The organism is Micromonospora sp. RTBAU3-60 (assembly GCF_054963695.1).
This window is the reverse complement of the sequence record NZ_JBUEGB010000060.1, coordinates 1-42,237: the sequence shown is the minus strand read 5'-3', so window position 1 is coordinate 42,237 and position 42,237 is coordinate 1. Positions and strand designations below refer to the sequence as shown.

39 protein-coding genes, 1 tRNA gene and 1 pseudogene are annotated in these 42,237 nt (G+C 67.6%); 16 read left to right on the top strand and 25 right to left on the bottom strand.

Features of this window, described 5'->3' with window-relative positions; translation table 11 throughout:
* The coding region (locus tag ACY34I_RS32485) for a hypothetical protein (protein WP_462759001.1) at positions 1-212 on the bottom strand (212 nt) is incomplete at its 3' end.
* A gap of 213 nt (positions 213-425) precedes the next feature.
* On the opposite strand from ACY34I_RS32485, the gene ACY34I_RS32480 reads away from it, so the two are divergent.
* Both ACY34I_RS32480 and ACY34I_RS32475 read left to right on the top strand, forming a co-directional pair.
* Positions 426-965, top strand: a complete 540-nt coding sequence (locus ACY34I_RS32480; RefSeq protein WP_462759000.1) for a DUF3558 family protein — start codon at positions 426-428, stop codon at positions 963-965.
* 52 nt (positions 966-1,017) lie between these two features.
* The gene (locus ACY34I_RS32475; protein WP_462758999.1) at positions 1,018-2,457 is read left to right on the top strand and encodes a hypothetical protein; all 1,440 of its coding nucleotides are present in this window, start codon (positions 1,018-1,020) and stop codon (positions 2,455-2,457) included.
* Positions 2,458-2,589: 132 nt separating this feature from the next.
* Here the strand turns inward: ACY34I_RS32475 and ACY34I_RS32470 are convergent, their stop codons facing one another.
* From ACY34I_RS32470 to ACY34I_RS32455, 4 genes are all read right to left on the bottom strand, one after another.
* Complete coding sequence (locus ACY34I_RS32470; RefSeq protein WP_462758998.1) at positions 2,590-2,838, bottom strand: DivIVA domain-containing protein; 249 nt, start codon at positions 2,836-2,838, stop codon at positions 2,590-2,592.
* Between the two features lie 576 nt (positions 2,839-3,414).
* Positions 3,415-8,424, bottom strand: coding sequence for a phosphodiester glycosidase family protein (locus ACY34I_RS32465; RefSeq protein ID WP_462758997.1), 5,010 nt, complete (start codon positions 8,422-8,424; stop codon positions 3,415-3,417).
* 256 nt (positions 8,425-8,680) lie between these two features.
* The gene (locus ACY34I_RS32460; protein ID WP_462758996.1) at positions 8,681-8,968 is read right to left on the bottom strand and encodes a DivIVA domain-containing protein; all 288 of its coding nucleotides are present in this window, start codon (positions 8,966-8,968) and stop codon (positions 8,681-8,683) included.
* On the bottom strand, positions 8,965-9,330 hold the full coding sequence (locus ACY34I_RS32455; protein WP_462759002.1) for a ferredoxin reductase domain-containing protein: 366 nt from the start codon (positions 9,328-9,330) through the stop codon (positions 8,965-8,967). Before ACY34I_RS32455 ends, ACY34I_RS32460 begins: the two co-directional genes overlap by 4 nt.
* 463 nt (positions 9,331-9,793) lie before the next feature.
* Between ACY34I_RS32455 and ACY34I_RS32450 the strand changes: the two genes are divergently transcribed.
* The 4 genes from ACY34I_RS32450 (at position 9,794) to ACY34I_RS32435 (ending at position 13,121) form a co-directional block, all read left to right on the top strand.
* Complete coding sequence (locus ACY34I_RS32450) at positions 9,794-10,036, top strand: helix-turn-helix domain-containing protein (protein WP_462758995.1); 243 nt, start codon at positions 9,794-9,796, stop codon at positions 10,034-10,036.
* A gap of 1,270 nt (positions 10,037-11,306) precedes the next feature.
* Positions 11,307-12,143, top strand: coding sequence for a hypothetical protein (locus tag ACY34I_RS32445; protein ID WP_462758994.1), 837 nt, complete (start codon positions 11,307-11,309; stop codon positions 12,141-12,143).
* 127 nt (positions 12,144-12,270) lie between these two features.
* Positions 12,271-12,672, top strand: coding sequence for a hypothetical protein (locus ACY34I_RS32440; RefSeq protein ID WP_462758993.1), 402 nt, complete (start codon positions 12,271-12,273; stop codon positions 12,670-12,672).
* Positions 12,669-13,121: a hypothetical protein gene (locus ACY34I_RS32435; RefSeq protein ID WP_462758992.1), complete on the top strand. Its 453-nt coding sequence runs from the start codon at positions 12,669-12,671 to the stop codon at positions 13,119-13,121. Before ACY34I_RS32440 ends, ACY34I_RS32435 begins: the two co-directional genes overlap by 4 nt.
* Before the next feature lie 292 nt (positions 13,122-13,413).
* Here the strand turns inward: ACY34I_RS32435 and ACY34I_RS32430 are convergent, their stop codons facing one another.
* Together ACY34I_RS32430 and ACY34I_RS32425 are read right to left on the bottom strand one after the other, a co-directional pair.
* A complete protein-coding gene (locus tag ACY34I_RS32430; RefSeq protein ID WP_462758991.1) occupies positions 13,414-13,743 on the bottom strand; it encodes a hypothetical protein in 330 nt (109 codons plus the stop codon).
* Between the two features lie 110 nt (positions 13,744-13,853).
* Complete coding sequence (locus ACY34I_RS32425; protein ID WP_462758990.1) at positions 13,854-14,051, bottom strand: hypothetical protein; 198 nt, start codon at positions 14,049-14,051, stop codon at positions 13,854-13,856.
* A gap of 328 nt (positions 14,052-14,379) precedes the next feature.
* On the opposite strand from ACY34I_RS32425, the gene ACY34I_RS32420 reads away from it, so the two are divergent.
* Positions 14,380-14,733: an endonuclease domain-containing protein gene (locus ACY34I_RS32420; RefSeq protein WP_462758989.1), complete on the top strand. Its 354-nt coding sequence runs from the start codon at positions 14,380-14,382 to the stop codon at positions 14,731-14,733.
* 1 nt (position 14,734) lies between these two features.
* Here the strand turns inward: ACY34I_RS32420 and ACY34I_RS32415 are convergent, their stop codons facing one another.
* The 9 genes from ACY34I_RS32415 to ACY34I_RS32375 all read right to left on the bottom strand — a co-directional run bounded on the left by ACY34I_RS32415 (position 14,735) and on the right by ACY34I_RS32375 (position 22,370).
* Positions 14,735-15,082: a class I SAM-dependent methyltransferase gene (locus ACY34I_RS32415; RefSeq protein WP_462758988.1), complete on the bottom strand. Its 348-nt coding sequence runs from the start codon at positions 15,080-15,082 to the stop codon at positions 14,735-14,737.
* An 83-nt stretch (positions 15,083-15,165) separates the two neighbouring features.
* On the bottom strand, positions 15,166-15,372 hold the full coding sequence (locus ACY34I_RS32410; RefSeq protein WP_462758987.1) for a nucleotidyltransferase family protein: 207 nt from the start codon (positions 15,370-15,372) through the stop codon (positions 15,166-15,168).
* Positions 15,373-15,406: 34 nt separating this feature from the next.
* Positions 15,407-15,841, bottom strand: a complete 435-nt coding sequence (locus ACY34I_RS32405) for an NUDIX hydrolase (RefSeq protein WP_462758986.1) — start codon at positions 15,839-15,841, stop codon at positions 15,407-15,409.
* Between the two features lie 30 nt (positions 15,842-15,871).
* A complete protein-coding gene (locus ACY34I_RS32400; protein WP_462758985.1) occupies positions 15,872-16,654 on the bottom strand; it encodes a thiopeptide-type bacteriocin biosynthesis protein in 783 nt (260 codons plus the stop codon).
* Between the two features lie 13 nt (positions 16,655-16,667).
* Complete coding sequence (locus tag ACY34I_RS32395; RefSeq protein ID WP_462758984.1) at positions 16,668-17,738, bottom strand: lanthionine synthetase C family protein; 1,071 nt, start codon at positions 17,736-17,738, stop codon at positions 16,668-16,670.
* The gene (locus ACY34I_RS32390; RefSeq protein WP_462758983.1) at positions 17,735-20,470 is read right to left on the bottom strand and encodes a lantibiotic dehydratase; all 2,736 of its coding nucleotides are present in this window, start codon (positions 20,468-20,470) and stop codon (positions 17,735-17,737) included. Before ACY34I_RS32390 ends, ACY34I_RS32395 begins: the two co-directional genes overlap by 4 nt.
* Positions 20,471-20,538: 68 nt before the next feature.
* Complete coding sequence (fxlA, locus tag ACY34I_RS32385; protein WP_462758982.1) at positions 20,539-20,694, bottom strand: FxLD family lanthipeptide; 156 nt, start codon at positions 20,692-20,694, stop codon at positions 20,539-20,541.
* 12 nt (positions 20,695-20,706) lie between these two features.
* Entirely contained in the window at positions 20,707-21,948 is a 1,242-nt protein-coding gene (gene fxlM, locus ACY34I_RS32380) for a methyltransferase, FxLD system (protein ID WP_462758981.1), read from the bottom strand.
* A gap of 293 nt (positions 21,949-22,241) precedes the next feature.
* Complete coding sequence (locus ACY34I_RS32375) at positions 22,242-22,370, bottom strand: hypothetical protein (protein ID WP_462758980.1); 129 nt, start codon at positions 22,368-22,370, stop codon at positions 22,242-22,244.
* Positions 22,371-22,485: 115 nt separating this feature from the next.
* Between ACY34I_RS32375 and ACY34I_RS32370 the strand changes: the two genes are divergently transcribed.
* Positions 22,486-23,871 (top strand): helix-turn-helix domain-containing protein, encoded by a 1,386-nt coding sequence (locus tag ACY34I_RS32370; RefSeq protein WP_462758979.1) that lies wholly within the window; start codon positions 22,486-22,488, stop codon positions 23,869-23,871.
* Here the strand turns inward: ACY34I_RS32370 and ACY34I_RS32365 are convergent.
* Entirely contained in the window at positions 23,835-25,676 is a 1,842-nt protein-coding gene (locus ACY34I_RS32365; RefSeq protein WP_462758978.1) for a S9 family peptidase, read from the bottom strand. The two genes, ACY34I_RS32370 and ACY34I_RS32365, sit on opposite strands and share 37 nt — an antisense overlap.
* A 356-nt stretch (positions 25,677-26,032) precedes the next feature.
* Here ACY34I_RS32365 and ACY34I_RS32360 point away from each other — a divergent pair, with 356 nt between their 5' ends.
* The 5 genes from ACY34I_RS32360 to ACY34I_RS32340 are packed head-to-tail and all read left to right on the top strand — an operon-like array spanning position 26,033 to position 30,956.
* A complete protein-coding gene (locus tag ACY34I_RS32360) occupies positions 26,033-27,439 on the top strand; it encodes an APC family permease (RefSeq protein WP_462758977.1) in 1,407 nt (468 codons plus the stop codon).
* The gene (locus tag ACY34I_RS32355; RefSeq protein WP_462758976.1) at positions 27,439-28,449 is read left to right on the top strand and encodes an acetamidase/formamidase family protein; all 1,011 of its coding nucleotides are present in this window, start codon (positions 27,439-27,441) and stop codon (positions 28,447-28,449) included. Before ACY34I_RS32360 ends, ACY34I_RS32355 begins: the two co-directional genes overlap by 1 nt.
* Positions 28,450-28,458: 9 nt before the next feature.
* Complete coding sequence (locus tag ACY34I_RS32350; protein WP_462758975.1) at positions 28,459-29,133, top strand: GOLPH3/VPS74 family protein; 675 nt, start codon at positions 28,459-28,461, stop codon at positions 29,131-29,133.
* A 38-nt stretch (positions 29,134-29,171) separates the two neighbouring features.
* The gene (locus tag ACY34I_RS32345) at positions 29,172-29,807 is read left to right on the top strand and encodes an N-acetyltransferase (RefSeq protein WP_462758974.1); all 636 of its coding nucleotides are present in this window, start codon (positions 29,172-29,174) and stop codon (positions 29,805-29,807) included.
* Positions 29,808-29,846: 39 nt separating this feature from the next.
* The gene (locus tag ACY34I_RS32340; protein WP_462758973.1) at positions 29,847-30,956 is read left to right on the top strand and encodes a hypothetical protein; all 1,110 of its coding nucleotides are present in this window, start codon (positions 29,847-29,849) and stop codon (positions 30,954-30,956) included.
* Between the two features lie 485 nt (positions 30,957-31,441).
* Here ACY34I_RS32340 and ACY34I_RS32335 read toward each other — a convergent pair whose 3' ends face one another.
* Both ACY34I_RS32335 and ACY34I_RS32330 read right to left on the bottom strand, forming a co-directional pair.
* Positions 31,442-32,674, bottom strand: coding sequence for a TIGR02391 family protein (locus ACY34I_RS32335; protein WP_462758972.1), 1,233 nt, complete (start codon positions 32,672-32,674; stop codon positions 31,442-31,444).
* A 366-nt stretch (positions 32,675-33,040) separates the two neighbouring features.
* Positions 33,041-34,012 (bottom strand): hypothetical protein, encoded by a 972-nt coding sequence (locus tag ACY34I_RS32330; RefSeq protein WP_462758971.1) that lies wholly within the window; start codon positions 34,010-34,012, stop codon positions 33,041-33,043.
* Positions 34,013-34,290: 278 nt separating this feature from the next.
* On the opposite strand from ACY34I_RS32330, the gene ACY34I_RS32325 reads away from it, so the two are divergent.
* Entirely contained in the window at positions 34,291-35,178 is an 888-nt protein-coding gene (locus tag ACY34I_RS32325; RefSeq protein WP_462758970.1) for a DUF5677 domain-containing protein, read from the top strand.
* A 125-nt stretch (positions 35,179-35,303) separates the two neighbouring features.
* Here ACY34I_RS32325 and ACY34I_RS32320 read toward each other — a convergent pair whose 3' ends face one another.
* Together ACY34I_RS32320 and ACY34I_RS32315 are read right to left on the bottom strand one after the other, a co-directional pair.
* Positions 35,304-36,938 (bottom strand): IS1634 family transposase, encoded by a 1,635-nt coding sequence (locus ACY34I_RS32320; RefSeq protein ID WP_462758969.1) that lies wholly within the window; start codon positions 36,936-36,938, stop codon positions 35,304-35,306.
* 204 nt (positions 36,939-37,142) lie between these two features.
* A complete protein-coding gene (locus ACY34I_RS32315) occupies positions 37,143-38,207 on the bottom strand; it encodes an ATP-dependent DNA ligase (protein ID WP_462758968.1) in 1,065 nt (354 codons plus the stop codon).
* 619 nt (positions 38,208-38,826) lie between these two features.
* Between ACY34I_RS32315 and ACY34I_RS32310 the strand changes: the two genes are divergently transcribed.
* Complete coding sequence (locus ACY34I_RS32310) at positions 38,827-39,024, top strand: hypothetical protein (RefSeq protein WP_462758967.1); 198 nt, start codon at positions 38,827-38,829, stop codon at positions 39,022-39,024.
* 173 nt (positions 39,025-39,197) lie between these two features.
* On the opposite strand, the gene ACY34I_RS32305 is transcribed toward ACY34I_RS32310, so the two are convergent.
* Both ACY34I_RS32305 and ACY34I_RS32300 read right to left on the bottom strand, forming a co-directional pair.
* Positions 39,198-40,178, bottom strand: a complete 981-nt coding sequence (locus ACY34I_RS32305; protein WP_462758966.1) for a hypothetical protein — start codon at positions 40,176-40,178, stop codon at positions 39,198-39,200.
* Between the two features lie 14 nt (positions 40,179-40,192).
* Positions 40,193-40,591: a hypothetical protein gene (locus ACY34I_RS32300; RefSeq protein ID WP_462758965.1), complete on the bottom strand. Its 399-nt coding sequence runs from the start codon at positions 40,589-40,591 to the stop codon at positions 40,193-40,195.
* 692 nt (positions 40,592-41,283) lie between these two features.
* On the opposite strand from ACY34I_RS32300, the gene ACY34I_RS32295 reads away from it, so the two are divergent.
* Positions 41,284-41,357: transfer RNA gene (locus ACY34I_RS32295), tRNA-Arg, on the top strand.
* A gap of 159 nt (positions 41,358-41,516) precedes the next feature.
* Here the strand turns inward: ACY34I_RS32295 and ACY34I_RS32290 are convergent.
* Together ACY34I_RS32290 and rimM are read right to left on the bottom strand one after the other, a co-directional pair.
* Positions 41,517-41,705 (bottom strand): annotated as a pseudogene (locus ACY34I_RS32290) (tRNA (guanosine(37)-N1)-methyltransferase TrmD); the annotation flags it as partial.
* 15 nt (positions 41,706-41,720) lie between these two features.
* A partial coding sequence (gene rimM, locus ACY34I_RS32285; protein WP_462758964.1) for a ribosome maturation factor RimM occupies positions 41,721-42,237 on the bottom strand: 517 nt, incomplete at its 5' end.

The window sequence follows — 42,237 nt, the reverse complement described above, 5'->3', positions numbered from 1 at the left end:
TAGCGATCCCCACGCCAGCCCGGATAGGGAATGCGGTCCTCGGCGTCGAGCACCTGCCGGATCTCGTCCCGCAGGGCAACGAACCGCTCGCCCCTGGCCAGCGCGGCCACGGTTTCCGCGTTGCGGTCCCGCACCCACCCGGCGGCGTCCGCACCATCAAGATCTTCCAGCCAGAGATACGGGTCATCGCCCTCATCGCGCACGGTCGCCACCTTCGCCACTATCCCCGACGAGTGCCCCGCATCCCTGCGTACCTGTCGGCATGGCGACTCACGCTGCCCGGCTCCAGGCAATGCCGGTGCCTCGTGCGCGGCTCGCTCATGGACGCATAGGGAAATCCCCGATTCCGCGACGGCCGGGAGCCCATACGGTTCGGCTGTGGTCCGGTCTCAAGACCGCAGCGATCCCCCTGGAAGGAACCTCCAGTGCGCCGACTGATCCTGCCCGCGGCCTGCACGGCCGTGCTCCTGCTCGCCGGCTGCGGCGGCTCAGACGACGGCACCCCACCGGCGAGCCGCGACCGCGCGGCCCCGGCGACCGACACGCCCACGGCGGATGGTTCCGCGACGGGCACCCCGCCGAGCGACGCACCGGCCGCCCCGACCGTTGACGCCTGCTCGCTGGTGACCAAGAAGGAAGCCGAGCAGTTGGCCGGGACGAAGCTGCAGGATGCGGTTCCGGTCCGCGAGACGTGCACCTACACCGGGCCGGTCACCGGGCCCACCGCCCAGGTGGAGGTGTTCGTCGGCGACGGCGCCAAGAAGTTCCTCGACATCGAACGCGAACTCGGCCACGACCTGAAGCCGCTGCCCGGCGTGGGTGACGAGGCGTACGCCGAGGACGGAGCAGTGTTCGTCCAGGCGTCGGCGGTCTGGTTCTCGATCCGGCTGGTCCGGCTCGACGACCCGGCGAAATTCCGGCAGCCCCTGGCCGACCTGGCCAGGACGGCGGCCGGGCGCATCTGACCCCGACCGGCGCCGCCCGGTCCCCGCACGCAGCCGAACGGGGAGGAATCCGATGCCTCAGCCCGCCCGCCGTACCGTCGCGGCGCTCGCCCGCCGCGCCGCCGCCGCTCTCGTTGTCGTCCTGGTGGCCGGCTGCGCGGCGGGCGGCAGCCGGCGTGCGAGGGACTGGTCGCGGCCCACGGACGCGGCCTCGGCGGTGGCCGCGCGCAGCTACGGGTACGGCCCGGTCCGGAACGGTTCCGTCACCTACCAGCCCGACGTGGTCCTGATCGACGGCGGGCCCGGGGTGATCCGGTCCGCCAGCGCGGACGGCGTCGTCTGGACCCTCGCGGGCGACGCGCCGGGCGTGGCCGACCTCGCCGTCGGAAAGGTCATGTACGCGACGAGCCGGGCGGTGGGCCGGGTCGCGGATCTCCGGCAGACGGGCGGGGACGTGGCCGTCACCCTCGCCCCGGTCGGGCTCACCGACGTGTTCCGTGACGCCCATTTCGTCGACGACCGGGAGATCGGGGACGCGGAGGCGTTCCTGCAGGAGGTGCCGGAACTCCCGGCGGCGTCGGGCGTGCCCGCCGACCCGAAGCGAACCCTGAAAGGGGCTACGGTGCCGATCGGCTACCGCCTCGGCTCCGATGGCCAACTTCCCCCGGCGAAGACCGCCCGGACCGCCACGGTCACGGTGGGTGACTGGGAGGTGCAGCCGTACCGGGGCGGGGGCGTGCTCGGCCTGAAGGTCGGCCGCAAGCAGAACGACAATCTCAAGTTCTTCGCGGACTTCTCGCTCAAATACCGGAGCCTGCGGGTGCGCTCGGACGTCCGGGTCGCCGGCGGGAAGGTCGACAGCAACTCGACCTTCGCCCTGGAGGGGATCGAGAGCGTCGCCATGGACATCGCCGCCGGGGCGGCGAACGGGTCGGCCGACAACAGGAAGATCCGGGTGGAGGTGCCGATCGAGATCCCGCTGCCCATCCCGGGCGAACCGCTCGTCTACGTCACGAGCTGGAAGTTCATCGCCAGCACGGCGATCAGCGGGAAGAACAGCACCGTGGAGGCCGGCGGTGAATGGCGGTTGGACGGCCCGATCGGTGTCATCGACGGAGTGCTCAAGGGACCGAGCCTGAGCGTCAAGCGGAGCATCATCGACTCGATCACCGGGCTCTCCGTCGGGGCCAGCGGGGCGGTGTTCGCCGCCGAGACGAAGGTCCAGTTCGGCATCGGCATCCCCGCCGCCTTCGCCGGCCCGTACGCCAAGGTGGTCTTCTCGGTCGGCATCACCAACGGCTCGGCCCTCGGCGCCCCGCTGGCCCGCTGCATCGGAGCGACCCTCGACGGCAAGGTGGGCGGTGGGTTCGGCGTGTCGGCGTCCTCGGAGGCCCTGGACGCGCTCCAGAAACTGTTGCCGAAAAAGATCAAGTTCAAGCTCGAAGGCGAGAAGCTGAAGCCCTTCTACCATCGGGACCAGACGCTGCCGCCCGTCTCCTTGTGCGGCGCCTGACCCGCCTGCACGCTCCCGACGCCCCGGCGGCCTCGATCCAGCCGTCGACCGGCCAGAGCGACCGGCTGGCCGGTGCGGCCAACGGGAGCTGCGACCCGTCCAGCATCGCCGCCTCGGGACGGCCGGCCACGGTCAGGAGCCGAGCCTCCGTGCCGCCTCGGCCGACTGCCACCTCCGCAGGGCGTCCTTGATCCGTTGGTTCTCGGCACGCGCCTCGTCCCGCTCGCCCGTGCGCCGGTGCAGCTCGTAGGCGAGCCGGTGCAGCAGCGCGTCGACCTCGTCGACGCGGTAGCCCCGCCTGGCTGTCGGAAGCCGCAGCGTCGCGATCCGGTCCGGAGTGAACGGGCCGCGCAGGGCGTTGCGGCTGCGGTAGACGGTCATCGCCACGGGATCCGCTCCGGCAGGTGGATCCGCTCGAACGACCGCGCCGACAAATAGCCGGGATCTCGCCGCAAGGCCGTCGGACTCTTGGTGCTGTGATCTGCCGCCTCGGGCGGCGGCCTGACCCACGTCCCGAGGGCAGAGGTCACGCAGCACGCAAGCGTCGCACTGGGGAACTCCAGCGCCGCACCACCGTCGCCCGACCAGCCAGGCCGGGTAGTCGAGTTCTCCCTTGATCCGTCCCGGCTCGCCGCCGCCGGGCGTCCCGCACGGCCAGTTCGCCGACCGGGTCGTCAAGCCAGGCGCCGCGGCGTTCCGCCAGGTCAATCCAACGCGTAGAGGGCGTCACCGCGACGGTTTGCCGTCCCCCACTGGTCACGGGACGGCCTCGTCGAAGGTCCCCCGGCAGGTAGTCATCCGCCAAGGGTTGGTGGAGACCTTCGAGGTGTTGCCATGCCTACGGGCAGTATGGCGCCGAGCTCGGACGCGCGGTGACGCGCGGTCCGAGCCCGGCGGCATAGGAACCCTTGAGTGGCGGTTAGCTGCCGACGATCGGGGCAGGGTGGCCAGCTGTCCCTACTGCAGCCGCACCGTCACCGTGTGCACGGCCCCATCGCCCAGGTCGATCCGGACCCGGTAGTCTCCCGCGGCGAGCCCCTTCGTGCTCCAGTTGTACGCGTACAGGCCATTGGTCTCAGCCAGACGCATGAGGTTGGCATCGTTGCCGGACGCCGAGGTTGCCGGAGTCTCAGAACCCACCTTCCCATCGGTGACAGGTGCGAGGAAGACGCGCGGGGCGGCGTCCAACACGGGCTTGCCGGCGGCATCGGTCAGGACGAACTTCACCGGGATCACCCGGCCGGCGTTGAACGGGGCGCTCGTGTCGCTCAGCGGATCCTCGAGGTCGCCGAGCACGTACTCGACCCGGTAGCTGATCGTCACTGTTGCCGTGTTGCCGGCGCGGTCGGTGGCGCTGAAGCGAACGGTGTGCCGTCCCGGCGTCGTGGTATCGAGCTGTTCGCCACTGGCCACGTCCCCTCGGGACTCGGCGACCCCAGAGGTCGCGTCACTGGCGCGCCACGTCACCGGCACGGCCTGGTTCAGCTTCACTACCTGGCCGTCGGTGATGCCGTTCACCGTGATGACCGGCGCCGTCCGATCCACGACGAACGCCACCGACGACTCCGATCGGTTCCCTGCCTTGTCAACCGCGACGACCTTGAAGTCGTAGTTCCCGTCCGCCTCGATGGGGCGGCCGTCGTAGGGGCGTCCGTTCAGCGTCACGGTGGTGGTGCCGGCGTGGGCATCGGTCACCTTCACCACCGGGGTCACCGGCTGGCTGTAGACCCCTTGGTCGGCGACACCGGACACGGTGACCACGGGCGCGTCGATGTCCTTGACGAGGCTGTACTCGTCGATGATCGACTCATCGGCCCGCTTCGCGGTCAGCGACAGTTTGCCTCCGGCGACCTCGACGGTGAGGTACATGGCGAACTGGCCGTCGTCCATCACTGCGAAGGTGCCGTCATTCTCGGCCGAGTAGTGCTTGGTCCCGGTTGTTCCGGTCACCACGTACACGGTGCCGCCGTCGGTTTTCACGCCCGCCTTCAGCGGGTCGGTCCGGCCGTAGGCGTGGTCGTGCCCGGAGAAGACCAGGTCGATACCCAGCTCGTCGGCGGCCTTCGGCAGGTCCTTGCGGAACAGGTCGGAGTCGTCCGGGTTGGTCGCGTACGGCGGCTGGTGGGTGACCACGACCTTCCACAGCTTGTCGGAGGCGGTCATGTCCTGCTTCAGCCAGTCCAGCTCGGCCTTCAGCGTCGCCGCGTCGTCGGTCCATCCGATCACCGCGACGTGCATGTTCTGGTAGTCCATCGAGTAGGTGCCGTCCGGGTTTGCCTTCGACCCGTTGTTGGGCTGCCCGAAGATGCGTACGGCCTTGGACCCGTCGTCGCCCATGTACTCGTGGTTGCCCAGTACCCGGATCATGTCGGTGGACCCGATCTTCTCGTGGTCGCTGAGCATGCCTGCGATGGCGTCCATCTGGGCGAACTTGCCGGCGTCATCGGTGAAGTCACCCACGTGCATCGTGAAGTCCGGCAGCTTCGCCTGCCCCTCGATCGAGGTCAGGATCTTGTCGAACTCGGCCAGGCCGGCGCGGTCTGGCGACTGGGTGTCGCCGAACACGTTGAAGGTGAAGTCGGTTGCGTCGCTGGACGTGGTGAACTCGCGCACGTCCGACCAGCTGGCGCCGTCGCCGACCCGGTACACGTAGTGGGTTCCGGCGGCCAGCTTCGTGGCCGTAGCCGAGTTGGAGCGCACGACGCCGTTCTGGGCGATGTCCTCGTAGCCTGCGTAGGTCAGCTCCTTGGCGGTGCCGTCGAAGCTGGTGAACGCGGCCTCGCCGCCGGCCTGGTAGGCGTCCTTCGTGGCGACCTGCAGCACCGCGGCGTCCCTGGAGGTCAGCGGGTTCGACATCCAGGTGATGGTCTTGGTGGTCGCCGGGTCGGCGCTCGCTCCGGCCATGATGTTGCTTGGCGTCTGCTGCTTCAGTGGTGTGAACGACTGCGTGGTGATCGCAAACGACATGCCCTGCTCGGTCTGGGCGAACAGGTCGTACTTTTTCACCGTGTCGGTCAGCTGCGCCGAGGTCAGAACGCCGTCGGCGCCCGTGGTGCCCAGCTTGGTCGCCTTGCCAGCCGACAGCATCGTCACCGTGGCACCGGCGACCGGCTTGCCGGCGGCATCGGTCACGGTCACCGCCCCCGGCCGTCCGACCACGGTGCTGTTGACTGCCAGCTTCAGCGCTGCCACGACATCGACGGACGTCGGCCGCTCGGAAAAGGTGGGGGCGAACTTCGACGGCCTGTCGCTGGCGTAGCCGATTGTCGAGCCCGTGACTTCCCAGCCCAGCTTGGTCCCGGGTGCCACGCCGCCGGTCACCGACACGTTGATGGTCGCCAGCGTCGCGGGCCCAGTCGCGGCGTTCGCGTTCACCACATGCAGGGTGAGGACGCCGGTGGCAGCGTCGTAGGCCCAGGTGCTGCCCGACGCGGATGCGGCGAAGTCGACCCCCGTCACCGGGAAGTCCTTGCCGATCCGGATCTTCGTGTCGACGCCGGTGACATCGGCGGCGTCGGTGGTGGTGAGGTTGAGCCGGTAGGTCCCGCCGAGGTTCGCGACGGCGTCCGGGGAGGACAGCGCGACCGAGGTGCCCGAACCCGTCTTCACCGTGAAGTACCCGGTCTTGAGGGTTTCGTTGCCGAAGTTGTCCTGGACGCTGGCGTCGACCCGGTGGATACCGTCGGCGAAGCTCAGGTGCGACAGGGCGACGGTGTTCAGGCCCTTGTTGAGCGCGTAGACGCCCTCGGCGTTGGTGTACTCGGTGCCATCGACCCACATCCGCACCCGGTCGTAGTTGATTCCGGTGGCGTACTTGTCGGTGGTGTCCTCGGCGAAGGACGTCGAGATCTCCACCTGCGAGTTCGTGAAGGTCTTGCCGTCGACGTTGAGGCCGTGCACGATCGGCGGGAACATGTCGTCAACGGACGCGCCGTAGGTGACCCGCACGTTGTCGATCGCCACGAACCCCTTTCGCAGCGGGTTGCCGCCCGGCATCCCCGACTTCAGCGACATGATGCGGAACATCTGGTTGGGGAAGGTGGTGAACGGGCCGACCAGGCCGTCGGGGATCTCCGCCTCGACGTACTTCCAGCCCAGCCAGTCGATGCCCTCGGTCTGCGTGGTGAAGTTGATCGCCTGGAACTGGCCCTTGGCGTCGTAGATGTAGCAGCGCAGCCAGTAACCCTGGGCCTCGGGCGTCCCGTACACCCAGGCCCCGATCGCCTTCGGGCGGCCCGGAATAGGCTTGCTGGACGCGGGCCCGGCGTAGGCGCCGAGGGTGGCATTCAGCTGGCCCTTGGTGAAGTCGAAGTTCACCTGCAGCGCATGGTCGCCGAACCGGGTCAGGTCATCCGGGTAGGTGTTCCACTGCAGTTGGCTGATCTCACCGCGTCCTGCCGTGCCGGCCTTCCAGTCGCCGATGCCGTCCTCGAAGTCGTACAGCACGACGGGCATCTGGCCCAACAGCACGTGGACCGACGCCTGCACATCACTCCCGGTGAGGGTAGCGGTGACCTGGGTGTCGAAGCTGCCCGACGACGCAGCGTGGAAGACGTTCGCGTCGTCCATCGTGCCCATCCCGTCCGGGATACCGCCCCAAGTGATGTCGCCGGACTTGAGCCGCACGTCACGGCCCTGATAGCGAGCGGTCAGCCCGAACGGCTTTACCGCCCCATAGTCGAGGCTGATCTCTGCCTGCCCGAAGGCGAGCGTGTCCGGCAGTGCCACCTCGACCCAGGCCGAGCCGACCTGCTTCCCGTTGTGGGACAGGATCGCCTGCGTCTGACCCTGCTTGCCGGTCGAGATGAACAGCCCGTTCGCGTCGATTGTGCCGAACGTGGGATCCGCCAGGCTCCAGCTCAGCCCGGATGCCGGAACGGGCGCAGAGGCACCGGTGGCGTCCTGTCCCTTGGCCGAGAACTGCACGGTCGAGTTCGGCGTGACGGTCATCCCGTTCGGGGCGACAGCGGCAGATGCGAACTCGCGGGTCACCGGCGAGGAGGAGACCAGCAGAAACCCGTTGGCGACCGGGCGCTCCTCGCCGTCAGAGGGGCGATTGACCACCTGAACGGTGTCCGTGCCCGGCGTCCTGGTGGCGAAGGTCGCGCTGCCGCCGCTGTCGAGGTGGATGGCGTTGAAGGCGCCCAGGGACAGCATGTAGTCGGCGAAGTCCGACATGGTCAGGCCGCGGCTGAAACCGGTCTGGCGGCCGTCGATCTCGGCGAAGAAGATGGTGCCGTCGCGCCTGACGCCGATGCCGATACGCGGGTCGAGGTTGTTGGGGGCGCCCTTGGTGGCGATCTGGTTCTCGTCGCGGACACCGTTCTTGATGACCTGCGCGTCACCGGACAGTGCCTGTTGCAGGTCGTTCTTGACCTGATTGAACAGGGCGCGGTCACCCATCAGGTAGCTGCCGTCCTTCTTCATGCCGAAAAAGAACCAGTTGGCGGCCATGTCGCCCTTGAGGACGGTTCCGTCCTTCACGACCACACCCAGTGGGTAGCCGTCAGACATGTTGTAGTAGTCGGCGTTGATCGCGGCGATGACCTGGTGGCCGGGACGCGTGGCAGCCGCAGCTTGCTTGCTCATCGGCTGCATGCCGTACCAAGGAGTGCCCTTCCCGTCGTTGGGCAGGCCCGCCTCGATGGTCAGCTCGGGGCGTTTCGGCATGTCGATGTCCAGGACGTGGGACTCCATCCGCTGACCGTCCCGGTCGTTGAAGATGTAGTCGCTCTGCACCACGCCGGGCGCGATCTGCTGGGTGTTCTGGTTGATCGGGGTCGCAGTGATCGGCGAGGTGGGGCTGAAGCCTCCCATCGCGGATGCCGACTGCGCGTTGCCCACCAGCATGGCGGACGCCGCCACAACGGCCAGGATCGCCTGGCTTCTCTTCCGCGACAGCTTCATTGCCTTCTTTAACCCTTCGACCGGTTCCTCCACGACATGCCACGCCGGGAATGCGAGCATCGGGTGAACAGTTCCGGAGATCAAGTTCAATCATGCGCGAAATAGGACCGACGGCGACTGCCGTGGATGCGGCCTTTGCCCGTTTTTGGGTAAGGATTCTCTTGCTGAAAGCATTCTCAGAAGGAATGACAGCCAGCGGACTCCAGGTTCCGGCAGTTGCCGCGCTCATCGAGTTTTGGTGAGCTGCGGTGACGTCGAAAACACGCACCTGCAATCCAGCACAAGACCATCCCTCACCGCTCGGCGCGGTTCTGATCTACTCCCAGCCGTCGGCTGTGGACGGGGAGGACGCACCGAGCCTCCGCGTCGCCTCGGCCGACTGCCACCGCCGCAGGGCGTCCTTAATGCGGCGATTCTCGGCGCGCGCCTCGTCCCGCTCGCCGGATCGTACTTTCAGCTCGTAAGCGAGTCGGTGCAAAAGCGCGTCGACGTCGTCGACCCGGTAGCCTCGCCGGCCCCGCCGAGTCAGCGGGAGCGGCAGCGCGGCGATCCGATCAGGAGTGAGCGGGCCGCGCAGGGCATGCTGGCTGCGGTAGACGGTCATCGCCACGGGATCCGCTCCGGCAGGTGGATCCGCTCGCCGGGCACCCCGGCGGCGAGCAGCCGCAGCCGCGACCCGGCCAGCATCGCCGGCGGCCCGCACACGTGCACCGCCTGGCCGGGGCGCAGGTGGTCGAGCGCGACGGTGAGTGCGTCGCCTCGCTCCCCTGGGTCGGCCAATGGGTCGTGGGAGAACACCGGCACGATCGTCAGCCAGCCGTGGCGCAGCTTGTCGAGGGTGACCGCGTCGTACAGGCTCTCCACCGAGCGGGCCCCGACGACCAGGGTCACCCACCGGCCGTCCGGGGCGGCGGCGACCTGCTCGACCAGGGCGCGCAGCGGCGCCAGCCCGGTGCCGCCGGCTATCAGCAGCAGGTCACCGACGACCAGGTTCAGCCCGGTGTCGACGGGCGGGCCGAGGTGGAGCAGCTCGCCGGGGCGTACCTGATGGACCAGGCTGGTGGAGACGGCGCCGGCGGGGACCGCGCGGACGTGCAGCTCGACGGTGCCGTCCGGGCGTGGCCGACCTCGCCGTCGGAAAGATCATGTACGCCACGAGCCGGGCGGTGGGCCGGGTCGCGGACCCTAACACACCGCTGACCGCTGCTCCGCGGCCGGACCACCGGGGCCGCCCAGTGGAGCAGACCCTCGCGGACCAGACGGCGCGGCGGTGCACTCGGAGGACGGGAGCACCCAGCGCTGCCGCGCCCTCCCGCCGCCGATGACTAGACCTCTGAGCAAAGGTGAGCGTCGATCGTGTCTGCCCTGCCTCCGCCTGCCATCGGCGGATGGTGCGACCACCGACGAACATCGGAGATCCCGCCCCGCCATGAGCATTGAAGCTGTCTCCTGGGCGCTCAGCCACGCCCCCGACGTCCCACCACAATGCCTCGCCGTCCTCATCGGCCTGGCCAACCACGCCGACGCCGCCGGGCGCGCCGCCTTCCCCTCCCAGGAACGCCTCGCCCACTACGCCCGCAAGACCGTACGGTCCGTGCGCCGCGACCTAGACGAGCTGGAACGGCCTCATCCGCCGCGGCGACCAACGCCACACGGCACCCCTGCCCGCTGACCGCCGGCCCGTCGTCTGGGACCTCGCGACGCACCGCCACCGCCCGCTTCCCGCAAGCCTCGACCCATATGCCGAACCGCAACCCCACCCCACCGACGTCCACAGCCCTGTGGATAACCGGGAGGCCGTCCACGTCCCCCGGTTGTCCATCGGCCGGACGCACACGTCCAGACGGCCGGACGTACACGTCCGAACGACCGGACGCACGCGTCCGACGAACCGTCCTTAACCATCCATAACCAAAAACGCGCGCGCCCACGAAACGGCATCGCCGCACCGGCCGACGCCCGGAGGCGGCAATGTCCCCAGCACCGCGGATCGTCGGCGCACAACTGCGGGCCTTGTCGCGCGGTGCGTCTCGGGCCCGACGACGACCCGTCACCTGGCCAGCGCGCCGCAGTTGACAACCCGCGGCCGACCTCTGCTCCGGCGCGAGTCTTCGCGTACGGCGGAGCAGGATGCCGCCGTGGGTATCCCGAGCCCGACGGTGCCACTACACACGCCGCCTCAACCTCGAGCTCCAGCCATGATCCCGAACGGCGGCGCCGTGCTAGTCGCGTCCCGCAGCTTGCCGGGCTTGGGAATCTGCCGGTTGAAGCGGGTTTTGAGGGCCAGGACCAGGGCGTCCTTCGTGCACTCCGGGTTGTCGGTCTCCTGCCAACGGACTTCGCACCGGCCCAGCCAGTCCGCGATGTCCGCGGCGGGTGCCGCCTGGCCGGGCTTGTCGAGGAGCTGGCCGACCTGCTCATGCAGGACCGGGGAGTCCCCGGTTGCCCGTTATGCCGCAGGCGGTTGCGCAGGTTCCCGGTGTAGCCGACGTAGACGACCATGCCGCCGTCGAGGACCACGTGCACGCCGGGCGCCCCGGTGGCGGCCTCCATCGTGTACGGCTGGGAAACGCTGAAACCGGCCAGCAGATAGTCGATCATGGAATCGGGCATCGCCGGAGGCTACTCCGTGACCCCGAACGGTGATCACTACGAGGGAATCAACCCGGACTACGACAACCGGAGCTGACTTCGTTCGCATGGTTGTGTTGAGCCCCGACTCGGCTACTGCTGGCCGGGCTTGCTCATGTCCGCATACAGACCATCGGCGCCGGTCAGCATGATCCGGACACCGGTAGGATGGGGCGACAAAAGGAAATCGGCCGGCAGGAGTTGGCGCTCCTGGAATCCGGCCCCCTTGATCGCCTGGCAGGAGGCGACCCGATGACTAGGGTAGAGGCCTACCCTCTGCTCACATCTGTGCGACGCCTCGGCGGTGCGCGATGACCACCACCACTGCTCCGTCGGACAGCCGGGATCTGTTCGTAAAGTTCCCGCTCGAACTCATCGAGCTCGTGGCCGCCGAGAAGCTGACCATCAACGCCGCGTACCTGTACATGCTGCTGCTGACGCACATCAACTACAAGCGCGGCGACGCGGACGTGTGGCCGTCACGGAGCAGCCTCGCCAAGCGCATGCGGCTCAAGAACTCGCGCGCCGTCGACCGCTACATCGCCGAGTTGCTAGACGTTGGTCTGGTCCAGCGTGAGCACCGGCGTGATGGGAAGGTCAACAACACCAACAAGTACACGCTCGCTGTGGTGTGCTGGCCGTCAGCCCATAGCGACCAGACCGACGGAGATAGTGCCCCCCAGCACACCACCCCTGATGCGCTGGGGCACGCCACCCTAGTACGCCACAGCGCACCCAAACTAGACGGAACACAACTAGACCAATACCAACCACACGAAAGATCAGACCAGAGCGGCCTCACCTCCGGCCGCTTCGCTCCCTCCGGCGGCGGACACAACGACGCGAGCCCTGCCGCCGATCAGACGAGCGGGGTGCCAGCGCAACCCACCGTCGCTGGCCAGCTGACGCAGAAGCGCGTGGACGACCGGCAGGCGTTCCTCGACATGGTTGAGGCCAAGCATCTGCGGTCTGACGGGTCGAAGTTCACCAAAGGCATGTTCACCGCCGAGCAGTTCTACGACGCGTTTCGCAAGCGGCAACCGAACCCGATCGGTTTCCCCGGCGCCTACATCCACGACATGTACGCCCGGAATCCGGACGGAGGTGTGCAGGACTGGCTGCTAACGCTCGGGCTGGAGCCGGCGTAGTGGTCTCGCAGCGGGACTAGTCCGCCAGGAAGACCAGTCCCGCTGGCGGACCAGTTCGCCGATAGGCTATCGGGAACCCTTCCCCGAACCCTTCCGGCTACCCTTGCCGCAGGCTGTGGAGCAACGAATGCCTCTCAACCCCGATGACTTCACCACCGACGCCGAACGTTGGGGCTTCCGCACCGGCGCCCGCTTCGTCGGCCCCGAAGAGTGGGACAAGCACCGGCTAGATCACATCAACCGGCGCCACTTCTACCTCCAGTCGCTCACCGATGGGCTCTCCTTGTCCGCCGATGTGGATGGGCGGATCATCGACTACCGGCCGAACGAGTTCTATGCGGGGCCGCTGTCGGATGCGATGCGCGACGAGGACGATGAGCCGTCGTGGAAGCTGACGTACGACCGGTTCTCGGCGATGACCCTGTCGGTGTTCATGTTCGAGTTGGTTGAGGCCGGCCTGTTGGCGACACGCGGCAACGGCGATTCGGTGGACTACCGGCTGTGCCTGCCATCGGAGGTTGGGGCGTGACCGACGAGGTGGAGCCGCCGGAGAGGCATCCGGTGTATCGAGTGGCCGTTGATGGGGGGCATGGGCCGATATTGGAGTTCCAGGCCGTCCCGTTCAACGACCCGATGTATGACAGCCCCTACGCCAGCCTGAAGTTCCGCATGGCTAGCGGTGACTACGACATGGTGTTCTCGTGCCGGTCGCTGCTGTCGGACGAGGACATGGGTGCGCTGATCGGCGGGTTATCGCGGGCTCGTGAGGATGCGCGCAGGCAGGAGCGCTGTTTGGGCGGGAGCCGGATCGGCCTGGCGGGACCCATCGGATGGCCGAGCGGCAGCAAACGGCTAGCAGGTTGCTTCGGTCTTGCTTCACGGACGATGCCGCCTCCGCGCTGGGGTGGCTTCGTCGTTGCGGCGGTCAGTTGCTTCCACAGCTCAACGTCGAGGTGGGCGCCGCCGCACAAACCGTGACCGTCGTCGCATCCCTGACCGATGCAGCACCAGCCCCCACACCGTTACGACCGCGACCGGCAGCAGCACACACGCCAGCGGCGGAACCAGCAGTATCACTGTCGCCAGCAGCAGGACAGCAACGCCGGCTAGGACCGCCACGACCATATGTTCTACGCGCGGCGGACGTTTGCGGGGTGGCGGTCGCCAGCCTGGCTGCTGCCGGTACGCCCCGTGGGGCATGTTCGGGTCGGCGATGTTCCGCCTTGGTGGCGGCAGCGGCGGGTAGCGAGCGCTCACCGGTTCGCCTCCCTCATGAGGCTGGCCCCTGGTCGGCGGGGATGAACTGGTTGTCCACGGTAAGCAGCCCAACCCGCCGTGCAGTCCCGCCCCGGTCGACCACCGCGACAGACCGTTCCGATCCGCCATAGGGCATGACCAGGACGGTGTCCACGTCGAGGATCTCCGCTGCGGTGAGGGCGTCTACGTGTCGGCCTCTGGCGAGCCGGATGCCGGTTTGGCTGGTGGGCATGTCCGGGTAGCCGCGGGCGCGCAGCAGATACACGGCATGGTTGTGGTTGTTGGCGTAGATGAGCCACAGGCCGTGGGTGTGGGACACATCCAGGTTGAGGGCGTCGCGCATGGACTGGTTGAGGCGGCCTAGAGGCAGGTCAAGCCTGTACGTTTTCACGGGTCGTCGTTGGTCCTTTGCGTCGTCGTGGAGGTCGACCGGCTCGGTCGCGGGGCGTCCGGTCAGTCGGCAATGCGCTTCCTGTAGTCCGCCCTCGGGTCGTACCGCCCTTCCAGGTAGTCAATGAACCGGTTGGCGTGGCCAGCGCGGGACCTGACCGTCGAATCGGTGTAGGAGCCTTCCTTGTGTTCCTGTTCGTAGCTGTCGGCCAACCGGCGCAGTTGGGCGATCACATCGGCGGGGAGTTTCGGGGTGGGCATGCTCACTTCCCTTCGTCGGCAACAGTGGTCAGCAGATCAGCGGCGTGCCGCTCCCACAACGCCATATCGTCCGGAAACAGCTTCCCTCAGTCCCATGCTTTCTGCCGTTCGTCGCACGAGGCGTCGCCGAGGGACCCGCCGTACAGTCGGCGGGCTGCACCCATACCCGAGCGACTGAACGGGGATCACCGGAACCGGCAGGGCAAGATCGGCTAAGAGTGGGTTTGAGAAGGTCTATTGCGGACGGCTGGTGGCAGTGGCGTCCACCGGCGGGATGAGCCGGGTGGCGCGGTGTCTGTGCGTCGTGGTTACCCCTCCGATCTGACCGATGCCTAGTGGGAGCTGCTCGACCAAGTGCCTCGACGGACTTGCGTCAATCTGCCACGAGTGCGCCTTGAACAAGCACATGCGCTCGAAGTTTGGATTCACCTACCGGCAGTACCTCCGGATGGCCGACGAGCAGAACGGAGTCTGTCGCATCTGCGGAGACCCGCCGCCGAACGGAGAGCGGCTGGTGGTCGACCACGACCACTCCTGTTGCCCGGCAGCGCAGAGGACCTGTGGTCGATGCATCCGAGGTCTCCTGTGTAAGCGCTGCAACAGCGCGCTGGGCCTCTTCGATGACGACCCTGAAACGCTCGCTGCGGCGAGGGCCTACCTCTTGGCCGTGCGAGCCGCATGACCTATCCAAGGTCCTTGGACAGATGGGGCTGCGCGCCACGTCGTCGAAGGCACCGACGGGCGAAGGGAAGCGGCTCGCTGAGGTCGGCCATCAGCAGCGTGGTGTCTCGCCCAACCGCCGTTCGGCGAGCTCGACCATCGAAGGGCTGGAGTCGAGCCGTCACGATGGCCCTCCTTTCGCGAAGAACTACGGACAGGGGACCTGAACCGCAGCCAGCGTCGAGATCGCCGACGTTCACAACGCCAGCAAGTCCGATCATCGCGGGCCGCTCGTAGTAGCCGTTGATCAGGTTGGCCTCGTGGTCCGCGGAGTAGCGCTCGGCGAAGCCGTCGTAGTGGTCGGCCTTCACTAGGCCGTCTCCCAACCTGCACTCCGGGGTCGCCGGCCAGGCCGCCACCAGCCGCCGGGTGGCCCGGTGGTCGTTGTCGCGGCTCAGGTGCGAAGGGCGAGGAAGACGACGTCGAGGTCACCCACCGAGGACGGGTCGAGCCCATCGTCGTACCGCTCGGCCCAGACGAGGTCGCGGATGGCGCCGGCGCCGATCCAGGCGTCCGGCAAGCCGGAGTCCCGAACGACGCCCAGCGCCCGGATCAGCCACGGGCTGCGCTCGACCAAGTCCCGCAGTTCGTCTTCCCGCATTGTTTCCCCTGGTTGCCACTGTTTGGATTCCTGGTCAATCGAACAACCGGCCCACGAGGGCACCCTGGCCGGATTGCAGGACGTGCGCGGCCCGTAACGGTATCCAGAAGCACTCGAAGCGGGTGGGCTCCTGCTCGCCGTCGTGGTCTTCCTGGCTCGCCCACCGTTCGGGCGTCGCCCCGTGCAGCGCCAGCTCGAAGACGTGGCGATGCTGGATCTCGAATCGGAGCGGGCTGATGTCGTACTCGATCTCCCCCAGCTTGCGCACGACGGTGAACCCCGTCAGTCCGGTCTCTTCGCGGGCCTCGCGCAGCGCCGCGTCCGCCGGATCCTCACCCCTGCGGACGCTGCCGCCCGGAACCTGGGTGCCCACCTCTTCATAGCTGAAGTCGGTGTGCCGGAAGACGAGCAAATGCCCTTTCCGCACCACGTAGCAGAGAACCTTGGTGGTAACCACCTTCTCGGGCATGGCGCCTTCTTCCTCTCGTCCCTGGTGCGTCTAACCTCGGCCTGGCAGGTGCGGATCGGGCAGGCCGAAAATGGCTTCCTGGGCCGCTTGGGCGAGGCTGGCTTGGATGGTGGCGGGTAGGCCGAGCCTGTTCCAGTGGAAGATCACGTGCAATGCGATTACTGCTCGTAGGCCACGGGTGAGCGTGCCCCTTTCCCGTTGGCGATGTAGGGCTGTGCCGGCGTTCTCGAATGCGGTGTGCCAGTCGCCGGTGGTGTGAGGCGCGCCGAGCAGCAGGCGCTGAACGGCGCCGGTGAAGGTCTCCCACGTGGAGGCATCGGTTGCGGGTGCCTGGTTGAGGTGTGCTGCGCGGTGGTCGACGACTTGTGCCCATACGTCGCCTTGCTCGTTGAGGTCCAGCGCTGCTGCACGCATCAGCGCGGCGCACAAGATGAGTGAGCGTTCTCGCCGAGTGGTGGGGTGCTGGTGGAGGTAGGTGAGGAGGTGGAGGCTGTCGTGGTGGAACAGCGTGTGCGCGGTGGTCATGGCGTCGTGGCCGCCGAACGCGTGGGTTTCGGGTTCGTAGATGTCGCTGGTCCAGTTGACCCCTTCGGTGAGTAGCCGGCGGGCCTGGTCTCCGCTGTCTGGCCTGTTCGTGGGTCGGTAGCGGATGCGCCAGGCGCCTTTGCGGATGAACCACCAGGAGTTGATCAGGCCGGCGGTCTCGGCAGCGGGAAGCACTCGGCTGAGGTGGGCGACCGCCTGTTGCTCGCGCTCCCGGGCGGTCTGACCGGGGAAGGTGATGTTGACCTGTTGCCAGGGGGTGTGGTCCACGGCGGCTCTTTCGTCAGGAGAGGAGGAGACAGGCGTCCCATGCGATGGCGGCGGCGGTGACGAGGTCGGCTCCTGCCTTGCCGTCGAGAAGCCCCTCGGACTCGTTGGTGGTGGGGGTGGCCTGCCGGTGGAGATCGTCGACGGTGGTGAGGGGTATTGGGGTTAGGGCGTCGGAAGCGACTCGGCGGGCAGTGGCCAACAGTCCGGCGGTGCCGTGGCACAGGCCTCGATCGGTGAGCCGCCGGAACTGTCCGGGGTCGGTGACGCAGGTGGTGAACGCGGTCTCGGCGAGGTGCTGGCGGGTGGTGTCGTGCAGGGCGTGCGCGGCGAGTTGCTGCGCGCGGGCGATGCCGGGGGTGCCGTAGCACCAGGACGGCCGCAGCGGGGTTTGTTGGGCCGGTGTCCCGCGGCGTAGGTCGGTGAGGGTGATGGTTTGCGGCCACCAGATCGTGCCGTCGGTGTGCTGCTGCCAGGTGTCCAACCATCGGCTGATGCGGCTGATCGCCGTGGTGTGCCCGTCGACGGTGATGCCGTCGCGGTGGGTGAGGGCGAGCAGTGCCAGCGGGCCCGTGATGCCGTGGGCCATGCCGAAGTTCGCGTGACCGCCGACGGGCGGTGGCTGGCGGCGTTCGGGCCCGTTCCAGCACCACCAGCCGGGCAGCGCGCCTCGGGGTTCGGTGAGCCGGACGAGGTAGTCCAGGACCCGACGGAGCAAGTCGTGATCGCCGAGCCGGCGCAGAACTACGCCGAGCCCGGTCAGCCCGCGGATGAGGTCGTACTCGGCGTAGTGCGGCTGCTCGTGCCGGTCGATGCGGCGGTGGGCGGCTTCGAGCCGTCGGCGGGTCACCGTGGCGGTGCCGTCGGCGGTGGCCGCTCGCGCCTGGGCGAGCCCCGGGTGGTCGGTGGTGGCGAGGACGAATGCGAGCGCGGGAGCGCCGTAGAAGAGGCTGGCCCCTTCGGCGATGCTCACGCCACCGGCGGTGGCGTGGCGCAGTGCCTCGTACGCTGCGGGCCGGTTGCCGGTTTCCAGGTGCAGCAGGGCGATGCCGGCCGCGCCGTCGGCGAGGGACTGTCCCGCGGTCACGGCTTACGCCCGGCGATGGTGGTGCGGGCGATGGTTCGGGCCAGCCGTAGGCAGTGCCGTTCGGAGGCGAGGTCGACGCCGATCATGCGGGCGTGGTGCAGGTGCAGCAGGTCGCCCAGCACCTCGTCGGGGTCGAGCCCGTCATCGACGACTAACGACCGGTAGGCGGCCAGCGCTGCCGCGAGTCGCTCGTCGTGCACCGGGCTCCGGGCATGTTCGAGCTGGGCGGGGTCGAGGCGGGGACCGGTCCGGTGGGCGACGTGGGTGGCGAGCCAGCGCGGACCGTCGCCGGTGAAGCCGTCAGCGATGGCGCTCATCCCGGCGGCGGTGGTGGCTTGTCGGTCGCCGGTGAGCCTATGCAGGGCGGCACGGGAGTCGGCGGCGAACACCCTCTCGGCGGCGGCAAGGGTCGCTGCGACACCGTGGCGGCTTTCGGGGCGGTACGGCTGCAGGCTGTAGTCGTGTACGACGGCGTCATCGTGCAGGTGCTGCACCCAGCCGGCGAGATGGCGGGCGGTGTCGGCGAACCGGCCGGTGTCCGGAAGCGGGATGCGCAGCCGCAGGTGCGGCTCGGGGTTGGGATACCGCAGGAACCACCAGCCGGCTGGTAGGTGGTCGGCGGGGCGGTTGGCGAGGTCGGCCAGGATGTCGTCGAGCCGACCGTGTAGGTGTGCCTCCAGCCACCGTGACCGCCCAGGCCAGTGCTGAAGAGTGGTGGCGATTCGGGCTGGTCGGGCTGGTCGGGCGGGCGGCGCGGGGTGGGTGAGGGTGAGCAGGAGTTCGGCGGGGCGGTCGTCGATCCAGCCCGCTGGCCCTGGGGCCTCGGTGATGACGGTGTGGGGATGCCTGTCGAGGTGGTCGCGTAGGACCGCCAGGTGGGCGTGGTCGTCCAGGTCAAGGCGTAGGCGGATGTCGTCGTCGCCGACCAGGACCTGCTGCGGGATGTGCCGCTGGTGATGGTGTCGCTGCCAGGCGTCGCGCCACTGCGGCCATGCGGTGCCCGGAGCGGGAAGCGCGGTGTGGTCGATGATCCAGCGGGCGGGGTGCACGACGGTGCGTCCACGCCGCAGGCGGGGTAGGAACGGCAGGCCGCTGGCGTGTCCCCAGTCGAACCGGCTGCACGGTGCCGTCCATGCGGTCCAGATCTCGGCCAGGAACCGCATCAGCGGCTGCTGCAGCGTGGGCAGCAGCACGCTGTTGAACAACAGCGGTTCGACGGGCTGACCCGTTGCCAGCGATAGCAGCCACAACCGGCGTCCGTCGCCGGTCACCGCCAGATCCTCGACCGTCCACGGCGGTGCCGGGTGAAAATCGCCGAGAGGAAGGACGGGCAGCAGCTCGGGCACGCGGGCCAGTGCGGTGAGACGGGCGTCCAGCGGGGGTCCGGACAGCTGCACCGTGGCCGCGCCGGGCAGGGCGGTCGGCAGATGCCGGTAGACCTGCTGGAATCCGGCGAGTTCGGCGGGGGTGAGCAGATGCAGGAACCGGGCTGCGGCGACCCCGGCGTGGCGGGCGCCGCTGAGTACCGTCAGGGTGAACGCGCCGCGGTCCAGATCGTGCGGGGTGTCGGCGGCGAGGGTGAACCGCAGTTCGGTGTGCGGGATCGGCGGTCGGTCATCATTCCCGCGCAGCCGGTCGATCAGCGCTTCGTCGAGCACCACTTCGGCGCAGCCGTTAAGTGCGGCCTGCTGCGCGAGCTGTCCGAGCAGCCGGTCGCGGGCGGTGAACAATGCTGGGGCGCGGCGAGTGGATCCCCGGTAGCCAGCCGGAAACCCCAGCACGTTCAGCACATCACGGATGGGAACAGCCGCTCCTGGACCCCACCGCTCGATGAACGCGTTGTGGTACTCGGTCCATCCGGCCGCCTGAGGCGGCGCTACCGCCACAAGCGTCGACGCGGCCCGCTCCGCCTCGTGCAGTACCGGCGGAGGCAGAGTCACCGCGATGTCGGCGCGCAGATCGACGGCGACCCGGCTACCCGGTCCCGGGATAGCGTAGTGTGCGGCCGGGTCGGTGGCGGTCATGGCGGGACGTAGGGCCGACAGCAGCACCCCGTTTTGGACCAGTTCGGCCAGCAGCCGCTCGGCGTCGGCGATGCTGGCGGGCCCGGCGATCGTCGCGGCGAGTTCGGCGAACTTGACCGGGGACCGCGCCGCCTGGATCGCGGCACGGATCGGGCCGGTCAGGCGAATCTCGACGTCCCACCGCCGATCGACGCTGGCGTGGGCACAGGGCAAAACCCACCTGTCGCCGCGCCGGTATCCCAACGAGTTTGTCAGGACGGCGACGGTGCGCAGGGTGGCGAGGTCCTGTTCAGCCCGCGCGGTGTGCTCGGCGATGTACTGGCCGTCGGGGCGGGAGACCGCGTGATAAGCCTCGCCCAGGCTGACCGCCGCATCTACGCCGAACTGGACCGGGGCCACGCCGGCGAACGTGCCGAACGGGGTCGCGCGGGTGGTCCAGCGCAGCAGGTACCGGACCGCTGACCGCACCAGGCGGCGCAGCCGCTGCGGTGATACCGGCTTACCACTCACAGCGCAGTGAAGCTGGTCGGCCAGGTGCGGCGCCGCGCAGGTAACAGCCGCCGCGAACCCGGGCAGCGTCCACGTCGTGTCCAGCCACTCGCGCCACTGATCCGGATGACCATGGGACAAGTCGGGCCAGGCAGGCAGAACCAGGCCCTTCGGGTAGGCGGCGATCCTTATCAGCGCCGCACCAGCTGCGGGAACCATGTTGCACCACCGAATCGACGGGCCCGGCGCGCTCGACGCCGGGCCCGATCGTGAGAGGAACGGATGGGTCAGTTGCCGCCGTCGCACCTGGTCGTGCAGGCGTTGGAGCCGGTGTTGCCCGAGCCGCACCCGTCGTCGGTGGCGGTGGCGTAGCCGCCCGCGGTGGGGCCGGCGTCGACCAGGCTGACGTCCAGGGCGAACTCCGAGGTGTCGGTTTCGTTCACGTGCGTTCCCTTCTATGCGGGGGTGAAGGTGAGGACGAAGCGGCTGTGCCGCTTGTCCAGCACCGTCCCGGCCGGCAGGTCGCCGTCGGGAGTACCAGCGGGCAGGACGTGCAGCACAGGCGAGGGGCCGCCCGCGTCCAGCCATGCGCGCATGTGTCCGACCATCCGACTAGCCGCTGCTGCGGCATCGGGCCCATGCGCACAGGCGCCCAGGTCGAACATGTCGTCGTCCGTCCAGCGCAGCGTCGAGCGGTAGCAGAACGCGCCGTTGTCGAGGGCGGCCGGCGTGCCGAAGCGCCATGCCGGGGCGACGACGCCCGCATCGACGGCCTCCTGCTGAGCTGTGAGAACAACGAACTGTTGCCCGGCGTCGGTGATGCGGGTCGCCAGCCACACGTCGAGGTCAGCCAGGACGGCGCGAGGGGGCAGGCTCGCACCGGCCCATGCCTGCGCCGGTCGCTGCGCCAACAGCTCGCCGACGGCGTGCCGGTTGACCTGCTGGTCCTCGTCCAGCCGCAGGTGGACTCCGTCAGCGATGTCGACGTACCGCACCTCGTGTGCCCCGGCGCCCTGCATCGACACGAACCCGCACAACCGCTGGCTATGGCTGACCAGCCTGTCTCCCGTCCGACGCATCGCCCACGAGCGGGTCATCCCGAACGTCCGCAGTGGTACGACCAGAGTTCCGTTCTCGGCGAGCTGCGCGGTCCAGGCCGGGGGGATGTCCCACGCTCCTACCGTCACAATGATCAAGTCATAGGAACGACCTGGGTCGATTGGCTGCTCGGCGTCCGCGCACAACACAGCCACATCGTCGTAACCCGCCGCCGCAAGACAGGCGGCGGCCCGGTCAGTCACCTCGCGATCGATGTCTACGGTCGTGACCGAGCCCAACGGGCCGACGAGCTCGCGCAGCAGCGCGGCGTTGTATCCGCCGGAGCCGATCTCCAGGATGTGCCGGCCGGGCAACCCGCCGTCGATGGCATCGGCTGCCTGACCGAGCATCTCCGCGATGAGCCACGGCGCCGACACCGAACTGACCGCCTCGTCGCCGATCCGCTTGGTTACCACGGCCTGGTCAGCCCGGTACGCCTCCGTCAGCGCGACATCCGGTGTGAACAGATGGCGCGGCACGGACCGTAGCGCCGCCTCCACCTCAGGCCGCATGATCAGCCCTTTCTCCGTGTGATCAGCGACGAGCTGATCGACCATTGCGGCATGGAGGTCCTCGCCGCTCGCCGTGTCGACACTCATTCGGGTGCTCTCCCTTTCCGTTAGGGCCTCCCGATCGGTTGGCCCGCGGTTCCGCTCTTCTCGGGCTCAACAGAGCGTCAAGCCGCTGGACTCGCCAAATCACATGGAAGTCTGAAGTCGATGTGGTGCCGGTCGAAGGTTGCGTCCTGCTGGCGCATGTGGTTGCAACGGTTATATGCACGGATGCCTATTCGCATGATCACTCGTACCGTGGCAAGGCCGAGGGCGCAGCCGGCGTGTATCAAGATCACGGCGGCGGAACGGTCACTGCAGCCCTCCCGCGCTAGTCCAAGTCAGGAGCGGATCTGACGAGTAGCCAGCGCCCCGTCTCCACACTCACCCGTCGAGTCGGTGGAGTGAATGCCGAGCATGCGGACGAAGCGGTTGTCCGCATGTGTGCCGCCGATGAGTTTCTCCCGCATCTACGCATCTCGGGTGTTCTTGGTTGCGCCGCGCTGAACACTGAGTGACCCTATGTGCGCGATATCCACGCTGCTCATCGTCATGGTGGTGCGAGAAGCCTGAGGAGGCGGTGCTATGGGTCAGACCCCGCGGATGCTCCAGCCGTCCCGATCCGAGCGCCACTTCTTCGGTGCCGAGCTGCGTCGGCTGCGGGAACGGGCCAACCTCTCGCAGGCGCGACTCGGCGCGATGATCCGATTCAGCGCCGACCTGGTGCGTCGGATCGAGACAGCGGACCGTTTCCCATCCCGGGAATTCGTCGAGGCCTGCGATAGGGCGTTGGCGGCCGGAGGTGCCTTGACCCGCCTGCTACCGCTTCTCGAGGAAAGTCGTGCCAACGAGGGTAAGCGGACAGCTCCCCCGAGCGGTCCTACCAACACCGGCTCCCTGCTGCCCACCCAATCGGCGGAGACGCCCGGGTTGGCGGACATGGTCGTCCGTGTTCCGTTCCAGCCAGGCGTTCTTGACCGCGCCGCGCTGGACTGGCTGAACGCCTCAGCGGGACCCCGCCTGTCCGTGGCCGGACGAGCCGGCGCGTCTGATCAGGTCTGCGAAGAGGATCTTGACTCCGCGGAGACCGCCCTGGCGATGTTCCGGCAGCTGGATCACACCCACGGCGCCGGACGAGTCCACGCCCAGGTGCAGCGGTACGTCGAACGCGAACTGAACCGACTACTGGCCAGCCCTCCCGCCTCGGAAGCGATCGGTCGGCACCTCTACACCTTGGCGGCGGGATTCTTCGAACTGTGCGGATACCAGGCGGTCGACACAGGCGCCCACGGTCTCGCGCAGCGTCGCTACCTACGCGCTCTACGGCTGACACAGGCCGGCGACAACCGCCTCTACGGCAGTTACCTGCTCGCCGTGAACATTGGCCACCTGGCGCTGCACTGTGGTCACCCCGAGCCTGCGCTACGGATGGCGCTCACGGCGGTGCGAGGAAGTGAGAGCCAGGCGACACCAGCCTTGGCAGCCGCCCTGCATGCCGTGGTGGCGCGGACACACGCCCGCCTTGGACGCGAGAGCGACTGCCTGACCCACCTCGACATCGCAGAGAGCCATCTGTCCGGCAGCAGGCCCGAGGACGAGCCGTCGTGGATCCGGTACTTCACCCCTGCGTACCTCGCCGACGAGATCGCCCACTGCTTCCACGACCTGGGCCGACCGCAGCAAACCCAGCGGCACCTGCGGGAAGCCCTCACCGAGTTGAGCCCCACACACGTCCGTCGATTCGCCATCGACACCGCACTCCTGGCCTCGTCGCTGGCCGCAGCGGGCAAGATCGATGAAGCGTGTGCCACCGCCCAAGCGGCGGTGGACCACGCCGCGCGGATTACGTCGCACCGCTGCTTGCAGCGCATTGTTGAGGTACAAGCCGACCTTGAGCCCTACCGATGCGAACCGGAGGTTCGCGAACTCACCGATTATGTGCGCCAGCAGCTACCGCTGGCGGCCCTGTGATCCCCGCTGGCAGCCGCTGCAGCCGCCATCACCGACCGGTAGTGAGCCAGTTCTGCCTCCAACGCCGCACCCGCCCGGCTGGACGTCGCCACGTAATGCCCAACATCGGGAAGTAGCAGCAACTCATGCCCTACACCGAGAGCCATCAACTCGTCAGCAAGCTCCCGCACATCCTCGACCACGGCTACCTCGTCAGCCGTGCCGTGAATGAATAGAACAGGACGCTGAACAGTGGCGGCACGGACCCGGCCCGCGCCACCTCGCAGCCGCATAGCGTGCGCCCGCTGGAACCGAGGCACGGTCTCCGCCCACCGGTCCGGATCCACGATCGCAGACACTGCGGTAGCCGCAGCAAACGGACCATCCTCCGACACCGCGTGCAGCGCCGTGTATCCCCCCGCGCTGGCGCCACGGATAAAGACCTGACCCGGCACCACTCGCCCCATCTCCAGCAGGTGGTTCGCTACAGCCGCGCAGTCATCCACGTCGTCCAAGCCCCACCGGCCATACAGCGACTCCCGGAAGCTGCGGCCATACCCCGTGCTGCCCAGATAATCGACATCGACCACGGCGAAGCCGCGACTCGTGAAGAACTGCGCCTGCCAATCCAGACGCAGCAGGCAGGAGGCGGTGGGCCCAGGATGCGCCCGAACGATCAGCGGTGCACACCAGTCCGCCGCCACCGAACCCGTCGGTGGATACACCAGGGCAACCACCTCACGGCCACCGGGAACACCGATCCGTAGTTCCGTCGGGGTGGACACCTGCGCCTCGGAGAGTTCCGCGTGCTCCGACCTGGCGAGCACCTCCAACCGGGGATCGTCATCGGCGAGGTTCACCACCCCAACCTGCGGAGCGGCGGTCGGTGACGATCCGATCAACGCCACTGTCGTGCCCTGCGCCGCCAGGTAGGGCTTGATCGACGTATAAGGAAGATCGACCGGGCGAACGGCGCCATCAGGTTCGATGACGACGAGGCGGTGCCGCGGCCCCTCCTGCACCACCATCGCGATCCGGCCATCGGCAAGGAACTCGTACGACGCGTAGCCCAACTCCCACGGCTCCGCGGCACATTCACCCGCGATTGGCGCAACCGCCTCGATCGTGCCGCCGTTCCACCGATATAGGTTCCACCAGCCGCTGCGGTCCGACATGAAGTACAGCGCTTCATCCGGCCCCCATCGCGGCTCGACCGCGGACTCATTCGAGCCACCGGCGACCTTCCTCGGGCTTCCGACGTGCCCACCAGACAGGTACGGAGCAACCCACACCTCACACGCGTCCCAGGGCATGTCGCGCTCGCTCCAGGCGGCCCAGGCCAACAAGCTGGGGCCCGGTCGAGGCGCACCAAGGAAACCGGTTGACGCGATGAGCGTCCGCACCTGCGTACGGTCCGCCAGCGACATCCCGAGGATTTCGTCGCCCTGCTCTGATTCGCGCACCGCCAACAACTCGCCGTCACCGACGGTCAGGTCGCCGACGGCCCCCTGAGTGATCAGCTCGAGCTGTCCGCTGCCGCAGCGGCTTCGGTGCAGGCCGGCGTCGCCGATACACCACAAAGTGCCTTCGGCGACAACGAAAGATCCTCCCCCGTACGCGTGGGCACTACTGGCCACGTCGAACCCGTCAGGACTGATGGTGCGTTTGCCCTCGCCAGACCGCCACCTCGTCACGGTTCCGTGGCCGCCAGACGCGGGTCGAGCCTCTAGCCAGTACAGGGCGCCGTCGTCGGCACGAAGCTGGTCGTAGCTCGTGGAGGCGCGGACAGCGTCCTCCACCGACACACCGGCGAAGTCTGCCGCCACGTTCACGGGCCCCTCTCGATCAACTCCCGACTGCACCCAAGGGCAGCCCTCACGCCCGGGCTTGAGGCGCCAGTACCTAGCCCCGCAAGGTCGCGTGTCGTGCCTGCGCCCACGCTCCTCGGGCAGGGCCGACTTTACGCCCGAGACTCTCGCCCCTGCCGCTGGCCATCCTGATCCGCGCCCCCGACTGGATCACCTTGTCGGCGAACGCCGATGCGGACAACAACCTTTGTCCGCATATCCGGTATCGACCAGGTCGCTTATCCACGCGACCCTTCATGCGTAGTGCAATTCATCGTTACGGCGGCAGCAAATGCCATTACCGCCAAAGAACTGCGACTCATCGGATGGGCAATATGTATTTTCAAGACGACTTGGCGCGCTACGGATACCGGCAGGAGTTGAGCCGGCAGCTGCGATTCCGGGACCTGCTGGCCTATGGGCTGGTGTACATGGTGCCGATCGCGCCGATGGCGATCTTCGGCAGTGTGTACGCCGGCTCCGGCGGGATGGTCGCCCTGGCCTATGCGATCGGCGTGGTGGCGTTGGTGTTCACCGCGTTCTCGTACGCGCAGATGGTGCGAGCCTTCCCGATGTCGGGCAGCGTCTACAACTACGCCGGCCGAGGCATCAGCCCGCCGGTCGGGTTCCTCGCCGGCTGGGTGATCCTCCTCGACTATGTGCTCGTGCCGGGCTTGTTGTATCTAGTGGCGTCGGTGGCGATGCACGCGACCGTGCCCGCGGTGCCGGTGTGGGCGTGGCTGTTGGGCTTCGTCGCGGTCAACACGGTCGTCAACTCGGTCGGGATCCGCATGACCGCGGTGGTCACCCGAATCATGCTGGTCGGCGAGCTGATCGTCCTGGCCGTCTTCATCGCCGTCGCCGGCCGGGCCCTCGCCTCCGGGAAGGGCCGCTTCAGCTGGGAGGCGTTCTACAACTCAGACACCTTCACGTGGTCCCTCGTCGCGGGGGCGGTGTCGATCGCGGTGCTGTCCTTCCTCGGCTTCGACGGCATCAGCATGCTCGCCGAGGAAACCACGGGTGGTTCCCGGCAGATCGGCCGTGCCATGGCCGCCGTCCTCGTGCTGGCGGGAGTGCTGTTCATCGCCCAGACGTGGCTCGCGGCGATGCTTGTCCCCAACCCGGCCGGGCTGCTCGCCGGCCGCGACCCGAACGGGACCGCCTTCTACGACGCCGCTCAGGTCGCTGGCGGGGGTTGGCTGGCGACCGTGTGTGCGGTGGCCACGGCGGTGGCGTGGGGGCTGCCGAACTCGATGGTCGCCCAGGTCGCCACCTCCCGGCTGCTGTACGCGATGGCCCGCGACCGGCAGCTACCCGCCTTCCTGGCGAAAGTGTCGATCCGCCGCAGCGTGCCGATCAACGCCACCCTGCTCACCGGGGCCGTGTCCCTGGCCCTGGGCCTGTACATGGCGACCCGGGCGGATGGAATCACGGTGTTGTCGTCGCTGATCAACTTCGGGGCGATGGTCGCCTTCCTCGTCCTGCACGTCTCCGTGGCCGTGCACCACCTCATCCGCGGTCGCAGCGGGAACTGGTGGGCGCATCTGGTGATGCCCGCGGTCGGGTTCGTGATCCTCGCCTACGTGGTGGTCAACGCCAACATCGCCGCCCAACGCTTGGGCCTGGCCTGGCTCGCCCTCGGCGTCCTGATTCTTGCCGGCCTGTATCTGTCGGGTCGCCGGCCGGTGCTCTGCGGGCTGGCGCCCGCCGAGTCGCAGCAGCGTGACGTGGAGCGGGTGTGATGGCCATGGACAAGGTCACCTACCGGCCGGCGCGGGACGAGCTGGCCTACACCTTCGGCGGCCGAATGCCGGTCGCGCACCTGCGCTCCGGCGACGTCCTCGAGGTCTTCACCGAGGACTGCTTCGGCGGTCTCGTGCGCGGGCCGGCGGATCTGCCGTCGCAGGTGTGCCGCATGCCCTACCTCAACCCCGTGTCCGGGCCGTTCTTCGTCGAGGACGCCGAGCCCGGCGACACCCTCGCCATCCACCTCGCCTCGATCACCCCGGCCCGGGACTGGGGTGTGTCCTCGACGTTCCCACACTTCGGCGCCCTCACCTCGACCTCCCACACGGCCACCCTGCAGCCATCGCTCGAAGAACGGGTGTGGGTGTACGGCATCGACCGCCAGGCGGGCACGGTGCGGTTCCAGGCCACCGAAACCGACCACACCGTGGACCTGCCCCTGGAGGCGATGATCGGCACTATCGGGGTCGCCCCCGGCGGCTTCGAAGCTCGCTCCACGATCGTCCCGGACACCCACGGCGGGAACCTCGACACCCCGCAACTGCGCGCCGGCACCACCCTCTACCTCGGCGTCAAGGTGCACGGGGCGATGCTCGCCCTCGGCGACGGCCACGCCCGCCAAGGCGAAGGCGAAGCCTGCGGCGTCGGTGTCGAGATCGCCACCACCACAACCCTCGCCATCGAAGTCATCAAGGGCATGCCGACCCTGTGGCCGCGCCTGGAAACCGACACCTCGATCATGTCGATCGGGTGCGCCCGTCCCCTGGAGGACGCCTACCGCATCGCCCACCACGACCTCGTCGACTGGGTGGGATCCCTGACCCGGCTGGAGATGCTGGACGCCTATCAGTTGGTGTCGCAGGCGGGGCGGGCGCCGATCGGCAACGTGTGCGACCCCAACTACACGATCCTCGCTGCCGTCGACAAGGCGCTGCTTCCCGCGGCTGCCGCCGCGTACGGCGGGGTGCACGGCCGGCTGCGGCAGTCCGCGGCCGGGCTGCGGTAGGGCGGCGGCATGGGTCTTCCTCGACTGCCGCTGCGGGACGAGTTGTTCCTGCTCGGCCACGACGACGACACCGCCCACCCGCACATCCACCGCCAGGCCCTGGCCATCGGGCTGGCCGGCGCGGTCCTGATCGACCTGTTCCTGGCCGGTCGGGTGGTCCTCGACCCTCACGACGACCGTCCGGCCGCCGAGCGGTGGCTGCGCCTGCACACCGATCAGCCAGTCGGGGACCTGATCGCCGACACCGCCATCGCCGCCATCCGCCATGGGCGCACCGCCCCACAGGTGAAGGCGTTCCTGCGCGGCTTCTCCCCCGACCTGTACGAGCGCACCCGCGCCGGGCTCGTCGCCGCCGGCATCCTCCGCCACAGCACACGTCGACGCCTCGCAGGTCTCGCCCGCACCGACATCTACCTCGCCACCGACACCAAATGGGCCGTCGTCGCCCGAGCCCGCCTGCGGTACCTCGCCACCGGCCGCGACCAGCCCGACAACCACACTGCCGCCCTCGCCGGCCTCGTCGCGACCCTCGGCCTCACCGAGCACCTCTACCTCGACGACGACACCACCACCCTCATCGCACGGCTGAAGACGATCGCCGGTCGGCACCACCGGTCGGTGCGGGACATCACCGGCGCCGTCGATGCCGCGGTCGGTGACCTTGCCACCGCCGCCTACCGCTGACCCACACCCACCGAGGTACCCATCCGATGGAGGCTCCTGTGCGTATCCGTGCCGCCCGCTGGACGGACAAGGACCTGGTCGCCGCGCTGATCGCCGACGCCTTGCACTCCAGTCCGTTCGCCGCGTGGCTGGTGCCCGACCCCGATCAGCGGCGCCAGGTGCTGACAGGGGTCGTCGGGATCTGGGTGGAACACGCGATGTTCTTCGGCGACATCCACCTCACCGACGATGCCGCCGCCACCGTCGGCTTCCACCGCTACCGACCCATTCCACCACCAGCCAACTACCGCATCCGCCTCATCGACGCAGCCGGCGACCACGTCGACCGGTTCGACCTGTTGGACAGCCTGCTATCGGTGAAACAGCCCACCGAACCGCACTACCACCTCGCCTTCCTCGCGGTCCGCCCTGACGCCCAGAAGGCCGGCCATGGCACCGCACTGCTGGCCCACCACCGCAGCCGCCTCAACCGGATAGACCTGCCCGCCTGGACCACCATCCCGGCAGGCTGCGAACGCCTGTACGCCCGCTACGGCTACACACCCCGACCCGCGATCACCCTGCCCGACGGGCCGACCCTGCACCCGATGCGCCGCAACTCCCGCCGCGGCAGCGCCATGCCGATCAACCCCACCCACCCGGTCGATAACCGCTGGCAAGACCTGCACCCGTAGCCGCACCGCCCTCGACACCCCGAACCGGCATCGCATCTCATGGCCTTTCCTCGCAAATACCCACCAGACCTGATCGACGCTGTCGTGCAGCGCGTCGCGGATGCCCGCACCGTCAAGGCATACGGCGCGGTCACCACCGTCGCCCGCCAACTGAACCTCGACCCGCGCCTCGTGCAGAAATGGGTCACCAAAGCCACCACCCCATCCCCGCCCCAGTCGGGCAGGGCGGCCGCCGACTCGTGGGAGGCGTACCTACCGACGAGGCTGCTGCACTGCACGTTCTGCCACCAACCGATGGCCCACGCCGAGCTGCAGGACTCCGTGCAGGGCTACCAGTGCCGGGCGGGCTGCCGACCCCGACCCCTCGACGCCGCGGCCATCGCCGACGCCATCGGCCGAGCCATCCTGCGACACGCACCGCGAATCATCCCCGCCGCCGGCGCGCCGATGCCCCCACACCTCGCCGCGACCCACGCCCACCGCGTCCTCGCCCGCATCACCATCGGCGCCACCCCCGGCGACATCGCCCTCACCTGGCGCGCCGCACCCCTACCCGGCCCCGGCGCCGACACCGAACACGCACAGACCATCGCCACCGCCCGTCACCTAGCCTTCGACGATCCACTGCGCGCCCGGCAACTCCTGCACAACAGCCTCACCGACATCGATCCCACCACCGCTCCCGCCCACCCGCTCTACACCGACGCCGCCACGCTGCTGGCCGAAGTGCTCCTCCGGCTCGGCCACCCGTCCGAGGCCATCGCCTGGGCCACCTACGCCCACCGCAGCACAGTCCAACTCCACGGCCCCACCCACCCGCGCGGCCTCCACACCCTCCACCTCCACGCCGTCGCCCACCGGCGGGCTGGACATCACCAACGCGCCTACCACCTCTACCGCGCACTGGCCGAACAGCTCACCCGCCTCGAAGGCCCGCACGCCCACCGAACCCTCGCCGCCCACGCCACCACCGCCCTCGTCCTCCACGACCTCGGCCACTGCCAAGCCGCCCGCACCCTCCTCGCCGACACCATCACCACCCACCGCCGCCACCACCCCGACCACCCGGCCACCGCCCGCATGACCCAACACCTGACTCGCATCTGGGACGACTGCGCCGCCAAAGGCCACCACCACCAGGACACCTGACCCGAACGGCAGCTCGGTGAGCCTCAACGGCACCTACCTGCGGTGGCCGACTTCCACCCTTCGCTACCGGCTGTATTCGCCAGCCAAAATCAGGGGCCCCGGGCAAGCCGCTCCTGAAGCCAGCCGCTGCTCGTGACGCCGGGCTACCGGATCGCTCGGTCAGCGGCAGATGAGGCGTCCGCAGCGTCCAATCGCGAACGTGAATACTCGATCGCCGTGGCGTCGGCAGCTGCGCGGCGGACCGCACTGTCGTACTGGGATCGCGGGAAGACGAGAGGTCCGAAGGCCGCGTAGTCGCGCTGCGGGCGGAAGGGCTTGGGCGAAGCCGCGCCACGCGATAGGCCGTCTTGTTCAGGCGCCGCTGCACCAATCCCAATGAAGGCTTTGAACATGGGAACTTCACTCGTAAGGAATAGAGCGCGAGCGGAGCAGGGGCCCGAAATTTGGACCCGGAAGCCTATCCGTTCAAGCTCGGAGGGCGCTCGTCAGGACTGCTCCTTCGTGAGCCAGTCCTTCGCCTTCTGTGAAATCGCGTCCGGATACTTCTTCTGAACAAACTCCAAGAACTGTTGCATACCTGCCGATTGGTCGTTCCCGTACGAGTCCTTTGTCGGTAGATCCAGCAAGCGGTCGAGGTCAGCTTCGGTGAGCTCGTCGACCACGAGCTCAAGCCGCATCAGCACGATGTTGCTGTGGTCGTAGCTCCGGGTGAAGTCAGCCTCGTCCAGCCACTTGGTCTTGAGCACCTTACGCACTGCGGAGGACTGAACTTTGGCAGGGAGCGTCAGGTTTCGCAGCCACTTGCCATCCTCGAAGTCACGGTAAAAGGCGCCTGCGGTTCGGTAGCTCTGGCGCTTGGTGAGAACCAGGTCTTCAAGCTCCTTGATCGTGTCTTCGCTGACGTATCGCGTGATCAGGTCGTAGGCGAGGCTCGCCAGCGAGATGTAGTGCACGGCAAGGTTGGGTTCGAGAGGTGTTGCCGGCGTGTGGGCCTTCTCGTTTCTGAGATGCTGGACACCCAAGTGTAGGTACCCGATACCTCGGAAGAAGTCTGCTTCCGCGTCGTTGGCAGGTGTCGCCTTACCGAACAGAGCTTCGTAGTGTGCGGTGTTCTGGGCACTGTTGTTGAAGACGTCCGAGGCCTTCTCCTTGCCCGTGATCTCGCGGAGCTTCTCGCGCACCAGCTTGTAGGACTCCTCGACTGCATGGAAGTAGTCCCCGGTCGCCAGGTACTGCCCGATGTGGTTGTAAATGTCTCCGTGGATCTCGATCTGAATCTTGTTCTTTGAAACCGTCGCTTCGGTAGTGAAGATGGCGGGCGTGGGGTCAGCTACGTCGTCGGCCGACGTTGTCTGCCCCATGCCAGCAGGCGGTGCACCATCGAGCTCCGCCGCGATCCTTCGGATCCTGGCGATCTGGTCGTCCGTGATCTCCTCGCGGAAGCCTGAAAAGCCCGGAGCAGCCTGCTTCGCTTCGATGTAGTCCGCGAGGGTACCGAGCGTTGATGCGACCTCGGAATCTGAGCCGATCTTCCACAGCGTCCTCAACCTGTTTGCCTTCGACACTCCATACTCGGCGTACTTATCCTCGTAAATGTCGATGGCGAGGTCGTCGAATAGCTGCGCCAATGATGTGTTTGTGAGGTCGAGGACATATCCACCACTCATGCCCAGCACAGCCTCCAGGAAGGTCTTGTCTGGCAACGACAGCTTGCTCACGACTCGTTGCTCCTCTACTCGGCCTGTCGTTCCGTAGTGAGCCAGCATGATGACGTCTTCCCGTCGGCACGACCGGGCACAGGATTATCGCCAAGATCGGGCGTGCTGTCATCGGCACGGTCGGACATCCGACACCCCAGCATCCGTCATGCTCCGTAGCGAGCGGTTCGCGGCAGGAGAGAGTGCGCCACCAAGGGAAAGTAGACGCCAGCCGTCGGAGCCACAGTTCGTCACAGCAACCAGGCCAGGGGAGGGCGGATGGAATTGCCTCAGCCCGAGCAATACAAGCGTCGCGCGGACGTCAGGGCTGCGATGAAGGTTACGCGGCGGCCGTATTCTTTGCGGAGGTCCTCGTACCCGCCAGCGTCACGCCGCATCGAACAGCACGATCCCCGCCACGAGCCCGGACAGCCACGGCGGAGGATCCTCACCATTCGCCGGCGCGACAAGGTAGTCCGGGGGTTGGCGACGGAGACCTCGCAGAACATGATCAAAGTAAGGCACGCCGAAATGCCCTCGGTCCGTCGGGAGATCCTCGAAGACGACGGCATCCTCGTCAACCCGCTGGTGCTCGCTAACCGCTAAAGCGAACTGGCCCGATCGCATTCTCGACACCATGCCGAAGATCTTCTTGGCGATGTCACGCGGCATGCCTTGCGGCTGGGTCAGGAACTCCAGCAATTCGCCGTCGATGTGGTGAAGGTTGAGATCGTCAACGAACGGAGTCCCCAGGCTGGTGTCGGCGAGATCCTCCAGAGGGAACGCATACTGGTAGGCTTCTATGGCGGCTTGGCCTGGCGAGTCGAGCACGGTGAAAGTAGCGAGCTGGCTGGCGATCAGGGCGGGCAGGGCGCAAACAGCAGATCGGTGACACCGGTCGAGAGCGTCAGAGGTGTGGCCTCCACCGCAGGTAAGATCAGGACGATATGCAAGATCGCCGCAGTAGAGCGTGTAGACGGCCGGCACCTTGAGGAGATCGGAGGCGTTAAGCAGGTCGATGATCTGCTTGCGCTTCGCGTAGTTGAGGTCGACGTCCCATCTCCCACCAACCCGCTTGAGGTTCTTCGCTTGGACGAGCATGCCGAAGCATTCGCCAGTTGGGGACAGCCACCACCACAGCCAGTCGGCGCCGGTTCCACTAGAGGTAGGGGTCCCACCCTCCTGATTGCGGGTGAAGGGGATATACCTGGCGACCGGATGTGCAGCGTGGATCAAGCGGACAGTGGCATGTTCTTCATCCCACGTGTACTCGCCGAGTTGGTCGCGGCACTCAGTGATGTACGCCTCGACGGCCTGCCGACCTCGGACGAGCGAAGAGTGGAGATCCAGATTGATCATAGACATAGATCTCCATTCTCTAGGGTGACTCGCCAACGATAGATGATGGGCCTGAGTTGGCCCTCGCGCTGTCAATCTGCAGCCTAGCTGCGCCGCAGCTCTGCGCTCGTTCCACGAAGCTCTCAGGGGAGGCCGCGCGGGCCGCGAGCATGCCACTTCACGGCGATGAACCTCGCGGAATTCCGCTCAATCCGCCCTATTTGGACGTCGCCGTTGGCTCGGGTGGCGCCGTACACCTACTACGTTGTGAGCAGGCAGGGACATGTCATTATTTCTTAGTGGCTGTCAATGAGAATGTCGACGTCGAAGCGCGTTCGGCGGCCGTCGAGGTGTGGATCGCCGCGACGAAGCAGGCGCTTGTCATTGGTGACCTGACCTGGGATGCAGCCTGGTGCGACCTTCGCCGGATCGCGGTTAACTACATCCTTCGGCGTCAGCTCGAGGCGCTTGACGCCACCGTGGTGCTGGCCAAGGTCGGGCTGGGTCATCTGGCGGTCGGGTTCATCCGGCCCGCTCTCGACGAGTTGCTTTGGATGCTGTGGGTGAAGGACCTGCCGCAGCAGGATGCGCAGAATCTGCTCATGGTCATGGGGCGGTCCGACGGTATCCGCTCACTGCTCGCCCAGCGTGCCTACGTCGGCGACGCTGTGATGCAGGAGCTATGGTATCCGGTAACCTTTTTAGACGCCCAAGAGCAGCAGCTAACTCGTGCGAACGATGAGCTGGCGAAGATCCGCGAACAGTTCAATTGGTCGGGGCGCCCGCTGCCGAGCGCGAGCTGGGTCGCAAAACAGACCGGCCATAAAGACCTGTACGACTACTTGCATGCCGCCGCGAGTCGCGCCCTGCACTTCTCGATGGGCGAAGTGATGCGCAACGGTTGGGGCGAGCCTGACGGAAAGGTGGTCACCCTGAAACCAGAGTTTCGCGAGTACCGGACCAACTTCGCACTTTACCAGCTACCCTCGCTATTCCTCAAAACCGTGTCTGCTTGCCAGGAATTCTTCGAATATGCGGGGATCATAGAACGGGAGGACGAGGCCGTGGGGAAGCAGGTTCTCGCCGCAACCGAGGCCCTTGGCAAGTTCGGGCGCGTACCGCTCGTCCATGCCCACGAATGGAATCTGACGCCAAGCGGTCCGCTGAGGCTTCCTAAGAAGAATTGACAAAGCCCGAGGCTACCAAACCGCATCAGCCGTGCAAGTCGGCGAACGGGCGAACGCCCTCACATCGGCAGTTGCGGATGCAATCGGCTCACGCTCAGGTGACTGTTTAACCCGACTTGGCTCATTTAGTGCGTGCCGTGGATGAGGTCGAGGGCGGCTTGGAGTTCGGCGGGTATGGGGTCGGCTGCGGTGATCGTGTGGTCGCCGGCTTGGATCTGGATGGTGCGGTAGCGGCGGGCGGTGGTGACGAAGCGTTTGATGGTCCAGCCGGTGGTGTTCTCGATCCAGCGGGACACGGCCAGGGCGGCGAACACGATGGTCAGGTGGGCTTCGATCGACTCGCGGGTGTGGTGGTAGATCGGCCGGGCAGCCAGGTCCGTCTTGGACATCCGGAAGGACTTCTCCACCTGTAGCAGCCGGCTGTAGGCGCCGATCACCTGCTGCGGGTCCGGGTTCGGGAGGTTGGTGACGTAGCCCTTGATGCCGGCCAGGGCCCGGTTCTTGGCCTCCAGGGCCCGGTTCACGCTCTTGGTCGCGCCGGTCAGGCGTACGTACCGGTTCCGCTTGACCGCTGTTTTGCCGGCGACGGCATTCTCGGCCTTGGCGACCTGGGTGTCGATACCCCGAAGGGTGCGTCGGGCCCGGTCAGCCCGGTACTGGTAGAAGATGGTGTGGTCGCGGCGTTTGTCGCCGTGGCCGGCCGGCCACGGCTGGACGAACACGTGCCCGTCGGGGATCTCGGCGTCGGGGTGGGCGTCGCGCCATTCTGTGACGACGTAGGGCACGTCGGGAACGCGGGCGCCGAGAATGAACGACAGCCCGGCCTGTTCGATCGCGCGTTTGTTCGCCTCCGACACCATCCCCGCATCGGCGATGACGGTGACATCCGACAGGCGGTGTGCGTCGAGGAAGGCCCGTAGGACCGGCATCATGGTGGTGGTCTCGGCCCGGTTGCCCTCAAACGCATGCACCATCAGCGGGAATCCCGACCCGTCGGTGAGCAGACCGACGGTGATCTGCGGTTCGAGACGCCTCTCCTTGCTGAAGCCAGGCTCACGGAACCCGTCACCTTCGTCGGCCTCGAAGTACAACGTCGTGACGTCGTAGAGCAGGAACGTCGCCGGCCCGAGGCGCACATGCTCGGCGCAGGCGCGTGCCAGCCGCGCCCGCCACGGGCCACCAGCCGGATCAAACGTCGGCTCAGCGCCGTCCTCGACCGGCACGCCCTCGGTCTTCTCGCCGGCGGCGGAAGCCTTGCCTCCCGTGGCATACAGCCGCAACCGCCGCTTGATCGTCGCGTACGACGGCGCCCACGCGCCGGCCTCGTCCAACACCCGCACCGAGTCGAGTTTGCTGGTCGGTTCAATTATCCGGGCCAGGACCAACGCCTTGAACACCTCGTCCTGCTCGGCCGCCGCGGCGAACCCCAGGGCGTCGTACCCGCGGCCCAAAGCATCCAACAGGTGCCCGGCCCTCGTGGACGTGATCGGCAACGGACCGCCCCCGTTGGCCGGGCTGCTCGGCAGACGCAGATCCAACTCGCCCTGCCCCACGGCCACCCGCTGCCGAGCCACCGCCTTCAGCAGTTCCAGGTCCGCATCCGTGTGCGCGGACCCGATGTGCTCGATATCCCGCGAGCCCGCCGCTCGGAGTGCACGATCTGCACCGCCCGCGCTCCGGACGCCGTCTTCACCGTCCGCACGTACGCCACAGCCGACACGATAGAACCCGACCCATTTAGTGCGTGCCTCCCGACGCAACCCCCCAGGTCACAGCCTCGCAGGCCCCAGAATCAGCCAACCGTGAGCCAAGTCGGGCGCATCAGCCGTGCAAGTCGGCGAACGGGCGAACGCCCTGACATCGGCAGTTGCGGATGCAATCGGCTCACGCTCAGGTGACTGTTTAAGGCGTGACTGCAGCGGGTCCGGAAGCACCTGCTGCTCATTGGCAGGGCCGTGGATGCTTCACCCCGGGTCGCCGTAGTAGCCCTCCTCCTCGCCGAGCAGCAGCGGGACGTCATAGACCGACAGGTCTGGCCGGGCCCGCGTGTACCGCACGCGGTGGCGCCATCGTCCGTGTTCGAACGCCACGTCGGCGTCGATCTCCGCCACCACGCTGGGTTCCACCTGCACGTACGGCAGCGGCTCCGGCCGGTCCAGCTGGCCGGACCAGGACGCCGGCAGTGGATTCGGCCACGGGTGCGCGACCGCGCCGCGGCGCGGCATGCGCGGCGGCGACAGCTGCTCGGCCAGCGCCGCCCGCTGATCGGTGGTCAGTGGGTGGGAGCGGCCGGTGTACCGCAGCCGTTCCCGCCGGTCGAATCGGCCGAGTAGTAGGGTCTCCGGGCGGGTGATGCTGCCAGTAACCCCGCCGATGATGGCCTCGGTGACAATGCGGGTACGGAACTTCGACCAGCCGCGGCGGCCGGGCTCGTACCGGCCATCCAGGCGCTTGCTGACCACGCCCTCGACCCCCACCGCGACGGTCCAGTTCAGCAGCCAGTCCGACACCTCCCGCATGTCGGCCGTCTGCGGGGTCACGGTGAGCTGCGCCGGGGCGCCGGCGAGCAGCCGCTCCAGCCGGGCCCGGCGTTGTACCAGCGGCAGGTCCAGGATCACCTGCCCGCCGACGTCGGCGAGCAGATCGAACAGCACGTAATGGGCAGGGCACTCGCGCGCCACGCGCAGCACAGCGCGGCCGGCGGTGACGCGCCGCTGCAGCTGCGCGAAGTTGGTCCGGCCACGCTCCCAGACGATCAGCTCACCGTCGAGCACGGCACCGGGCGGGATGGCTGCCCGGATTGCCCGGGTGATGTCCGGGAAGTAGGTCGTCAGGTTCCGGCCGGCCCGCGACTGCAAATACACCCCGTCCGCCTCGCGGAAGGCGATCGCTCGCCACCCATCCCATTTCGGCTCGTGCACCAGATCCCGGCCCTCGGGCACCGCATCGACCGGCGCGGCGAGCATCGGCGCAACCGGCCGACGCAGCACCGGCTCCGCCGCACCCGCCCGTGCCCGGCCGGAACTCACTTCCAGCCCCGCCCATGAGCCCCGCTCATCTCCGCCCCCCACGTCATCGTGGGAGGGAACCGGCTCGCCTCGGGCGGAGATCCGCGACAACGAATACAGCAGTGGTCACAGCACCCATCGCCGGACCATCCAGCAAAGAAGGATGCCCTCCTCCTGTTCAAAGCACGTCGGACCAGTCTGCGCGGACTGATTCGGCGCCGCCTACCACCGCTGTCACCTCGTAAGGTGCCAGCGCTCGGGCGACCGGATGGGATCCAGGCATTGCTCGCTCGTGAAACCCGTTCGACATACGCGGCGACAACCGCCTGGTCGCGGAGGGCGCTAGCACATTCGGTCATTTCAGGGCGTTTTCCACAGCGGCCAAAGTTCTTTAGAGCAAGCGATCCCGGGCTGGCGAGCGACGGGCACCGCAGGCGAACCTGATCCGGTCGGCGAGGTCACCGCTCGGCTGCTGGCCACGGCAACGGGCAGGTGCAGCAGCCCCGGCCGCAGGCCACCGACGACCGGTCCCCGCAGCGAACAGTTGCGGGGACCGCGCCATCCCACGCGCCCATCCGAACCCCGACGACAGAGTCCCGTACGCCGCGCCCCGCCGTCGCCAAGCACGTACCGTCGGAGCGTGGACGTGCTGCTACGCGGCGGGCCAGGTGACGGCCAAGTGGTGCCCGGCGGCGGGGAAACCGTCGTGTGGCAGGCCTGCCTGTACGAGATCACGCCCGAGCACGGCCACCGGAACGGCCGCGATCTACGGGTCTACCGGCACCGCGCCGACTGCTGTGAACCGTACGGCCGAGGCGCCGAAGACCGTTGCGAATGACCCGCCGGCCGCGGTGCAGGCCGACTTGCTCGAATGCCCCACACCGCCAGTTGATCGAACTGTCCCCGTGTGCCCAGAATGACAATTACGTGCGTCCGGACGGCAACATGCCTTCACTGCACCGTCGTGGTTGGCCGGCGGATCACACCACGTGCCGATGTCTCCTGATGCAATCAACCCTTCTCGGGCTTACCAAGCGACTGCTCGGTCAGCACCCGTAGGACGCGTTCCGCGTTCGCGAGCGGGTAGGCAGCCCAGTGGTGCGCGAGCGAGACGGGAATCAGCGCATCGTCGTATAGGCGGGTGCCTAGGAGATCAAGCGCTTCGAGCGTCCGACGAAGGGTGACGAACCGGCTAGCAAGACTGAGGTCCTCGGGTGGAGTTGCACTTTTGGGATTGGGGGCCTCGCGTTTGGTGTCATACGCGACGTCGGTGTCCGGCAGGATGGTGATGCAAAGCAATTGACCATCATCGGCATGGTAGTAGAGTTTCCTGCCGAAGTAGGTCTCATCGAGGCTGCTGATTCGCAGCCGTCCGGTCATGTACTCGTGGTCGAGGCGCATGAACTGGCGACGTTTGATGAATCGTCGGATGCCGTGCAGATGTTCTACGGGGTAGCCGCTTTTAGCTACTCCGAACACGATCGGCGGCTGATGACCGCGGGCGCGGGCCCGCATGTTGAGCGCCTGCCATGCGCCGCGTAGGCAGCGCTGGAACCGAGCCGCTTGTCCGAAAACTGCGAGGTCGCCGTCGCAGATAAAGGCTGTCTGTTGCAGCATTTTAGGGGAGAGCTCTTCGAAACTCAGGGCTACGCCGAGTAGGACGAGATGTTCGATCAGCTGGTGCGTGCGGCCAAGCGCCTCGCCGTTGCTGGCGTCCGGCTGGAAGGCTTCCCAGATACGTAGTGCGTCAGTGGCCCACAGCGCCTTCTTGCATTTCGGGCAAAATCCTGGCTGGTTCCAAGGCACCTTGATACCCGGGCGAGCGGCTTTGGGGTCGTGTAGATCGCAGTCCTTGTTGGGGCATTTCGTGACGAGTTGGTAGCCCTGCTCTGCCGCCGCCGACTGCTCTTCCTGGCCGTGCCGGGAGATCAAGTGCAGTAGTTCGAGTAGGGTCCGATGCTGCACCTCGGTTCGCGCGAACAGTTCAAACAACTCGGCCCTGAAGGCTACCTGCGGGTCGGCGTACTCCTCGTGTTCCAGGTATGTGTGTGTACATAGAGGATCTGCTCCGAGACGATGTTGTACCAGTGCTGCTCATCGTCCCGCATTGCATCAATCGCGCGTATGGTCCCAGCTTCCTCTGTGGCGAGCTTGATCACCCGATCGTTGCTGGCAAGACGAAGGCACTGCTCTAGCCCGATCGACCGGCCAAGGGCGGCGTCGAACACGCGCACTCGTCTCTGGACCAGCGCAGCCTTGAGGAGCATCTCGAAGGCATGCTGCAAAGACAGCAGCACCGCCGTAACTCGGCCGTCGTCGTGCGGCGAGTTGAAGACCGTCATGCTGTGACGAAGGGACCACAAGGCCTTCCTCTTGAGGATTCTGGTTTCCTGCGTCAGTCGCAACTTACCTCCTTGAAGGCGCCGTGCACCGGCAGACGATCTAGCAAGATTGGGCCGACAGGCTGAACCGCGGTGGAGCACAGGGTGGCCGTGTGACCGAACCACCCGACTCTGTACTCCCTCGGCGCCAAGGTTATCCGTTCGCAGCCATTCCACTTTGGTCGCCGAGGCCATGCGGGATCCCAAGATCTTTCCCTCGTACCACGGGCCGTGCTGCGACGCCCAGTCACCCGACACGTCCGGTCTGCGCATCTGGGTCATGACGGTGGGTTTGGGTGGACTGCCGCCACCTGTCGGTTCGGCCGTCTGCTGACAAGTGAACCCGGACCGGTCGATGTTGGATCCGAAGCTGCTGGCCCGCCCGGCGCAGCTGACCGGCGGCCGGCCTGGTCGGCGATCCGCCCGCCACCGCTAAAGGCGATCTGGGAGCCAGCCTTCACCAGGCCGGGGCACCGAGGATGGGAGTCTGGTTTGGGCCTGCTGTGAGGTGCCCGTCTGTTGTTGATCTTCGATGATGTGCGTGGTGTGTGCTCTCCAGCCGGTGCCACGGTGGGTCAACCGGTGCCACTTCGGGTCAAGCGGGGAAAGGATCATGATCGCTGGCTCGCCCCGTGTGGTCCACGTGTGGTCATCGCCCGGTCCAGCCGGCTGGGACGACGCAGGTCAACGCGCAGGTCGCTAGACTAGGCGCTCTCGCCCTCGTAGCTCAGGGGATAGAGCAACGGTTTCCTAAACCGTGTGTCGCAGGTTCGAATCCTGCCGGGGGGCACCCCCAAGGTCAGCTAAACCGTGCTTTGAACAGCACTTATGTGTGGTTGTCGATCGGCTGGCGTATGCGGCCGTAGGCCACTGGCGGCGACCGTTTGTCGCCAGCCGCGGAACATGCGCGGAATGATCTTCAACGCATCGGTCCAGGTCAGCGGACCGGCGGCCCCATCAGCATGCCGGGGCCGCCGCCGTAGGGCGTGTCGTCGACCGTGCGGTGCACGTCGTGGGTCCAGGTGTGCAGATCGTGTACGGCCAGCCGCAGGGTGCCGCTCGCCCGGGCCTTGCCGATCAGCGACAGGTCCAGCGGGGCGAAGTACTCGGGGAAGATCGACACGATGTCGACGCGCATGAGGGGTGGCTCCAGTCAGAGGTCGAGCAGCCCGCCGGGCAGCTCCACCACCACGCGTCCGCCCGGGACGTCGACCTCGGGCACAATCGCCTTGACGAACGGGATGAGCGCGGTCCGCCCGTCGGGGCGCCGCAGCACCAGCAGGTCGGACGCGGGGGCGTGGTCGATCCGGGCCACCTCGCCCAGCCGCTCGCCGGCCGGGGTCACCACGGCCAGGCCGACCAGCTGGTGGTCGAGGAACTCCTCCGGGTCCGCCGGCGGATCCACGTCGGCGCTGTCCACGCCGATCAGGGTGCCGCGCAGCGCCTCGGCGACGTCGCGGTCCAGCACGCCCTCGAAGGCGACCAGCAGCCGCCCCTGATGCCAGCGGGCCGACTCGATGGTCAACTTGTCCGGCACCCGGTAGGCCCCGGGCGCCGGAGGCGCGACCGCCCCCGGCTCGGTGCGCAGCACCGACCCGGGGGCGAACCGTGCTTCGGGCTCATCGGTCCGCACCTCCACGGTGACCTCACCGCGGATCCCATGCGGCTTA

Bases quoted from the DNA above. Each gene is read 5' to 3' on its own strand.
- ACY34I_RS32475 (WP_462758999.1), top strand. From the start codon at position 1,018: ATGCCTCAGCCCGCCCGCCGTACCGTCGCGGCGCTCGCCCGCCGCGCC.
- ACY34I_RS32470 (WP_462758998.1), bottom strand. From the start codon at position 2,838: ATGACCGTCTACCGCAGCCGCAACGCCCTGCGCGGCCCGTTCACTCCG.
- ACY34I_RS32465 (WP_462758997.1), bottom strand. From the start codon at position 8,424: ATGCTCGCATTCCCGGCGTGGCATGTCGTGGAGGAACCGGTCGAAGGG.
- ACY34I_RS32460 (WP_462758996.1), bottom strand. From the start codon at position 8,968: ATGACCGTCTACCGCAGCCAGCATGCCCTGCGCGGCCCGCTCACTCCT.
- ACY34I_RS32450 (WP_462758995.1), top strand. From the start codon at position 9,794: ATGAGCATTGAAGCTGTCTCCTGGGCGCTCAGCCACGCCCCCGACGTC.
- ACY34I_RS32445 (WP_462758994.1), top strand. From the start codon at position 11,307: ATGACCACCACCACTGCTCCGTCGGACAGCCGGGATCTGTTCGTAAAG.
- ACY34I_RS32440 (WP_462758993.1), top strand. From the start codon at position 12,271: ATGCCTCTCAACCCCGATGACTTCACCACCGACGCCGAACGTTGGGGC.
- ACY34I_RS32430 (WP_462758991.1), bottom strand. From the start codon at position 13,743: ATGCGCGACGCCCTCAACCTGGATGTGTCCCACACCCACGGCCTGTGG.
- ACY34I_RS32425 (WP_462758990.1), bottom strand. From the start codon at position 14,051: ATGCCCACCCCGAAACTCCCCGCCGATGTGATCGCCCAACTGCGCCGG.
- ACY34I_RS32420 (WP_462758989.1), top strand. From the start codon at position 14,380: ATGCCTAGTGGGAGCTGCTCGACCAAGTGCCTCGACGGACTTGCGTCA.
- ACY34I_RS32410 (WP_462758987.1), bottom strand. From the start codon at position 15,372: ATGCGGGAAGACGAACTGCGGGACTTGGTCGAGCGCAGCCCGTGGCTG.
- ACY34I_RS32405 (WP_462758986.1), bottom strand. From the start codon at position 15,841: ATGCCCGAGAAGGTGGTTACCACCAAGGTTCTCTGCTACGTGGTGCGG.
- ACY34I_RS32390 (WP_462758983.1), bottom strand. From the start codon at position 20,470: ATGGTTCCCGCAGCTGGTGCGGCGCTGATAAGGATCGCCGCCTACCCG.
- fxlM (WP_462758981.1), bottom strand. From the start codon at position 21,948: ATGAGTGTCGACACGGCGAGCGGCGAGGACCTCCATGCCGCAATGGTC.
- ACY34I_RS32375 (WP_462758980.1), bottom strand. From the start codon at position 22,370: ATGCGGGAGAAACTCATCGGCGGCACACATGCGGACAACCGCTTCGTC.
- ACY34I_RS32370 (WP_462758979.1), top strand. From the start codon at position 22,486: ATGGGTCAGACCCCGCGGATGCTCCAGCCGTCCCGATCCGAGCGCCAC.
- ACY34I_RS32360 (WP_462758977.1), top strand. From the start codon at position 26,033: ATGTATTTTCAAGACGACTTGGCGCGCTACGGATACCGGCAGGAGTTG.
- ACY34I_RS32355 (WP_462758976.1), top strand. From the start codon at position 27,439: ATGGCCATGGACAAGGTCACCTACCGGCCGGCGCGGGACGAGCTGGCC.
- ACY34I_RS32350 (WP_462758975.1), top strand. From the start codon at position 28,459: ATGGGTCTTCCTCGACTGCCGCTGCGGGACGAGTTGTTCCTGCTCGGC.
- ACY34I_RS32340 (WP_462758973.1), top strand. From the start codon at position 29,847: ATGGCCTTTCCTCGCAAATACCCACCAGACCTGATCGACGCTGTCGTG.
- ACY34I_RS32330 (WP_462758971.1), bottom strand. From the start codon at position 34,012: ATGATCAATCTGGATCTCCACTCTTCGCTCGTCCGAGGTCGGCAGGCC.